At 66.4% G+C, this 57,426-nt stretch carries 46 protein-coding genes (1 of these 46 cut by a window edge); 19 read left to right on the top strand and 27 right to left on the bottom strand.

Annotated features, from left to right (window positions below):
• Positions 1 to 783 carry the 3' portion of a type I glutamate--ammonia ligase gene (gene glnA, locus AC6IY7_RS09755; RefSeq protein ID WP_497778763.1) on the top strand. It extends 627 nt beyond the left edge of the window, so the window shows 783 of its 1,410 coding nt (coding positions 628-1,410); its start codon lies beyond the left edge, outside the window; the stop codon is at positions 781 to 783.
• Positions 784 to 1,028: 245 nt separating this feature from the next.
• Here the strand turns inward: glnA and prfB are convergent.
• The 4 genes from prfB to AC6IY7_RS09735 all read right to left on the bottom strand — a co-directional run bounded on the left by prfB (position 1,029) and on the right by AC6IY7_RS09735 (position 6,711).
• Positions 1,029 to 2,160 (bottom strand): peptide chain release factor 2 gene (prfB, locus tag AC6IY7_RS09750; protein ID WP_497778762.1). Its coding sequence is split into 2 segments (ribosomal slippage): positions 1,029 to 2,090 and positions 2,092 to 2,160, totalling 1,131 coding nucleotides; the frame shifts between segments, so codons are not numbered across the junction.
• Between the two features lie 137 nt (positions 2,161 to 2,297).
• Complete coding sequence (locus tag AC6IY7_RS09745) at positions 2,298 to 3,926, bottom strand: rhomboid family intramembrane serine protease (protein ID WP_497778761.1); 1,629 nt, start codon at positions 3,924 to 3,926, stop codon at positions 2,298 to 2,300.
• 90 nt (positions 3,927 to 4,016) lie between these two features.
• A complete protein-coding gene (locus AC6IY7_RS09740) occupies positions 4,017 to 5,561 on the bottom strand; it encodes a pyridoxal phosphate-dependent decarboxylase family protein (RefSeq protein ID WP_497778760.1) in 1,545 nt (514 codons plus the stop codon).
• Between the two features lie 460 nt (positions 5,562 to 6,021).
• Positions 6,022 to 6,711: a fumarylacetoacetate hydrolase family protein gene (locus AC6IY7_RS09735; protein ID WP_497778759.1), complete on the bottom strand. Its 690-nt coding sequence runs from the start codon at positions 6,709 to 6,711 to the stop codon at positions 6,022 to 6,024.
• Between the two features lie 122 nt (positions 6,712 to 6,833).
• On the opposite strand from AC6IY7_RS09735, the gene AC6IY7_RS09730 reads away from it, so the two are divergent.
• Entirely contained in the window at positions 6,834 to 8,099 is a 1,266-nt protein-coding gene (locus AC6IY7_RS09730) for a glycerophosphodiester phosphodiesterase (RefSeq protein WP_497778758.1), read from the top strand.
• Between the two features lie 42 nt (positions 8,100 to 8,141).
• On the opposite strand, the gene AC6IY7_RS09725 is transcribed toward AC6IY7_RS09730, so the two are convergent.
• From AC6IY7_RS09725 to AC6IY7_RS09710, 4 genes are read right to left on the bottom strand one after another with little or no spacing between them, the layout of a single operon-like run.
• On the bottom strand, positions 8,142 to 9,338 hold the full coding sequence (locus AC6IY7_RS09725) for an acetyltransferase domain-containing protein (protein ID WP_497778757.1): 1,197 nt from the start codon (positions 9,336 to 9,338) through the stop codon (positions 8,142 to 8,144).
• Between the two features lie 51 nt (positions 9,339 to 9,389).
• Positions 9,390 to 10,370, bottom strand: coding sequence for an Hsp33 family molecular chaperone (locus AC6IY7_RS09720; protein WP_497778756.1), 981 nt, complete (start codon positions 10,368 to 10,370; stop codon positions 9,390 to 9,392).
• A complete protein-coding gene (gene argF / locus AC6IY7_RS09715; protein WP_497778755.1) occupies positions 10,367 to 11,317 on the bottom strand; it encodes an ornithine carbamoyltransferase in 951 nt (316 codons plus the stop codon). The genes AC6IY7_RS09720 and argF overlap by 4 nt, the downstream gene beginning before the upstream one ends.
• On the bottom strand, positions 11,314 to 12,501 hold the full coding sequence (locus AC6IY7_RS09710) for an aspartate aminotransferase family protein (protein ID WP_497778754.1): 1,188 nt from the start codon (positions 12,499 to 12,501) through the stop codon (positions 11,314 to 11,316). The genes argF and AC6IY7_RS09710 overlap by 4 nt, the downstream gene beginning before the upstream one ends.
• A 597-nt stretch (positions 12,502 to 13,098) precedes the next feature.
• Here AC6IY7_RS09710 and AC6IY7_RS09705 point away from each other — a divergent pair.
• Positions 13,099 to 13,638, top strand: coding sequence for a GcrA family cell cycle regulator (locus AC6IY7_RS09705; RefSeq protein ID WP_497778753.1), 540 nt, complete (start codon positions 13,099 to 13,101; stop codon positions 13,636 to 13,638).
• A gap of 66 nt (positions 13,639 to 13,704) precedes the next feature.
• On the opposite strand, the gene AC6IY7_RS09700 is transcribed toward AC6IY7_RS09705, so the two are convergent.
• The 4 genes from AC6IY7_RS09700 to pdxH form a co-directional block, all read right to left on the bottom strand.
• Entirely contained in the window at positions 13,705 to 14,211 is a 507-nt protein-coding gene (locus tag AC6IY7_RS09700) for a hypothetical protein (RefSeq protein ID WP_497778752.1), read from the bottom strand.
• Between the two features lie 22 nt (positions 14,212 to 14,233).
• The gene (locus AC6IY7_RS09695) at positions 14,234 to 14,491 is read right to left on the bottom strand and encodes a hypothetical protein (RefSeq protein ID WP_497778751.1); all 258 of its coding nucleotides are present in this window, start codon (positions 14,489 to 14,491) and stop codon (positions 14,234 to 14,236) included.
• Between the two features lie 81 nt (positions 14,492 to 14,572).
• Positions 14,573 to 14,998 (bottom strand): TIGR02301 family protein, encoded by a 426-nt coding sequence (locus AC6IY7_RS09690; protein WP_497778750.1) that lies wholly within the window; start codon positions 14,996 to 14,998, stop codon positions 14,573 to 14,575.
• A gap of 223 nt (positions 14,999 to 15,221) precedes the next feature.
• The gene (pdxH, locus tag AC6IY7_RS09685) at positions 15,222 to 15,872 is read right to left on the bottom strand and encodes a pyridoxamine 5'-phosphate oxidase (RefSeq protein ID WP_497778749.1); all 651 of its coding nucleotides are present in this window, start codon (positions 15,870 to 15,872) and stop codon (positions 15,222 to 15,224) included.
• 17 nt (positions 15,873 to 15,889) lie between these two features.
• On the opposite strand from pdxH, the gene AC6IY7_RS09680 reads away from it, so the two are divergent.
• From AC6IY7_RS09680 to AC6IY7_RS09670, 3 genes are all read left to right on the top strand, one after another.
• Positions 15,890 to 16,396 (top strand): RT0821/Lpp0805 family surface protein, encoded by a 507-nt coding sequence (locus AC6IY7_RS09680; protein WP_497778748.1) that lies wholly within the window; start codon positions 15,890 to 15,892, stop codon positions 16,394 to 16,396.
• A 211-nt stretch (positions 16,397 to 16,607) separates the two neighbouring features.
• A complete protein-coding gene (locus AC6IY7_RS09675; protein ID WP_497778747.1) occupies positions 16,608 to 17,564 on the top strand; it encodes a DnaJ C-terminal domain-containing protein in 957 nt (318 codons plus the stop codon).
• A 248-nt stretch (positions 17,565 to 17,812) separates the two neighbouring features.
• The gene (locus AC6IY7_RS09670) at positions 17,813 to 19,663 is read left to right on the top strand and encodes a cation:proton antiporter domain-containing protein (RefSeq protein WP_497778746.1); all 1,851 of its coding nucleotides are present in this window, start codon (positions 17,813 to 17,815) and stop codon (positions 19,661 to 19,663) included.
• 12 nt (positions 19,664 to 19,675) lie between these two features.
• On the opposite strand, the gene AC6IY7_RS09665 is transcribed toward AC6IY7_RS09670, so the two are convergent.
• The 4 genes from AC6IY7_RS09665 to AC6IY7_RS09650 form a co-directional block, all read right to left on the bottom strand.
• Entirely contained in the window at positions 19,676 to 21,232 is a 1,557-nt protein-coding gene (locus AC6IY7_RS09665; RefSeq protein ID WP_497778745.1) for a RecQ family ATP-dependent DNA helicase, read from the bottom strand.
• Between the two features lie 8 nt (positions 21,233 to 21,240).
• A complete protein-coding gene (locus tag AC6IY7_RS09660) occupies positions 21,241 to 21,861 on the bottom strand; it encodes a response regulator transcription factor (protein WP_497782818.1) in 621 nt (206 codons plus the stop codon).
• Between the two features lie 440 nt (positions 21,862 to 22,301).
• Positions 22,302 to 23,327 carry a sulfate ABC transporter substrate-binding protein gene (locus AC6IY7_RS09655; protein WP_497778744.1) on the bottom strand — a complete coding sequence of 342 codons (1,026 nt, stop codon included), beginning with the start codon at positions 23,325 to 23,327 and terminating at the stop codon, positions 22,302 to 22,304.
• Between the two features lie 134 nt (positions 23,328 to 23,461).
• Positions 23,462 to 24,391: an extensin-like domain-containing protein gene (locus tag AC6IY7_RS09650; protein WP_497778743.1), complete on the bottom strand. Its 930-nt coding sequence runs from the start codon at positions 24,389 to 24,391 to the stop codon at positions 23,462 to 23,464.
• 204 nt (positions 24,392 to 24,595) lie between these two features.
• Between AC6IY7_RS09650 and AC6IY7_RS09645 the strand changes: the two genes are divergently transcribed.
• Positions 24,596 to 25,447: an outer membrane protein gene (locus tag AC6IY7_RS09645; RefSeq protein WP_497778742.1), complete on the top strand. Its 852-nt coding sequence runs from the start codon at positions 24,596 to 24,598 to the stop codon at positions 25,445 to 25,447.
• Positions 25,448 to 25,516: 69 nt separating this feature from the next.
• On the opposite strand, the gene AC6IY7_RS09640 is transcribed toward AC6IY7_RS09645, so the two are convergent.
• Positions 25,517 to 26,053 (bottom strand): DUF2852 domain-containing protein, encoded by a 537-nt coding sequence (locus tag AC6IY7_RS09640; protein ID WP_497778741.1) that lies wholly within the window; start codon positions 26,051 to 26,053, stop codon positions 25,517 to 25,519.
• A gap of 228 nt (positions 26,054 to 26,281) precedes the next feature.
• On the opposite strand from AC6IY7_RS09640, the gene AC6IY7_RS09635 reads away from it, so the two are divergent.
• A complete protein-coding gene (locus AC6IY7_RS09635) occupies positions 26,282 to 27,847 on the top strand; it encodes a chloride channel protein (protein ID WP_497778740.1) in 1,566 nt (521 codons plus the stop codon).
• 2 nt (positions 27,848 to 27,849) lie between these two features.
• Here AC6IY7_RS09635 and AC6IY7_RS09630 read toward each other — a convergent pair whose 3' ends face one another.
• The 5 genes from AC6IY7_RS09630 to AC6IY7_RS09610 all read right to left on the bottom strand — a co-directional run bounded on the left by AC6IY7_RS09630 (position 27,850) and on the right by AC6IY7_RS09610 (position 34,327).
• Positions 27,850 to 28,470, bottom strand: coding sequence for a TetR/AcrR family transcriptional regulator (locus AC6IY7_RS09630; protein WP_497778739.1), 621 nt, complete (start codon positions 28,468 to 28,470; stop codon positions 27,850 to 27,852).
• 238 nt (positions 28,471 to 28,708) lie between these two features.
• A complete protein-coding gene (locus tag AC6IY7_RS09625; protein WP_497778738.1) occupies positions 28,709 to 30,232 on the bottom strand; it encodes a SpoVR family protein in 1,524 nt (507 codons plus the stop codon).
• Positions 30,232 to 31,539, bottom strand: coding sequence for a YeaH/YhbH family protein (locus AC6IY7_RS09620; RefSeq protein ID WP_497778737.1), 1,308 nt, complete (start codon positions 31,537 to 31,539; stop codon positions 30,232 to 30,234). Before AC6IY7_RS09620 ends, AC6IY7_RS09625 begins: the two co-directional genes overlap by 1 nt.
• A 36-nt stretch (positions 31,540 to 31,575) precedes the next feature.
• Positions 31,576 to 33,519, bottom strand: a complete 1,944-nt coding sequence (locus AC6IY7_RS09615; RefSeq protein WP_497778736.1) for a PrkA family serine protein kinase — start codon at positions 33,517 to 33,519, stop codon at positions 31,576 to 31,578.
• 367 nt (positions 33,520 to 33,886) lie between these two features.
• Positions 33,887 to 34,327 (bottom strand): Fur family transcriptional regulator, encoded by a 441-nt coding sequence (locus AC6IY7_RS09610; protein ID WP_497778735.1) that lies wholly within the window; start codon positions 34,325 to 34,327, stop codon positions 33,887 to 33,889.
• Positions 34,328 to 34,492: 165 nt separating this feature from the next.
• Here AC6IY7_RS09610 and AC6IY7_RS09605 point away from each other — a divergent pair, with 165 nt between their 5' ends.
• Entirely contained in the window at positions 34,493 to 35,740 is a 1,248-nt protein-coding gene (locus AC6IY7_RS09605) for an argininosuccinate synthase (protein WP_497778734.1), read from the top strand.
• Between the two features lie 81 nt (positions 35,741 to 35,821).
• Entirely contained in the window at positions 35,822 to 37,195 is a 1,374-nt protein-coding gene (locus AC6IY7_RS09600; RefSeq protein ID WP_497778733.1) for a TAXI family TRAP transporter solute-binding subunit, read from the top strand.
• Positions 37,196 to 37,200: 5 nt separating this feature from the next.
• On the opposite strand, the gene AC6IY7_RS09595 is transcribed toward AC6IY7_RS09600, so the two are convergent.
• The gene (locus tag AC6IY7_RS09595) at positions 37,201 to 37,974 is read right to left on the bottom strand and encodes a Fic family protein (protein WP_497778732.1); all 774 of its coding nucleotides are present in this window, start codon (positions 37,972 to 37,974) and stop codon (positions 37,201 to 37,203) included.
• A gap of 208 nt (positions 37,975 to 38,182) precedes the next feature.
• Between AC6IY7_RS09595 and typA the strand changes: the two genes are divergently transcribed.
• Positions 38,183 to 40,003 carry a translational GTPase TypA gene (typA, locus tag AC6IY7_RS09590; RefSeq protein ID WP_497778731.1) on the top strand — a complete coding sequence of 607 codons (1,821 nt, stop codon included), beginning with the start codon at positions 38,183 to 38,185 and terminating at the stop codon, positions 40,001 to 40,003.
• Positions 40,004 to 40,051: 48 nt separating this feature from the next.
• Here the strand turns inward: typA and otsA are convergent, their stop codons facing one another.
• From otsA to otsB, 3 genes are read right to left on the bottom strand one after another with little or no spacing between them, the layout of a single operon-like run.
• The gene (otsA, locus tag AC6IY7_RS09585) at positions 40,052 to 41,440 is read right to left on the bottom strand and encodes an alpha,alpha-trehalose-phosphate synthase (UDP-forming) (protein ID WP_497778730.1); all 1,389 of its coding nucleotides are present in this window, start codon (positions 41,438 to 41,440) and stop codon (positions 40,052 to 40,054) included.
• On the bottom strand, positions 41,437 to 43,251 hold the full coding sequence (locus AC6IY7_RS09580) for a glycoside hydrolase family 15 protein (protein WP_497778729.1): 1,815 nt from the start codon (positions 43,249 to 43,251) through the stop codon (positions 41,437 to 41,439). The genes otsA and AC6IY7_RS09580 overlap by 4 nt, the downstream gene beginning before the upstream one ends.
• Positions 43,248 to 43,997, bottom strand: coding sequence for a trehalose-phosphatase (otsB, locus tag AC6IY7_RS09575; protein WP_497778728.1), 750 nt, complete (start codon positions 43,995 to 43,997; stop codon positions 43,248 to 43,250). Before otsB ends, AC6IY7_RS09580 begins: the two co-directional genes overlap by 4 nt.
• A gap of 246 nt (positions 43,998 to 44,243) precedes the next feature.
• On the opposite strand from otsB, the gene putA reads away from it, so the two are divergent.
• The 8 genes from putA (at position 44,244) to AC6IY7_RS09535 (ending at position 56,188) form a co-directional block, all read left to right on the top strand.
• A complete protein-coding gene (putA, locus tag AC6IY7_RS09570) occupies positions 44,244 to 47,318 on the top strand; it encodes a bifunctional proline dehydrogenase/L-glutamate gamma-semialdehyde dehydrogenase PutA (RefSeq protein ID WP_497778727.1) in 3,075 nt (1,024 codons plus the stop codon).
• Between the two features lie 102 nt (positions 47,319 to 47,420).
• On the top strand, positions 47,421 to 48,590 hold the full coding sequence (locus tag AC6IY7_RS09565) for an isovaleryl-CoA dehydrogenase (protein WP_497778726.1): 1,170 nt from the start codon (positions 47,421 to 47,423) through the stop codon (positions 48,588 to 48,590).
• A 39-nt stretch (positions 48,591 to 48,629) separates the two neighbouring features.
• Positions 48,630 to 50,237 (top strand): carboxyl transferase domain-containing protein, encoded by a 1,608-nt coding sequence (locus AC6IY7_RS09560; RefSeq protein ID WP_497778725.1) that lies wholly within the window; start codon positions 48,630 to 48,632, stop codon positions 50,235 to 50,237.
• 55 nt (positions 50,238 to 50,292) lie between these two features.
• On the top strand, positions 50,293 to 51,051 hold the full coding sequence (locus AC6IY7_RS09555) for an enoyl-CoA hydratase-related protein (RefSeq protein WP_497778724.1): 759 nt from the start codon (positions 50,293 to 50,295) through the stop codon (positions 51,049 to 51,051).
• The gene (locus tag AC6IY7_RS09550; protein WP_497778723.1) at positions 51,041 to 53,029 is read left to right on the top strand and encodes an acetyl/propionyl/methylcrotonyl-CoA carboxylase subunit alpha; all 1,989 of its coding nucleotides are present in this window, start codon (positions 51,041 to 51,043) and stop codon (positions 53,027 to 53,029) included. Before AC6IY7_RS09555 ends, AC6IY7_RS09550 begins: the two co-directional genes overlap by 11 nt.
• The gene (locus AC6IY7_RS09545) at positions 53,026 to 53,946 is read left to right on the top strand and encodes a hydroxymethylglutaryl-CoA lyase (protein ID WP_497778722.1); all 921 of its coding nucleotides are present in this window, start codon (positions 53,026 to 53,028) and stop codon (positions 53,944 to 53,946) included. The genes AC6IY7_RS09550 and AC6IY7_RS09545 overlap by 4 nt, the downstream gene beginning before the upstream one ends.
• The gene (locus AC6IY7_RS09540; protein WP_497778721.1) at positions 53,943 to 54,992 is read left to right on the top strand and encodes an enoyl-CoA hydratase/isomerase family protein; all 1,050 of its coding nucleotides are present in this window, start codon (positions 53,943 to 53,945) and stop codon (positions 54,990 to 54,992) included. The genes AC6IY7_RS09545 and AC6IY7_RS09540 overlap by 4 nt, the downstream gene beginning before the upstream one ends.
• Positions 54,989 to 56,188: an acetyl-CoA C-acyltransferase gene (locus tag AC6IY7_RS09535; RefSeq protein WP_497778720.1), complete on the top strand. Its 1,200-nt coding sequence runs from the start codon at positions 54,989 to 54,991 to the stop codon at positions 56,186 to 56,188. The genes AC6IY7_RS09540 and AC6IY7_RS09535 overlap by 4 nt, the downstream gene beginning before the upstream one ends.
• Before the next feature lie 3 nt (positions 56,189 to 56,191).
• Here the strand turns inward: AC6IY7_RS09535 and AC6IY7_RS09530 are convergent, their stop codons facing one another.
• Positions 56,192 to 57,313: a Glu/Leu/Phe/Val family dehydrogenase gene (locus AC6IY7_RS09530; protein ID WP_497778719.1), complete on the bottom strand. Its 1,122-nt coding sequence runs from the start codon at positions 57,311 to 57,313 to the stop codon at positions 56,192 to 56,194.
• Positions 57,314 to 57,426 lie beyond the last annotated feature (113 nt).

Below are 57,426 nucleotides of genomic sequence, written 5' to 3'. Positions count from 1 at the left end.
AAGCACCATCACGAGGTCGCTTCCGCGCAGCATGAGCTCGGTCTGAAATTCGCGACGCTGGTTCAGGTCGCCGACCATCTCCAGATCTACAAATACGCCATCCATCAGGTCGCGCATTCCTACGGCAAGACGGCGACCTTCATGCCCAAGCCCGTCTTCGGCGACAATGGCTCCGGCATGCACGTCCACCAGTCGATCTGGAAGGAAGGCAAGCCGGTGTTCGCCGGCGACAAATACGCCGGCCTGTCCCAGGAGTGCCTGTGGTATATCGGCGGCATCATCAAGCACGCCAAGGCGCTGAACGCCTTCACCAACCCGTCGACGAACTCCTATAAGCGCCTGGTTCCGGGCTTCGAGGCTCCGGTGCTGCTCGCCTATTCGTCGCGCAACCGCTCGGCCTCCTGCCGCATCCCCTTCGCGACCAGCCCGAAGGCGAAGCGCGTCGAGGTTCGCTTCCCCGATCCGACGGCCAATCCCTATCTCGCCTTCTCGGCCATGCTGATGGCCGGCCTCGACGGCATCGCCAACAAGATCGATCCGGGCGCGCCGTCCGACAAGGACCTCTACGACCTGCCGCCGGAGGAGCTGAAGGCGATCCCGACCGTGTGCGGCTCGCTGCGCGAAGCGCTGGACAGCCTGAAGGCCGACTACGCCTTCCTGACGGCCGGCGGCGTCTTCAACGAGGACTTCATCCACGCCTACATCGACCTCAAGTATCAGGACGTCTATCGCTTCGAGATGGCGCCGCATCCGGTCGAGTATGACATGTATTATTCCTACTGATCTCCTCGCGATCTTTCGAAACGAAAGGGCGGCCGAAAGGCCGCCCTTTTTGTTTGTCGCAATCGCAATGAAAGACCAAGACCTTCGCCATCATGTCGAGGAGGTCGAGTAGCGACCATCTCGAAGCAGGCGGGCGAGCTCTCCAGAAGGCGGCGCGTGACGCTTCCCTCGTCCTTCGAGACGCGGCCTTCGGCCGCTCCTCAGGATGAGGGAAGCTTCGCCCGATCGCTCTCGCGCCCGGTGGACTACTCCACGTCCTCGACCTTCTCCGGCCCGCCGCCGAGCACGCGCTGGGCGAGCGAGGCCTGCATGAAATCGTCGAGCTCGCCGTCCAGCACCTCGCCCGGCGTGCCGGAAGTGTGGCCGGTGCGCAAATCCTTCACCAGCTGATAGGGCTGCAGCACATAGCTGCGAATCTGATGGCCCCAGCCGATGTCGGTCTTCGACGCCTCTATGGCGTTGGCCTCCGCCTCGCGCTTCTCGAGCTCTTGCTCATAGATGCGCGCGCGCAGCATGTTCCAGGCGGTCGCTCGGTTCTTGTGCTGCGAGCGCTCGGCCTGACAGGCGACGACGATGCCGGTCGGAATATGGGTGATGCGAATGGCCGAGTCGGTCGTGTTGACGTGCTGGCCGCCCGCGCCCGAGGAACGATAGGTGTCGATGCGGCAGTCGGACTCGTTGATCTGCACATCGATCTTGTCGTCGACGACCGGAAAGACCCAGACCGAAGCGAAGCTCGTGTGCCGCCGCGCATTGGAGTCGAAGGGCGAGATGCGCACCAAGCGATGCACGCCGGACTCGGTCTTGGCCCAGCCATGGGCGTTCATGCCCTTGACCAGCAGCGTGGCCGATTTGATGCCGGCCTCGTCGCCGGCGGTCTCCTCGATCACCTCGACCTTGAACTTCTTGCGCTCCGCCCAGCGGGCGTACATGCGGAACAGCATGCGCGCCCAATCGCAGCTCTCGGTGCCGCCGGCGCCCGAATGCACTTCGATGAAAGTGTCGTTGCCGTCGGCTTCGCCCGAGAACAGCGCCTCGATCTGGCGCTCGCGCGATTCCTTCAGCAGCGCCACGAGCTGCGCTATGCCTTCCTTCTCGGTGTCGGCGTCATTCTCGGCCTCGCCGAGCTCGACGAGGGTGATGGCGTCCTCGAGGTCGCGGTCGAGCCGCGCGATGGAGCCGAGCTGATCCTCGAGCTGGGTGCGCTCGCGCATGATCTTCTGCGCGGCTTCGGCGTCGTTCCAGAGATCGGGGTCCTCGACCCTGGCGTTCAGCTCGGCGAGACGTCGCGTTGAAGTCTCGACGTCAAAGATGCCTCCTCAGCAGTCCCATGGACTGCTCGATCTGTTCTTTCAGCGCAAGCGGCTCGGCGCGCATGTGTCTCTTCCCTTTGGGCTCAGGGCCGGCGGCCCGAGGCCGGAGGTATTAGAGCAAGACGCGCGAAAGATGAAGCCCCCGGCGGAAGCGCCGCGCCAGCGGGCCGCGCCGATCACATCGAACGGCGCCGTTCACGGTCAGGGACAGAGCCCGATCGATTTGCGGTAATTCGCGAGAGAATCCGGCAGCGCCGACGCACAGATCGGCGCAACGATGTTGCGCGCCTCCTGCGGCTGTCCATCGCGGAGCAGCGCAGCGAGCATCAGCCGGACACGCGCCTCCATATGGTTCAGAACAGGGGTGGTCAACGCCTGCCTGTCGGCGAGCGCTTCGCGCAATTCCTTTTCCGCCGCGGCGGCCGATCCATGATCGATCAGCCAAGCCGCGTGCGCGAGACGCGCGCGCGGGTCGCGCGGATTGCGCGCGAGCGTCGCAGCAGCGCCCGCCTTGGCCTTTTCCCAATCGGCCGGAAAGTCGGGAGCGAGAAGCTGGACTTGCGCGAGGCGCGGTGGGACGAGCGTTGCGGAGCCGAGCGCGACGGCGAAGAAAGCCGCCGCGAGCGCCGCCGGCAATTTGTCGAATGCCGGCCGCGGCCGATCGATCGGCCAGAGCGGCAAAAGCGCGAGCCCGCAGAGCAGGCCGCCGGCCGCGCCGCCGAAATGCGCGGCATAATCGATATGTGCGCCGTGACTGATCGAAACGAGCGGCAGCAAGGAGGGCAGCAGAATCTGAAACGAGCCGGTCAGGAGATTGTTGCGCCCCGGCCCCGGCGGAAAGCGATAGCTCGCGACCGCGGTCGCCGCGAACAGAGCCACGACGCCGCCGGACGCGCCGACGCCGACGATATCCGGTGGGTTGAAGAAGATGGAGGCCGTCGAGCCGGCGAGCGCGCCGACACAGAAAACGCCGGCGAACCAGGCCGCCCCGACGAGACGCTCCAATTGCGAGCCGGCGGCGATCAGCGCGACGACATTGAGCAGCAGATGAAACAACCCGCCATGCAGCAGAGGCGCGGTGAACAATCGCCACCATTCGCCGTCGCGAACAACGGCGAGCGACGAGCCGCCCATGGCGACCAGAGTTCCGACTGCCGGCGTAATGGCGTCCGTCGCCGGAAAAGGCGCGAAGGCCAGCTCGCAGGCGAAGATCGCAGCGAGAACGACCGCGAGCGCGATCGAGAAATAAGGCGCGACGCGCGCGACTTTCGGCTCGGGGGGCGCGCTCTCGCGCGCGAGCGCCGCCGCTTCCGGCGTCTGCTGCGCCTTGGCCTCCTCCACTCTGGTCGCGACGAACATCGCCAATTTGTCCGGCTCGACATCCAACGTGGAGAGCGGAAAAACGATCTCGCGGCTACGCCAACCGAAAAGTCCCCCGAGCCACGCTAAAAATCCGGCGCGCTCCAGCCGATCCGCGGCGACCGGATAGAGAGTGAGATGCAAGAGTTTCTGATTGTTGGCGACGCTCATATAGACGTTCTGAACATCGCCCCAGGAAACCGGGCCGCTCACGATCGAGGGGCTGGAGAAATCACGATCCGTGAGAATGAAGGCGGGCTTTCGCGCCTGGATCAGCTGCCAGAGCGCGGCCAGCGCGCAGAGACCGAAAAAGGCGAGAACCAGCGCGCCGGCCGCGACGCCATGACGTTCGTCCGGGTGAAGCGTCATGAAGACGCCTCCCGCAGTGAAGGCCAGACTACCGACGAAGATCAGCAAAAGCTTTTTGGTCGCACGCCGAATCTCGACGTGCGTGGAATGTTCGGCTGTCATGGAAATACACCCGCCGCTATATAGAGATGACGTCGGCGTAAGCTTAGCCGAAATATCTCGGGCTGCCTAGACGGCGGACTCGCAGTCTCGTCAATCCTGCGACAGCGGCTCGCCCTCTTCGCGCGGCGTCGGCAGCGGCTCCAGCGGCGGCTCGCCGCGGGCGCGCTGCGCGGCGCGCTCCAGCATCTGCATGAAGGCGTCTATGTCCTCTTCGCGCGTGCGGTGATTGAAGATCGCCGCGCGGATCGTCGGATGGCCGTCGAGCAGCGTCAGCGACGGCGCCGCCTCGCCGCTCTCATGCAGCTCCATCACGATCTCGCGATTGAGCCGTCCCGCCTCGTCGTCGTCCTTCACGCCGAAGCAGACGACATTGAGCGCCACCGGCGCGCGCATCTCGAAAGTGCTGGACGCTTCGATATGGCTGCGCAACCGCTGCGCCAGCGCGCAGCTCTTCTCTATGCAGGCGCCGAGTCGCTCCGCGCCGAAGACTTCTATGGTGAACCAGGTCTTCAGCGCGCGAAAGCCGCGCGAGAGATCGGCGCCGAGATCGCAAGGCCAAATCTCGCCCGCCGCCAGCCCGCGCGGCGCGCGCGTCAGATAGGCGGCGTTGGCGGCGAAGGCGCGGCGATGCGCCTCCGGATCGCGCACCAGGAAGAAGCCCGCGTCATAGGGCACATGCAGCCATTTGTGGAAATCGAAGGCGACGGAGTCGGCGCGCTCGAGGCCCTTCACCAGCGGCTTCAGCGCCGGCGACAAAACGGCCAGCGCACCGAAGGCGCCGTCTATGTGGAACCAGAGGTCTTCCGCCTTCGCAATGTCGGCGAGCGCGTCGAGATCGTCGATCGCGCCCGTGTCGACCGAGCCCGCCGTGCCGACGACGAGAAACGGATGCAGCCCCGCGGCGCGATCCTCGGCAATCGCGCGCTTCAGCGCGTCCACGCACAGCGAGTGGGCGCTGTCCGACTCGATGAGCCGCAAATGGCGCGCGCCGAGGCCGGCGAGCTCCATCGCCTGCCGCACGCAATTATGCGCCTCGCGCGAGGCATAGGCGACGAGTTGCTCCTCGAGCGCCTTCAGCCCGTTCTTGCGCACATTCTTCTCGCCGAGCGCATGTTCGCGCGCGACCAGCAGCGACAGGAAATTGGCGATCGACGTGCCGGTGACGAAGACGCCGGAAGCGTCCGCCGGAAAGCCGAAAGCCTCCGCCATCCAGGCGGCGATCTGCCGCTCGACATCGAGCGCGATGTGATTGCGGCCGCCGCAATTGGAGTTGAGCCCGGCGGCGAGCATTTCCGCCACCATGCCGACGGGCGTGCCGGCCCCCTGCGCCCAGCCCATGAACAGCGGATGGATATTGCCATTGGCGTAAGGCTGGATGAAGCGCTCGAAATCCGCGAGCGCAGCCGAAAGCCCCCGCCCTTCGGCCGGCAGCGGGCGCCGGAAGCGCTCGCGCGCCTCCGCTGAGGGCTCGCGCCAGACCGGCCGCTCGCGCAGCGTCGCGAGATGGTCGATCATCTGGTCGAGCGCGCGATGGCTCTCGGCGCGAAACGCCTCCCAATCCGTCGGATCGAGATCCGCGGGCGAGGCGTCGGCGGGCGCGCCGATCGGCTTCGGCGGCCGCTGTGAATGGTTCATTCCCGCTTCATCCCCGGGAGCTTCGTAAGTGGGACAGGACTAATCAGCTTTCGCGCTGCGAAGCAATATCGCCGCCGGGAGCGGCGGCGCCCCCCGCCCTCGCCTTCAAGGGCGAGGACCGGCCAGAGATCGCCGGAGGGATTCGACGGCGAAGACTCCGGGAGGGCGTCATCCCCTCCCGCTCGCCTCCGCTATCGAATGCGCACATTCTCCTCGCCCCGCGACGTCATGGCCGGGCTCGTCCCGGCCATCCACGCCAGCACGGCGAGGCGTCTCGAAATTTAGCGTGACGCCGAAGCTCCAGCGGCGCCCGCCATGAGATGAAATCCGTCGATCTGGAGCGCTTTCCTTTGGTTTCTCAGCAGCTTGGCGTGGATGGCCAGGACGAGCCCGGCCATGACGGCCGCAGTGTTTCGTGAAGTGTGAATCCGATCGCGCTCGCCTCCAGCGGGAGGCAGGGCTAGGCGAGCGTCAGCTCGACCGTCCCGACGCCCTCGATCTCGCCGGCCACATGGTCTCCCGAGACGATCGGCCCGACGCCGGCCGGCGTGCCGGTGAAAATGAGATCGCCCGCCTCGAGCCGCACGAAGCCGGACAGAATCGCCACGATCTCCGCGACGCTCCAGATCATCTCGGAGAGATCGGCGTCCTGCCGCACAGCGCCATTCACGGCGAGGCTGATGCGGCCCTTGCCCGGATGGCCGATGCGCTCGGCCGCGGCCAGCGCGCCCAGCGGCGCCGAATTGTCGAAGCCCTTGGAGAGGTCCCATGGGCGGCCAGCCTTGCGCGCCTCGCTCTGCAGATCGCGGCGGGTGAGGTCGATCCCCGCCCCATAGCCGAACACATGGGCGAGCGCATCCGCGCGGGCGATATCCGCCCCGCCGCGGCCGATCGCCGCGACCAGCTCGATCTCATGGTGCAGATCGGAGGTTCGCGGCGGATAGGGGATGGTCGCGCCGCTGGCGACCACCGCATCCGCCGGCTTGGAAAAGAAGCAGGGCTGCTCGCGCGAGGGGTCCTTGCCCATTTCCCGCGCATGGGCGGCATAATTCTGCCCGACGCAGAAAATGCGCCGCACCGGAAAGCGCCACGACTCTCCCGCGATCGAAAGCGCAGCCGGCGCCGGCGGCGGAAACAAAAATGCGCTCACTGCGAAACCTCTCGCTTCACTCCGCGGCGGACGCGGCGCGAGCGTCGCGGCGCCGTCATAACTGTGAGAGACTGACCATCTATCGGAGCGATGTCAAAAACACATCGTTTCGAGGATATTTCATGATTGAGCTTCTGTCCCGCGCGTCTTGCGCCGCGTCATGCGCTTTGATCTGCGCCGCTTTGCTCGCGCCTCTGCCCGCCGCCGCCTCTCCGGATGACGGCCCGCATCGTCCCATCGTCATCGGCCATCGCGGCGCCGGCGGCTATGTGCCGGAGCATACGCTCGAATCCTACGCTCTGGCGATCGAGCTCGGCGCCGATTTCATCGAGCCGGACCTCGTCTCGACCAAGGACGGCGTGCTGATCGCCCGCCACGAGCCGAACATCATCGCCACCACCAATGTCGCGAGCCTGCCGCAATTTTCCGGCCGCAAGCGCAAGGCGGTAATCGACGGCGCCGAGCAGGAAGGCTATTTCGTCAGCGACTTCACCTGGGAAGAGATCAAGCAGATCGGCGCCGTCCAGGCCTTCGCCGAACGCGACCCGGACTTCAACGGGCGCTTCCGCATTCCGAGCTTCGACGAGATCATCGAGCTCGCCAAGCGCAAGAGCCGCGATGAAGGCCGCGTCATCGGCGTCTATCCCGAGACCAAGCATCCGACCTATCATCAGTGGCTGGGCCTGCCGCTCGAGGATCGCCTGCTCGCCGTGCTGACGCGCCACGGCTGGAACCACCACAGCGCTCCGGTCTTCATCCAGAGTTTCGAGCAGGCCAATCTGAAATATTTGCGCAAGAAGACGACGGTGCGGCTGATCCAGCTCGTCGACGCCAATGACGTCAATCCGGACGGCTCGCTCGATTTCACGCCGCCCTATGATCGGCCCTTCGATTGGACCGTCGCCGGACGCCAGGGCAAATTCGCCGATCTGCTGAAGCCCGCTGGCCTCGCCGAGGTCCGCACCTATGCCGATGGCGTCGGACCGTGGAAGACCTATCTCATCAGCTCCGCCTGCATAAAGATCGTCGCCAACGCCTGCGCCGACGCCAATGGCGACGGGCTCGTCGACGAGGCGGATCGCAAGCTGCTGGCGCCGACCTCGGTCGTCGCCGACGCGCATGCGGCCGGCCTGCTCGTGCATCCCTACACATTCCGCAATGAGCAGCGCCGCCTCGCCAGCGATTACAAAGGCGTTCCGGTCAATGAATATCTGACCTTCTATAAGCTCGGCGTCGACGGCCTGTTCAGCGATTTCGCCGATACGGCGGTGACGGCGCGCTCGCTGTGGGCGCTGAAGACCGACCCCGATGCGGCCAAATGTCTGGTCAAAGGCCTCTATGGCCATGACGCCGCCTGCCGCGGCCTGCGCTGGCTCAACGCCAATTGAGATCGATGCGGACGGCGGTTCGGCGCTGTCGTCCGCACATTCTCACAAATAGCTCAGCCACCAATCGCGGCGACGCCGCTTGACGCCCGCGAACCAGACGCAGGCGGGATAGATCGCCGCCATGATCAGCATCCACATGACATAGGCGCCGGCGAGGCCGAGGCCGTAATTCTCGGGCGGCGGGCCGCCGCTCTCGAGGCCCTTCAGATCGACGCCCTTGGCGAGGGCGACGACGAGAGCGGCGACGAGAATGACATAGAGATGCAGCACATAGGCGAAGAGCGGAACGCGGCCGAATGTGGCCAGCACGCGCCCCACGGCGCCGTCCGCCCGCTCCAACGCCGGCAGCAGCAGAAGCCCGCCGCCGAGCGTCACCAGCGTGTAGTGTAGCGAGGGCGGATATTTGCTGACATTGAGGAAGGAGAGCGCCGTTCTGACGCCGTCCGGATAGGTCAGCCAGAGCCGCATGTCGCCATAGACGCCGGCGAAGCGCAACACGACGAAGCCCGCGAGAAAGGCGAGGCCGAGCGCGACGAGCCCCCGCATCCGACGCTCATGCGGCCATAGGAAGATCGGCGCGAGCCCATAGCCGAGCGCTATGACGCCGATCCAGGGCAGCACGGGATAATAGACCTGGCCGCTGAGGCCGAAAGGCAGCGGCCCTTTCTCATGCAGCACATTCCAGAAGGGCGCGAAACCGCCCAATTGCGCCGCGTGAACGCCATCGAAGAGATTATGCAGAACGAGGATTGCCGCGCCGATCGCCAGCACGCCGCGCGTCGGCAGGAAGATGAGCGCCGAAAGCGCGATCATGCCGCAGCCGATCGCCCATAGGGTTCCGAGCTCTATCGCGCCCGAGCCGACCGTCCACACCGGGCTGATGACGAAAATATCGAGCAGGATCAGCCACAGGCCGCGCGTCCACAGAAAGCGCGCGCGGGCGCCGCGATCCTCGAGCGAGAGCCCGTGCAGATAGGCGGAGACGCCGGCGAGAAAGGTGAAGGTCGGCGCGCAAAAATGCGTGACGAAGCGCGTGAGAAACAGCGCCGGATAGCTGTGATCGAGATTGGTGGGATCGAAGCGCAGCGCGTCGGCGTCGAAGAAATCGCGCACATGATCGAGCGCCATGACGATGATGACGAGCCCACGCAGGCGATCGATGGAGAGGAGACGCGTTCCCGCGGGAAGCGTGACGGCTTCGCGCTCGGCGGTTGCGACAAACTCCATCGTATCGGTCATGACGTTTTTCTCCGATCGCCGACGGGGAAAAGGGAGAGCGCGTCCGCCGCGCTAATCGAAATCGGCCGGGTCGAGCTCCCGCAGCGTGCGGCAGAATTCGCAGGTCACGCCGATGCGGCCATTGTCGCCGATCATGTCACGGCGGTCCTGCGCCGTGAAGCTGCGCAGGAGATTGACGATGCGCTCCGTCGAGCAGCGACAGGCCTCCACGACGGGCCGCGTCGGATAGACCGTCACGCCGCGCTCATGGAACAGCGAATAGAGCAGGCGCTCGCCCGAAAAGCCGGGATCGACCAGCTCGTGATCCTGCGTCGTCGCCGCCAGCGACAGACCCTCGACCCAAGCGTCGTCTTCGTCTTTGTCGTCTTCGTCGTCTTCCCGCAGGCCCGCGCCCCCGGGCGCGTCGCCGGGGTCGAGATCGCGCAGGCGCAGCGGCGTCTCCGGCAAATATTGCAGCAGCAATCCGCCGGCGCGCCAGCTGCGCCCGGCGGGCGTCACGCTCTCGGCGACGGCGAGCCGCACATAGCTCGGAATCTGCTCGGACTGGCGGAAATAGCGATGCGCCGCCTCGGCGAAGCCGTCGCCCTCCAGCGGCACCACGCCCTGATAGCGCGCGGCGTCGCGGTCGCGCTCCATGGTCAGCGCAAGATGGCCCTGGCCGAGCAGCGCGCCCGGGCTCATGCCCGCGATCATGCGGCTCTCGTCATAGCGCGCGAAGCCGCGCAGCTTTCCCGGCGCGTCGAAATCGACGACGATCATATCGACCGGCCCGTCGCTGCGCGTCTGCAATTGAAAGCGCCCATGCGACTCGATGAGCGAGCCGAGCAGCGCCGTCAGCGCCGCCGCCTCGCCGAGCAGGCGCGCGACGGACGGCGGATAATCATAATGGGTGAGGATGGAATTGACCGCCGGCCCGAGCCGCACCAGCCGCCCGCGCAGATCGAGCGGCTCGACGGCGAAGGGGAGCAGGCTGTCGTCCTCGGCGAGGGGCGACGCCGGCCGGGCGTTGGCCTCGTCCGCCCGCCTGATCATGGCGAGCCCACTCCGAACACCCAGGCCAGCACGCCCTTTTGCGCATGAAGGCGGTTCTCGGCCTCGTCGAAGACGACCGATTGCGGGCCGTCGATGACATCGTCGGTCACTTCCTCGCCGCGATGCGCCGGCAGGCAGTGCATGAAGATCGCGTCCTTATCGGCCGCCGCCATCAGCTTCGCATTCACCTGGAAAGGCGAGAGCAGCGCATGGCGGCGCGCCTCCTCCTCCTCGTCGCCCATCGACACCCAGCAGTCGGAGATGACCGCGTCGGCGCCGGCGACGGCCTCGAAAGGATCGGCGGTCAGATTCATCCGTACGCCATTGGCGCGCGTCCAGGCGACGAGCTCGTCGCCGGGCGAGAATTCCTTCGGCGTCGCGACATTGATGGTGAAGTCGAAGGGCTTGGCCGCATGGACCCAGCTCGCCAGCACATTATTGGCGTCGCCGGTCCAGGCCACCGTGCGCCCCTTTATGGGGCCGCGATGCTCCTCGAAGGTCAGCACATCGGCCATCACCTGGCAGGGATGCGAGAGCTTGGTGAGCCCATTGACCACCGGCACGCTGGAAAAGCGGGCGAGCTCGGTGAGATCGTCATGCGAGAGAATGCGGATGACGATGGCGTCGACGAAGCGCGACAGCACGCGGGCGGTGTCCGCTATGGTCTCGCCGCGGCCGAGCTGCATCTCCTGTCCCGTCAGCATGATCGTCTCGCCGCCGAGCTCGCGCATGGCGAGATCGAAGGAGACGCGCGTGCGGGTCGACGGCTTGTCGAAGATCATCGCCAGCGTCTTGCCGGCCAGCGGCTGGAAGCTCGAGCGCGCGCCGCGCACACGCTTGGCCTTGATGGCGGCGGCGGTGTCGAGAATGCGTCGCAGCTCGGTCGGCGCGATCTCGGAAATATCGAGAAAATGACGGACGCCCGTCAGCGGCGCATGGGCGGTCATCGCGCCGCTCCCGCGCTCGCGAGCTTCACGCAGGCGGCGTCGAGCCGGCGCGCCGCCTCGGCCAGCTCGCTCTCGCCCACGATGAGCGGCGGCAGCAGGCGCACGACATTGTCGCTCGCGGGAATGGTCAAGAGCTTGGCCTCGCGCGCCGCGGCGGCGAATTCGGCGTTGGAAACGCGCGTCTTCAAGCCGAACATCAGCCCCTCGCCGCGCACGCTCTCGATGATCGCGGAATGGCGATCCTCGAGCTCGGCGAGCTTCTGGCGGAACAGCACGCCGAGACCGGCGACGCGCTCGATGAAGCCCGGCTCCAGCACCACATCGAGCACGGCGTTGCCGATCGCTGTCGCGAGCGGATTGCCGCCATAGGTGGAGCCATGCGCGCCGACCGTCATGCCCTTGCCCGCCTCCGCCGTGGCGAGGCAGGCGCCGAGCGGAAAGCCCCCGCCTATGCCCTTGGCGAGCGCGGCTATGTCCGGCCTGACGCCCGAATGCTCGACGGCGAGGAAACGGCCGGTGCGGCCGATCCCCGTCTGCACCTCGTCGACGATCAGCAGCAGGCCATGCTCGTCGCAGAGCGCGCGCAGGCCGGCCAGGAACCGCGGCGGGGCCGTGCGCACGCCGCCCTCGCCTTGAATGGGCTCCAGCAGCACGCCGGCCGTCTGCGGGCCGATGAGCGCGCGGACGGCGTCGAGATCGCCGAAGGGCGCCTGATCGAAACCGTCGGTCGCCGGGCCGAAGCCGTCGAGATATTTGGGATTGCCGCCGGCGGCGATCGTCGCCAGCGTGCGGCCGTGGAAGGCGCCCTCGAATGTGATGAGCCGATAGCGCTCCGGCCGCCCTTCCACCGCATGGAATTTGCGCGCCGTCTTGATCGCGCATTCGACCGCCTCGGCGCCCGAATTGGTGAAGAAGACCAAATCCGCGAATGTCGCCTGGACGAGGCGGCGGGCGAGGCGCTCGGCCTCCGGAATCTGGAAGAGATTGGAGACATGCCAGGGCTTCGCCGCAGCGGCGGCCAGCGTTCCGACGAGATGCGGATGGCCATGGCCGAGCGAATTGACGGCGACGCCGGCGCCGAAGTCGAGATAGCGCTCGCCGTCGCTGGCTGTGAGCCAGGCGCCCTCGCCCCGCTCGAAAGCCAGATCGGCCCGCGCATAAGTCGGAAACAGCGCCGAAACCACTTGGCGTCCCCCTCGGAGAGACCCCGCTCGCAGGCGCCGCAGACAGCGCCGGACCGCACAGCGAGGGTCTGAAAATCAAAGTGCCGCCCTTACTGGGGGCGGCATCTCTCTTACGGAAACATTCTAGGTCCTCCCCTTGCGCCGGTCAAATCCGTTTCCCGCGGCCGAAGGCGCCGAGACTGCGGCGAAACGGCGGCGCCGGCAGGGCCGCGATCGGCCCCCGTCGAAACGCGCGCGCGCCATGCGATGTCTATAGAGACGTCTATGAAGGCCTCGGCGCGGACCATCTGAAGACGTTCATGCGCGGCCGAATGCGGCGCCATGCGCAAAAACCCATGCGCAGAAACGCCCATAGTGAGTCTTTCGCGCAACACCCGCGGAGAATGAAACAGCATTACCTTGTGGGGAACGCCGTTTCGCTTGCCAGGGACTCTTGCGCGTGATTCAACTGGTAGGGTAGCGTTCGCGTCATCGCCCACGACATCTCGTGTGGCGCCTTCAATCGAGTGTGTGCGTCTTGTCGACTCCGGCATCGCCGGTTGCGCGAGCGTGCGCCGATTCCCTCGGATGAAGCCGGCTTAATCGAGGAGGACCTTAATGTCCTGGACCGACGAGCGCGTCGAGATGCTGCGCAAGCTCTGGAACGACGGCCTCAGCGCCAGTCAGGTGGCCGCCGAGATCGGCGCCGGCATCACGCGCAACGCCGTCATAGGTAAAATTCATCGTCTCGGCCTCGCCCAACGCGCCAAGACGCCCATGGCGGCGCGTCCACGCGTCGCCAAGCCGCAACGTCCGCAAGCGCCGCCGCCGCGCGCGCATCACGGACATGCGCCGAGCGTCGTCGGCAATGTGGCGCTGGCCCTCGCGCCGCGCGCGTTGGTCATGCCCGACGCGCGGCCACAAGAAGAGGTCGTCATTCCAATGTCTGAACGAGTCACGCTGATGGAGCTCAGAGAGGCGATGTGCCGCTGGCCGATCGGCGATCCGACGACAGCGGAATTCCGCTTCTGCGGCGCGCGCTCGCCCGGCGGCGGCGGCAGCCCCTATTGCAACTATCATTCGCAGATCGCCTATCAGCCCGTGCAGGATCGTCGCCGCGCGCGCGATCAGCTGCGCTCCGCCGCGCGTCTCGCCTGAGACGCGCGGCGAGACCGGCGCACTGAGACCGGCTCGCCGAGATCGATCGACGCACGCGCCGAAAGATCAATCCGCGTTCCAGAAATAGTGCCAGACGCCGTCCGCGCCGACGCCGATCCGCATGACCTTCGGACGGCCCTGCGCATTGGACGGCGCGAGATCGACAAAGCGCACGCAGGCCCAGAGCGCGCGCGCCTCCTCCTCATTCGTCGGCGGCGTCGGACGACGCGCATAGGCCGGCCATTCATAGCTCTCGAACGGCCCGCGCGTGATGCGCAGGAAAGGCTGCGTCAAAACAGCGCGCGCGATCGAGAGGATCTCGCGTCCCGCGCGGTCGGAGGAGAGCGACTTCAACGTCTCGATCGGATCGGCGCCCGCGGGCCGCCGCGCGCCGCGCTCGAACAGCGGACGCACTTCGTTCCAATCGATCGGAATGCGTAGCGCCTCTATGTCGCCGGTCGCGCAGGCGGCGAGGATTTTATCGCGCAACGCGCGCACCGGCGCGGGCAGCGTCGCGAGATCGCGCATCGGCTCGGAGAGCGTCTCGACTGCGGGCTTGGTCGGCTGTTTCACGCGCGCATCATGCGGAGCGCGCTCAATGGCGCAGGCCGCTCGAGAATTCGCCGTCGCGCAGACGGCGCGGCAGACGCTCCACGAAAGCCGCGACCTCTTCCTCGCCATAAGTGGCGACGAGCTCGTGCAGCGCCGCCGAGAGCGCCACATGGGCGAAGGAATCGCCTTCTATCCCAGCCAGCGCGGCTTCCGCGAAAGCCTCGGCGAGATAAGCGAGCGCGACCCGCCGCTGCTCGGAGCCGGCCGCGTCGTCCAATGTGTGAGGAGGAAAACCCGTCATGTGACGCACTCTAATCAAACGCGGCCAAACGCGCGAGACGGGTCCTTGCCGGAGGGTTAACGCCCGTCCGCGCTTCCGTCGTCAGGAGTTCCCGTAGCGATACGCGATGTCATGCGCGATGCGGCCGCCCTCTTCGAGATAGCGCGAGATCGCCGAGCGCGCATTGGCGGTGCAGGAGCGATAGGTGGTCTCATAGCCGCGAAAGCCGCGATTGAACGCGCCCGTCAGCTTGAGCCGCCGCTGTCCGCTCTTGGCCTCCGCCTCGAGCAGCGCGGTCATTTTGGCGCGCCAATCCTCGCCATCCTCCGAGCCGCAGAGATCACGCAGATAGGAGAGCGCGCCGAGGATTTCCGACAGGCGCAGCAATTGCGGCTCATAGGGCGGCGGCGGCCCTTCGGCGGCGGACGGCGGCGTCGCGGGCTGCGCCGGCTGCTGCTTGCCCGCCGGCGGAGTCTTCGCGGCGTTCTTCTTTTTGGGCTTCGCCTGCGACGGCGTCCGCTCGATCACATGCGGCGCCGAATGCTGCTGGCCCCAGCCGAACAGATTCTGAAAGAAATCCTGGGCGCGCGCCGGCGCCGCGCAAAAAATCGCGCATGAGAGGGCGAGACGAAATGCGAGCCTGACGGCTCGCGGTCCAGGACGCGCTTTGGACCGCGAGCCTTCGGGCTCACTCGCATAGGCACATCCACCATCCGACAAACGTCTCATCGCTTCGCCGCTTTCTCTGACGTCAAGGATAGAGCCGCGCCTTCGCCCAGCCAGCGCCTTCACGCGAAAATTGCACGCGATCATGCAGGCGGAACGGGCGATCCGCCCAGAACTCGATAGCGACCGGAACGATCCGATAGCCGCGCCAATGCGGCGGCCGCGGCACTTCGCCGAGCCCGAAGCGCGCGGCCTGGACGGCGACCGCCTTCTCGAGCGCGAAACGGCTCTCCAGCGGCTGCGACTGCCGGCTCGCCCAGGCGCCGATGCGGCTGTCGCGCGGCCGGCTGGCGAAATAGGCGTCCGCCTCGGCGTCGGACACGAGCTCGACGGGACCGCGCAACCGCACCTGACGGCGCAGAGATTTCCAGTGGAAAAGCGCCGCCGCCTTCATCATGGCCGCGAGCTCGCGGCCCTTGGCGCTCTCGGCGTTGGTATAGAAGGTGAAGCCGGATTCGTCCCAATCCTTCATCAGCACCATGCGGGAGTCCGGCAGGCCGGATGCGTCCACCGTGGAGAGCGCCATCGCTTCGGGAACGTCGGACTCGTGGGACTTCGCCTCGTCGAACCATTCGCCGAATAATGCGTAGGGCTCGCCGGCCTCGCAGAAGTCACTCTGTTTTAACCCCTTCACGAGAAAATCCTCAGCTGCCGCCGAAACGAGGGCGGTGGTCATGGTGGTAAGGCAGCGCTTTGCACGACCCGCGAGACACACATAACGCCGCCGCAGCCGCTTCTCAAATCGGTCTCGCCGCCGCGCGTCTTCGCATCGCCGCGCTGATGGCCACGCTGACGGCGGCCACGCTCGGCGGCTGCTCCTTCGCCATTCCCGGCGGCGAGCCGGCACCCGCCTGGAAAAATGTCAGCGACGATGTGACCGGCTCCATTCCGCACAGATCGACGCCGACGCTCTCGAATGCGCTGGACCAGGAGGATTGGCGGCGCGCCAGCGCGGCGCTCGGCGTCGCGCTCGATCCTCAAGGCGCCGGCGCGACCGTCAATTGGGACAATCCCGAAAGCCATGCGCGCGGCTCCTTCACGCCGGTCGGCCAGCCCTATCCGTCCGAGGGCAAGGTGTGCCGCGCCTTTCTGGCGGAAGTCGGGACGAAAGAGAGCCACGAGCAGCTGCAGGGCACGGCCTGCCGCGACAAATCCGCCGATTGGGCGCTGATCGACGTCCGCCCCTGGCGCAAGGCTTAAGAGCGCTTTCCGATCGACCGGGATCGATCGATCAGAATTCACACCCAAGAAAGAAAGCGAGAGCGCCATCCGATCCTACTGGATCGGATGGCGCTAGAAATCCAAACTCGGACGCATCCTTGCGCCTTGGCGCCTCTTCTCCCAAATAGACAGGTCAGACATGAGCGTCCGCGCCACACGAGGCGGACGCGCCGATGGGCTTTTGAGAAAAATGCGCGATCCATATGACGTCCTGGGCGTCGCCAAGACGGCGAGCCCCGCCGAGATCAAGAAGGCGTTCCGCCATCTCGCGAAAAAATATCACCCGGACCAGAACAAGAACGATCCCAAGGGCCAGGAGAAATTCTCCGAGGCCAATTCCGCCTATGAGATTCTCGGCGACGAGAAGAAGAAGGCGCAATTCGACCGCGGCGAGATCGACGCCGAGGGCAAGCCGCGCGCGTCCGGCTTCGAGGGGTTCGGCGCGGGACCCGGCGGCTTCTCGCGCGGGCAGCGCGGGCCGGGCGGGGCCGAGCATTTCGAGTTTCATTTCGGCGGCGAGCCGGGTGGCGGCCGCGCCGCCGGCTTCGACCCCTCGGACCTGTTCAGCGATCTCTTCGGCGCCGGCGCGGGCGCACGCCGCGGCCGCGCGCCGCGCCGCGGCGAGGACGTCGCCCTTCAGGTGACGATCTCGCTCGCCGAGGCGGTGAAGGGCGGCAACACGCGCGTCTTCCTGCCGACGGGCCGCACGCTCGAGGTGAATATTCCGGTCGGCATAGAGGACGGCAAGCAGATCCGCCTGCGCGGCCAGGGCCACGCCGCCCCGCCCGGCGGCGAGCCGGGCGACGCCATCGTCACGATCAAGATCGCGCCGGACCCGCTGTTCTCCGTCTCCGGCCGCGATCTGAAGCTCGACCTGCCGATCGCCTTCTACGAGGCGGTTCTGGGCGCCAAAGTCGCGGCGCCGACGCTCAGCGGCCAGGTGGAGCTCTCCATTCCGGCGGGGTCCAATGGCGGCCGCGTGCTGCGGCTGCGCGGCAAGGGCCTGCCCGCCGTCGACGGCAAGCCGGCCGGCGACCTCTATGTGACGCTGCGGGTTCTGCTGCCGGAGGGCGCGGATTCCGAGCTCGAGGCCTTCGCGCAGAAATGGGGCACGGCGAAGCCCTACGATCCGCGCAAAGGAATGTGATCGCGCGCGTCTCCTTCTCCCACTTGTGGGAGAAGGCAGCCCTCGCGTCAGCGAGGGTCGGATGAGGGGGCGCCGCCGCGCCGACGACAAAGATTTCCTGCGGCCCCGACAGCCCTCATCCGACCTGGCTTCGCCGGGCCACCTTCTCCCAGAACGGGAGAAGGGAGAACCGATAGAAACGGGCTTCGTAACCGGCCGCCCGCTCCCTTATGCTGAAACCCGAATCGGCTCAGCAAGAAAGGATGGCGATGTCGGGGACTGCTGCGTTCCAGTGGGGCGAGTATCGCGAGGCGCTGCTTTTCCTCGGCACGGCGGGCGTCGTCGCGCCTTTGTTCCATCGGCTGCGGGTCAGCCCCATTCTCGGCTTCCTGCTCGCCGGCGCGGCGCTCGGCCCCTTCGGCCTCGGCAAGCTCGCGGAGCGCCATGAGTTTCTCTCGGCGATCGCGCTGAGCGATCTCGAGGGCGTCGCCAAAATCGCCGAATTCGGCCTCGTCTTCCTGCTGTTCATGATCGGCCTCGAGCTGTCCTGGGAGCGCCTCGCCCGCATGCGGCTGCTCGTCTTCGGGCTCGGCCTGTCGCAGGTGCTTCTCTGCGGCGGGGCGCTGGCGGCGGCCGGCGTGTTCTGGGCCGGCCTCGGCCCGGCCCCGGCGGCGCTGCTCGGCGCGGCGCTGGCAATGTCCTCCACCGCGATCGTCATTCCTTTACTCGCCGAGCGCCGGCGTCTCACCCGCGCCGCCGGCCGCGCCGCCTTCTCGGTGCTGCTGCTGCAGGATCTGATGGTCGCGCCGCTGTTGTTCCTCATCTCCTTCCTCTCCGATCCGCAGGCGCAGAGCGAGGGGCTGAAGGCGCTGCTGGCCTTTCTGCCGGCGCTGGCCGCCATGGCCGCGCTCATCGTCGGCGGCCGGCTGCTGCTGCGGCCGCTGTTCCATCTGGTCGCCGCGGCGCAGTCGATCGAGCTGTTCACGGCGGCGAGCCTGCTCGTCATCATCGGCGCCGGCGTCGCCAGCGCGGCGGCGGGCTTCTCGATGGGCATGGGCGCCTTCATCGCCGGCCTGCTGCTCGCCGAAACCGAGTTCCGCCGCGAGATCGAGGTGACGATCGAGCCCTTCAAGGGCCTGCTGCTCGGCCTGTTCTTCGTCTCGGTCGGCGCCGGGCTCGATTTCGACCGCGTGATCGAGGATCTGCCCCAGGTGCTGGTCATCGCCATAGGCGTCATCGCGACCAAGACGCTCATCGTCTTCCTGCTCGGCCGCGCCTTCCGGCTGCGCGGCCGCATCGCGGCGGAAGTGGCGCTGCTGCTCGCGCCCGGCGGCGAATTCGCCTTTATTCTCGTCGGCGCGGCCGTCGCCTCCGGCGTGCTGCCGAGGAATCTCGGCGCCGACGCAATGCTGGCGGTGACGCTCGGCCTGTTCGTGCTGCCGGCGCTGGCGCGGCTCGGCGAATGGGTCAATCCGGGCCGCCGCCTGCAGGACGACGAGGCCGAATTCGCCCATCTCGCGCCGGAAGGCGAGGTCGCCGCCGGCAAAGTGGTCATCGTCGGCTATGGGCGCGTCGGCGCGCTCATCGGCGATATGCTGAGCCGCCACGACATTCCCTTCGTCGCCGTGGACAATGACGTGAAGCTCGTCGCCGCGACGCGCGACACGGGCGTCGATATTTGCTGGGGCAATTGCATGAGGCGGGAATTCCTCATGCGGCTCGGCGTGGCGCAGGCGCGCGCGCTGGTGGTGACGGTGGAAAATCCGCAGGCGGCGCAGGAGGTCGTGCGGCTCGCGCATCAGGAGCGCGCCGATCTGACCATTGTGGCGCGCGCCCGCGACTCCTGGCATGCGACGCATCTCTACGAGCTCGGCGCCAGCGACGCGATCCCGGAGACGATCGAGGCGAGCCTGCAGCTGGCCGAGACCGTGCTCGTCGATGTCGGCGTGCCCATGGGCTATGTGATCGCCTCGATCCACGAGAAGCGCGACGAATATCGCAAGCTGCTGCAGCCGACGGGCGAGGAGGCGCGCCGCAGAGCGGACCGCGCCTCGACCCGGCTGCTCGAGCTGAAGAAGCGCCGCGCCCGGCCGGCGCAGGAGGCGGAGGGCGAGGGGTAGCCGCGAAGCGTTTCAATCCTCGGCAACCGCGCGCAAAAACGCCACCTCCGCGATCGCGCTCTCGCCGTCGAGCGCTCGCGTGATGGCGAGGCGCCGCAGCACGGCGTCGCTCGCCACCGCCCGTGGGGCGAGACGGCGGCGCTTCGCAATGTCGAGCCGCAGACGGAGCAATCGCCGATAGAGCCGGTCCTCGGCGACGCTGAGCCGCTCCTCCTGCGCCGGCGCGGAGAGGCCCGGCGCCATGGCGGGGCGCGGGGCGGCTTCCGGCTCGTCGACGCTCTCCGCGCTGCCGCCGGCGAAACGCGCGAGAACCGCCACGCGCCAGCCGAGCGTCAGCAGGCCGGCGCGCCGCGGCAGCGCCAGCGGGCCGCCGCGGCAATTGTCGCAACGCCCGCAGCGCCCGCTCTCCTCGCCGAAGGCGGCGAGCAGCGCTTGGAAACGGCAGGAGGGCGTGAGGCAGAGCCGCGCCATGGCGCGACGGCGCTCCGTCTCGCCGAGGGCGACGGGATCGTCCGGCGGCGGCGTGAAGCCGAAGCGGCCGGCGAGCTCGCGCGGGTCGAATAGAGCGAGGGCGTCGGCGGGACGTCCGTCGCGGCCGGCGCGGCCAATCTCCTGATAATAGGCCTCGATCGAATCCGGCGGATCGGCGTGGACGACAAATCGCACGTCCTTTTTGTCGACGCCCATGCCGAAGGCGATGGTCGCGACCATCACCACGCTGGCGCGCGCGAAAAAAGCGTCCTGATGGGCGGCGCGCGTCGCCGCATCGAGGCCGGCGTGATAGGCGAGCGCGTCGAAGCCGAGCCGGCGCAAGGTCGCCGCCATGTCGTCGGCCTTGCGGCGGGAATTCACATAGACGACGCCGCTCTCGCCCTCCCGCCGACGCAGGAAGCGCGTGATCCGTCCGAGCGCATCGCCGCGCGGGACGAAGGCGAGGCGCAGATTGGGCCGCGAGAAGGAGGAGACGAAGACCTCCGGCGCGCGCGAGAAGAGGCTGGCGATAATGTCGGCGCGCGTGCGCGGGCCGGCAGTCGCCGTCACCGCGAGGACCGGCGCGCCGAGCCGCGCGGCGATCTCGCCGAGCCGGGCGTAATCGGGACGAAACTCGTGACCCCAATGGGAGACGCAATGCGCCTCGTCGACGGCGAGCAGCGCCACTCCGGCGGTGCGCAGCAGCTCGACGGTCCCGTCGCCGGCGAGACGTTCCGGCGCGAGATAGACGAGCCGCGCCCGCCCGCCGGCGAGGCCGGCGACGGCTTCGGCGTGCTCCTCCTCGCTCTGGCCGGAATGGAGCGCGACCGCGGCGACGCCCGAACGCTCGAGGCTGCGCAATTGATCGCGCATCAGCGAGATGAGCGGCGAGACGACGACGACCGGCGCGACGCCCATGGCCGCGGGCAATTGATAGAGCAGCGATTTGCCGGCCCCCGTGGGCATGACGGCGAGCGCGTCGCGCCCCTCGAGCAGAGCGGCGAGAACGGCTTCCTGCCCAGGCAGAAACGCCTCATGCCCGAAGCGCGCGCGCAGCACGCGCCGCGCCTCCTCCATATCGACGGGCAGATGACGCAAGGCGGCCCTCAGAGCGATGCGGCGCGCGGGACGAGCACCGATATGCGCACCAGCTCCGACAGGCTCCTGGCTTGCATTTTCACCATCAGCCGGGCGCGATGGGCCTCCACTGTGCGCACGCTGATGCCGAGCTCGTGAGCAATGATCTTGTTGGGCCGGCCCTCCAGCACGCCGACCAGCACCTCGCGCTCCCGCAGGGTGAGGCTGGCCAGCCGATCGCGCGCCGCCGCGGCCTCGGAGCCGAAGCCCTCGCCCTCGACACGGCTGCCCAGCGCCTGATGCACCGCGCCGAGCAGCGCCACATCGTCGAAGGGTTTTTCCAAAAGATCGACGGCGCCGGCCTTCATCGCCTGAACCGCGAGCGCCACATCGGCATGGGCGGTGATGACGATCACCGGCAGATCGAGACGTCGCGCCCTGATCTCGGCTAGCAGCTCCAGGCCGCTCGTGCCGGGCATGCGCACGTCGGTGACGACGCAGCCGGTCTCGCTCGGCACGACGCTCGTCAGGAAATCGCGCGCGGACGCATGGGCGCGCACGTCGAAATCCTCTGTTTTCAAAAGAAGCCTCAGGGAATCGCGGACGGCGGCGTCATCGTCGATGACATGAACGATGGCCGGCGCGCCCATCATACGCGCGCTCCGCCGATCCGAGGCCCAGCGGGGCCGTCGCATGAAAAGCGGAAATCGAAAAAGCTTTTGGGTCGCATCAAAAGCGGGTCCGACCACCCGGGCGGTTCTGCGCCTCGACAGGCGCTGTCGGGCCGGGATGATCCTATGCCGCGCGCCGAATGGCAATAGCCCCGGACTTTCGGTCAGAACTCAGAATCCAAGTCTACAATTCCCACACGACCACGTCATGCCCGCGCTTGTCGCGGCGCGGATGGTGCGGACAAGCGCGGCCAGGACACTAGAGTCATTCCGGTTCAGATTGAACCGGAATGACTCTATATCTCCTTGTTCGGTCGTGTTTTCTTCACGCGAACCGGTTCCCACTTCACTCGAAAACACTCTAGAACGTCGATGCGGGAGGTGAGCGCGCCCCTTCCAGGCGTCGACGCCGACCAATGTCAGGGTTTCTGCATCTCGTCGAAGAGCGCGCCATCGACGAAAAACTTCTTCTGCGCCGCGGGCCAGCCGCCGAAGCTCTTGTCGATCGTCACCAGCTCGAGCTGGTGGAAGCGCTTCAGATCCTCGGCGGCCGCGAATTCCGGGCGCGAGGGACGATAGCCGTGCTTGGCGATGAGCGCCTGGCCCGCCGGCGTGTAGAGAAAGCTCAGATAGGCTTCCGCCGCCTTGCGCGTGCCCTTGGCGTCGACATTGCCATCGACGACGGCAACCGCCGGCTCGGCGAGAATGGAGAGCGAGGGAACGACGATCTCGAACTTGTCCTTGCCGAATTCGTCGATCGCGAGAAAGGCCTCGTTCTCCCAGGCGATGAGCGCGTCGCCGAGGCCGCGCTGGGCGAAGGTCGTCGTCGATCCGCGCGCGCCGGAGTCGAGCACCGGGGCGTTCTTGTAGATCGCCCTGACCAGCTCCTTCGTCTTGGCCTCGTCGCCGTTGAATTTCTTCGATCCAAAGGCCCAGGCGGCGAGGAAATTCCAACGCGCGCCGCCGCCGGTCTTGGGATTGGGCGCGACGACGACGACGCCGGGCCGCGCCAGATCGTCCCAATCCTTGATCGCCTTCGGATTGCCCTTGCGCACGAGCAGGACGATCGTCGACGTATAGGGCGAGGAGTTGTTGGGGAGACGCTTCTGCCAGTCGGCCGGGATCTTGCCGGTCTTGCTCGCAATGGCGTCTATGTCATTGGCGAGGGCGAGCGTCACCACATCGGCGGCGAGCCCCTCTATGACCGAACGCGCCTGCGCGCCAGAGCCGCCATGCGAGGCCTGAATCTGCACATCCTGCCCGGTCTTCTTCTTCCAATCGGCGGCGAAGGCCTTGTCGACGGCTTTGAACAATTCCCGCGTCGGATCGTAGGAGACGTTGAGCAGGGTCTCGCAGCTCGCCTCGGTGACGAAGGTCACGGAAAAAGCGAGGCCGATGACGCGCAAAAACCCGCGAAGCATGGAATGACCGGACGTCGTCTGCATATCGATCCTCGAATGCTCGTTTTCAGTTAGTCTATGACATTAATGTTCATATCGACAAACTGGCGCGCCGCGCAACCGAAGCGGCGCAGATGGGACCGCGCAAATGGTGAGACCGTTCTGGGGACGATGCGGGATCAGCGATCGCGCGGGCGAATGCTGGAGGTGACGTCCCAATCCTTGGTCGAGCCTTCGGGCTGCAGGGCGCGCGCCGGCGGGCGGACGGGCGGCAGCGGCGCCGCGAGGACGAAACCGTCGGTCGCGCCCCTCGACGCATGCTCGGGAAAAGCCGCGAGCGGGGGACGGCCGGGCGTGTCGACGTCGTCGTCGTCGGGGCCATGGGCGACGAGCTGCGGGTCCTGACCCGGCGGCGGCGCGACGTCATGCGGAACCGGCTTGCAAATGCGCCGGTCGCCATTGCGCCCATGCATCGCGAGATCGACGTGAATGTGATTGTAGTGGAAGGCGTTGGAGCCCGGCGACAGCACTGTGGTGAAATGCCGGCAGGAGCCGCCATGCACTTCGGCCAGAAAATCCTTGGTCTGCTGGTCGCCATGCGTCCAATCGCGCACGATCGAGATTTCGCGCCCGTCGGCGAGCACGAAACCGCCTATGTCCAGCGCATTGCCGAAGGAATGTTCCGAGAGCGGCGCGCCCGCCTGGGCGTTCATGCCGCGGCAGGCGTAGGAGCCCATGGAGTTGATCTGCGCCACCGGCTGGCCGAAGCGCGCCATGGCGGAGGGCTGCACGACATCGACGAGCCATTGGTCGAGCTCGGCGACCATGGAGCAATCGAGCGTCGCTCTGGCGTTGAAGGCGACCGCGCCGCCCTGCAGCGCCGTGACTTTCAGCGGCCGCGTCATTCCGCATATGCCGGGCCCGTCGATCTCGGGCGCGAATTGAACATAGGCGGAGGGCTCCACGCGCTTTTGGGCGAGGCAGGCGTTCTCGGCGGTGGCGCGCCAGGCCGGGCGCTGCGGCTTCGACATGAATCCGCAGCCCGACAATCCCGCCGCCGCGAGCGGCGTCAGGGCGAGAAGCAGCAATGGCGAAACGCGACGAGCCATGGCCGTGACAATGGCGTCGGAAGCGTTAACGCGCGGTCGAGAAGTTTGGTTAACGCCTGCATTCGTAGGGCGTTAGGCCCGTCCGAGCGGCGTCTCGAGATTTCGAATTGACGAATCTGTCCGTATCATCGCTTAGTGCAATGCGAGCCCGCTTTCAGATGGGCTCGAACCCTTTCGATGTTCGAATTTACAGAGAGTTGAAAAATGTCGACACGATTCTGTCTCGCGGCGGCGGCGATCGCCGTCACGACGGGCGGCGCTCTCGCGGCCGATCTTCCCTCACGCAAAGCGCCGGCGCCGATCGCGGCCCCTGCGCCGCCAGCGATCTGGACCGGCTTCTACGCCGGCGTGAATGCGGGCTACGCGTTCCAATCCGACAGGAGCCTCGCTCTGTCGTCGGTTTCCCTGTCGCCGCTCGCGCCGATCATCGCTTGGGCGGCGGAGGCGAATGGCGCCTTTCCAGCGGGCGCGGACGGCTTCGTCGGCGGCGGACAGGTCGGCTATAATTTTCAGCTCGGCAATTTCGTTCTGGGATTCGAAGCGGATTTCCAGGGGATCGCCGCCGGCGGCGGGGGCTCCAGCGCCTTTGTCGCCGCGCCATTCGGCGCCAACACCTTCTTCTCGCAGAATACGGCGTCGCAGAGCCTCGACTATCTCGGCACGGCGCGTGGGCGCGTCGGCTATCTGCTGACGCCGACATTGCTGCTCTATGGAACCGGCGGTCTCGCCTATGGCGGGGCGCGGACCAGCGCTTCGGTGTTCCAATTCTCCGCGGCCAATGGCTTCTTCGGCGCGGGCTCGACGAGCGCGTCCGATTTGCTGGTCGGCTGGACGGCGGGCGCCGGCGCCGAGTGGAAGTTCGATCGCAATTGGAGCGTGAAGCTCGAATATCTGTATTACGACCTCGGCCGCATCGAGCAGGATTTCATCCTCTTCCGCCCGGTCGGCCCCTTCGCCGCATCCCACGCTTCGGCGCGCCGCGACGGCCATATCGTGCGTGTGGGCGTGAACTATCATTTCGACTTCGGCCCGGCGCCCGTCATCGCCAAATATTGACGCGCCGCCGCAACGAAAATCGCCGCGGTCGTTTCCGGCCGCGGCGCATTTTTTGAAAGCGGAGGGAGGTCAGCTCTGCGGCTGGCCGCGATCGCGGCGGGCGCGCATGAAGGATTCGAATTCCTCGCGGTCTCTCGCGCGGCGCAGCTCGTCGATATGATCGGCGAATTCGCGCTCGGCCTCGGCGAGCTTGCGGCGCTCCTCCTCGAGGCGGGCGAGCTCGCTCTCGCGCCAGTCGTCGAAGGCGACATTGCCCGAGGAGCGCATGAAGCCCGGACCGCGCCAGCCGCCGCCGGAAGCGCGGCCGTCCGGCTGGCCGGTCGCCTCATTCCAATGCGTCTGCCAGCCCGCCTGCCAGCGCGCCTGCACATCGGCGGCGCGATCCTGCGCGAAGGCGAAGAGATTGCCCTCATAGCCGTATTTACGCTGCCAGACCTTGAAGAGGACGATGGCGAGGCCGATCGGCCAGAAGACGATGAAGCCGAGCACCATGGCGAAAATTTCCAGCGGCTTCCACGGCCGCCCGCAGTCGCCGAATCGATCGCGCGCGTCGTAGCCCATTCCGCCAGGGGCGGCGCCCATGCGGTTGTGACGATGACAGCCCATGTTCGGACTCTCCAGTTCCTTCGCTCATCGCGGGCTCGCGCGGACGATCCGAACGACGCCGCCGCAATGTGAATGTAATATACATTAACATTGCTGTTTCGCCAAGGGGTCGTCTACGAAAGCGGTCCTCGACAAAAGCAGTCGTCGTCGGATTTGATCCGGCGCCGATTTCGTTTCTCGCGCGACCGCGCGCTATCCTGCCGAAAGTCATTTTGGCGAATCGCTTCCATGTCCGAAATTTCCGAGGAGAACGCCCGCGCGCTCCTCGCTCTGGCGACGCTCATCGGCGCCGGAGCGCTGCCGTTTCTGTTCCGCCTCGCCTTCGGACGTCGCCGCAAGCGCAAGGGCCGCTCGCGCGCCGTTTCGGTCGCGCTGGCGCTCGGTCGACCGCGTCGCCTCGTTCTGCTCCGCGCCGCGGGGGCGGAGCGCCTGCTTTTGCTCGGCGAAAAAAGCGATGTGGTCGTCGAATCGCATGTCGCCGCCGTGCAGGCCGGCGCCGTCGCGGAACCGCCTTCGGAGCTCGCCGGGCTGTTTCCGCTCGGCCTCGTCTCGCTCGCGGCCGGGGTCGCGGTGGGGACGCTCTGCGGCGTCTTCCGCCTCATCCTCGACGCGGCCGGACGTCTGCGCTCCGCCGCGCCGCACTGGTTCCAGGCCGACCCCGCGCTCGGCGCGGCGGCGATGGCGCTCGCCGCCGCGGTCGCCACCGGTCTCGCGGCCTATCTGGTGCGCCGCTTCGTTCCGGCCGCGGTCGGCAGCGGCATTCCGCATGTCGAATCGGTCATCGACGGCGGCGAGCCGCCGTCGCCGCCTCTGCTGCTGCCGGTGAAATTCATCGGCGGCGTTCTGGCGATCGGCGCCGGCCTCGCGCTCGGCCGCGAGGGGCCCTCGGTGCAGATGGGCGCGACGCTCGCGCATCAGTTCGGCCGCTTCTTCCATTATGATTGGCGCGATCAGCAATCGCTGCTCGCGGCCGGGGCCGGAGCCGGGCTCGCCGCGGCCTTCAACGCCCCGCTCGCGGGCGCCGCTTTCGTGCTCGAGGAGCTGCTGCGCCGCTTCGACATGCGCCATGCGACGATCGCGCTCGGCGCCTCGGTCGGGGCCATTTCCGTGGTGCGGCTCCTCGACGGGCCGACGCCGGAACTGAGCGTCGCCGCGCATTATCCGACCGGACCTCTGGACGTTCCCCTTGGCCTCCTTCTCGGCGCGGCGACCGGGCTGGCGAGCCTCGCCTATAATCGCGCCATTCTCGGCGCGCTGGACATGGCCGATCGCTCGCTTTGGCCGGCCGAGGCGAAAGCCGCGCTGGTCGGCGCCGGCGTCGGCGCGCTCGGCTTCTTCGCGCCCGATCTCGTCGGCGGCGGCGACGTGTTGACGCAACGCACGCTCGACGGCGCCTTTGCGCTCGAGGCTCTGCCGCTCGTCTTCGCCCTGCGTTTCGCGCTCGGCGTCGTCTCTTATGCGGCGGGGACGCCCGGCGGATTATTCGCGCCGCTGCTGGCGCTCGGCGCTGAGATCGGGCTTTTTTTCGGCCTGCTGATTCCGGGCGAGGATGCGCAGACGATGGGAATGAAATTCGCGCTCATCGGCATGGCGGCTTTTTTCGCCGCCGTGGTGCGCGCGCCGCTCACCGGCATGATCCTCATCACCGAGATGACCGACAGCTCCGAGCTTTTGCTGCCCATGCTGGCGGCCTGTTTCGGCGCGATGGCCATCGCCGCCGTGTGCCGCAACGAGCCGATCTATGACGCGCTGAAGGATCGCTCCGCCCGTCTCGCGCGGCGGGCGGAGACGTGATCTCAGCCCTGCGCCGTCTCCGCCCGGCGGACCGCGGCCTCCATCAGATTGCGCGCGGCCACGTCGAGCACGGGGACGGGATCGAGGCCCTTGGCGGCGTCGAGATGTCCGGAGATCGACAGCATGGCGACGCCATGCGCGAGCGCCCAGAGCTGTAGCGCGAGCTTGCGCGCGCCCTGCGCCGGCGCGTCGCGCTGCTGGAGAAAAGCGACGACCGAGCGCCAGAGAATGTCCAGCGCATGATCGGCGGCGTCGGCGGAGGCCTCGGTCGAGAGCGTCGTCACAGAGCCGAACATGGCGCTGTAGAGGCCGGGCTCCGCGCGGGCGAAGGCGAGATAGGCGGCGCACATGCGCCACATGGCCGTCGCCGCGTCGGGCCGTCCCTCGTCCCAGGCTTTTTCGATCCGCTCGCCGAAGGAGAGAAAGCCGCGCCGCGCCACCTCATTGAGCAATTCGTCGCGGCTGGCGAAATGGCGATAGGGCGCGGCCGCGGTGACGCCGACGCGTTTGGCCGCCTCGGTGAGGTTCAGACTGGCCAGTCCGCCTTCGGCGATGAGCTCGAGCGCAGCCTCGACCAACGCCTCTTTGAGGGCGCCATGGTGATATTTGCGCTTGATGGTCATTCGTGCGGCATGCGTGGAGGCGAAGGGGCGTCTCGCGCAGCCGTCGCACAGTCTCGCGTCGAAGGGAAGTGGGCCGTCGTCCCTCGAACCGATTGGCCGCGCGTGCTTCGAGACGCGGCCTTCGGCCGCTCCTCAGCATGAGGGAGGTTTGTGGGACCCAGAGTAACCCCTCATGCTGAGGAGCCCGCATAGCGGGCGTCTCGAAGCGCGAGGGGCTCCAGAAGGCGGAAAGCCGCGCTCAGCCCTGCTCCGGCCGTACCATATGCTCTTTCAACACCTGCTCCGTGCCGGAGTCGATCTCCTGCAAGAGCACCTCATAGCCCCAGAGATTGGCGAGATGGCCGAGCACCATGGAGGCGTTGGTCAGCTCCAGCATCTTGCCGTCGCGGACGCGGTGATGCAGCACCAGCTTGCGATTGCCGGCGAGATCGACGTCGACGATCTGAATGTCCGGCGCATAGCCGCCCACCTCATATTGGGCGGCGAGATTGCGGCGCAGATCGCGATAGCCGCGCTCATTGTGGATCGACGAGACCTCGAGGTGCGGCTGCTCGCGATCGTCGACGACATGGAACAGCCGCCAGTTGCGGATGAGCCTGGGGCTCAAGAATTGCGCGATGAAACTGTCATCGCGATAATTCGCCCAGACATTGCGCAGCACCTCCATCTCGTCGCCGGTTCCCGCGATCTCCGGGAACCAATAGCGATCCTCCTCGGTCGGCTCGCGCACGATGCGTTCGATGTCGCGCATCATGTCGAAGCCCAGCGCATAAGGGTTTATGCCGCTATAGGACGGACTGTCGTAGAAGGGCTGGCGCGTGGCGTTGGTGTGCGAGGTCAGAAATTCGAGGAAGCTGCCGTCGCCGATCTGCCCCGTCTCATGCAGGCGGCCGAGAAGCCGATAGTGGCAATAGGTCGCGCAGCCTTCGTTCATCACCTTGGTCTGCTGCTGCGGATAGAAATATTGCGCGATGAGCCGCACGATGCGCAGCACCTCGCGCTGCCACGGCTTCAGCCGCGGCGCGGCCTTCTCGAGGAAATAGAGGATATTTTCCTGCGGCAGGCCAAGCAGCGCGCGGCGCTTGTCGCCGGCCATCTGCTTGGAGCCGCGCGCGCGGCCCGGCACGGTGCGCCAAAGATCGTCATAGACGCGCTCGCGCTCCTCCTTGCGATCCTGCTCGCGCTTCTCTTCCATATGCAGATTGAGCGGGCGCTTGCGCGGATAGCGATCTATGCCCTGCGGCATCAGCGCATGGGCGGCGTCGAGCAGGCGCTCGACCTCCGCATGGCCATAGCGCTCCTCGCAATTGGAGATATAGGCCTTGGCGAAGGAGAGATAGTCGAGAATGCCTTCGGGATCTGTCCACTGGCGGAACTGGTAATTGTGCTTGAAGAAGTGGTTGTGGCCGAAGGCGGCGTGCGCGATCACCAGCGTCTGCATCGTGGCGGAATTCTCCTCCATGATATAGCTGATGCAGGGATCGGCGTTGATGACGATCTCATAGGCGAGGCCCTGCAGCCCCATGCGGTAGATGCCCTCGTGCTGGGCGAAGCGCTTGCCGAACGACCAATGCTTGTAGAAGAGCGGCATGCCGGTCGAGGCGTAGGCGTCGAGCATCTGCTCGGCGGTGATGATCTCGATCTGATTGGGGAATGTGTCGAGGCCGAGCTCCTTATGCGCGATGTCCGCCACCGCGTCATGGATACGCTGGATCGTGCCGAAGTCCCAATCCTTGCCTTCATAGAGAAGTTCACCGCGCATCAGCTGGCCTCCGCGGTCTTGGCGGCGCGCCGCTGGAACAATTGCCGGAACACCGAATAAATATGCTCGCGCCGCGAGACGCGCCGCATCTGGAATTTTTCATTCTCCTTTTGCAGCGCCGCATAGGTGAGCCATAGCGAGCTCTGGCCGTGATGGGGCACATAGCCATGCGTCTCGACATTGGGCCCGCTCACCTCGACATAGGCGAAATATTGGCACAGCGGCAGAATCTGGCTCTGCAGCAATTCGCGTGTCTGCGGATTGTCGCTGGAAAGATTGTCGCCGTCCGAGGCCTGCGCGGCGTATATGTTCCAGACGCCCGGATCATAGCGCTCGCGAATGACTTTCAGCATCTCCTGCAGCGCCGAGGAGACCATTGTGCCGCCGGTCTCGGCGGAGCGGAAGAAGGTCTCCTCGTCCACCTCGCCGGCGCGATCCGTGTGGCGGATGAAGACGATCTCGACGCGCTTGTAGCGGCGCGTCAGAAACACATGCAGCAACATGAAGAAGCGCTTGGCCAGATCCTTCATATGCTCGGTCATGGAGCCGGAGACGTCCATCAGGCAGAACATCACCGCCTGCGTCACCGGCTTGGGGAAGCGCTCGAAACGGCGATAGCGCAGATCGATCGGGTCGAGATAGGAGATGCGCGCCCTTTTGTGCCGGAGCGCCTCGAGCTCGGCCGCGAGCCGCTCGACATCGGGACTTTCGACCCGTTGCGCCTCCTCGAGCCGCTGCGCGAGATCATCGAGCGCGCCCTGCTTGGGACGCTTCAATGCGATGCGGCGCGAGAGCGAGGTCTGCAGCGTGCGGTGCAGCGCGAGATTGGCCGGCGTGCCGGTGGTGGTGAAGCCGGCACGGCGCAACCCCTCTTTCTCGGTCTGGGCGACGCGCCGCTTTGCGAGATCGGGCAGCTCGAGATCATCCAGGAAGATGCTCAAAAATTCATCGCGCGTGAGGATAAAACGGAAGGCGTCCTCCTGGCCGTCGCCGCGGCCGACCTGGCCGCCGGCTCCGTCGCCCTCGCCTTCGCCGCGCGGGCGCTCGATGAGATCGCCTTCGACATAATCCTTATTGCCGGGCAGCACGAGATCGCGCCGCGAGCCCTGCGTGTGGCGGAAGGTCGGCTCGCGCGTGCCCTCGGAGGGGATGGAGATCTCGCCGGGGCTCTCGAGGTCGCCGATCGCCCTGTCCTTGCTCGCCTCGCGAACCGCCTTCTCCACCATATCCTTGGCGCGGCGCAAAAAGCGCTGGCGGTTCGCGAAGCTCTTGCTTCCGGGGTTCAACCGACGATCGACGATGTGCATCGTTTCATCACCCGTTTCTCGCCGGCCGCCTTTCGGTCAACCGGCTTGTTTTACGCGCATATACCACTCGACCAGACGGCGCACTTGCCGCTCCGTGTAGCCGCGGGCCATCATGCGGCTTACGAATTCTGCATGTTTTTTTTCTGTCTGAGTGTCTTTTTTCGATCCGAATGAAATGATCGGCAGCAGCTCCTCGACCTGCGAGAACATGCGCCGCTCGATGACGTCGCGGATCTTCTCATAGCTCGCCCAGGAGGGATTGCGCCCCTCATTGGCGGCGCGCCAGCGCAGCGCGAACTTGACCACCTCGTTGCGGAAGTCCTTCGGATTGGCGATGCCGGCGGGCTTCTCGATCTTGGTCAGCTCCTGGTTCAGGAGATCGCGGTCGAGCATCTGGCCGGTGTCCGGATCCTTGAAATCCTGATCCTCGATCCAGGCGTCGGCGTAGTCGATATAGCGGTCGAAGAGATTTTGACCGTAATCCTGATAGGATTCGAGATAGGCCTTCTGGATTTCATGGCCAATGAATTCGGCGTAGCGCGGCGCGAGCTCGGCCTTGATGAACTCGAGATAACGCTTCTCCGTCTCCGGCGGCATTTGATCGCGGCGCAGCGACTGCTCCAGCACATACATGAGATGCACCGGATCGGCCGCGACCTCGACCGTATCGTGGTTGAAAGTCGCCGCCAGCACTTTGAAGGCGAAGCGGGTGGAGCAGCCGTCCATACCCTCGTCCACGCCGGCCGCGTCCTTATACTCGAGCATGCTGCGGGCGCGTGGGTCGACCTCGCGCAGGCTCTCGCCGTCATAGACGCGCATCTTGGAGAAGAGATTGGAGTTCTCATGCGGCTTCAGGCGCGAGAGCACGATGAAGCGGGCGAGCATTTCCAGCGTGCTCGGCGCGCAGCTCGCCTCGGCGAGCTCGGAGCCGTGCAGCAGCTTCTCATAGATGCGCTGCTCCTCGGTGACGCGCAGGCAATAGGGCACTTTGATCACATAGATGCGATCGATGAAGGCCTCATTGTTGCGGTTGTTCTTGAAGCTCTGCCATTCCGCCTCGTTGGAATGGGCCATCACGATGCCGGAGAAGGGAATTGCGCCGATATTCTCCGTGCCGATGTAATTCGCCTCCTGCGTGGCCGTCAGCAGGGGATGAAGCATCTTGATCGGGGCCTTGAACATCTCGACGAATTCGAGAAGGCCCTGATTGGCGCGGTTGAGGCCGCCGGAATAGCTGTAGGCGTCCGGATCGGCCTGGGCGAGATTCTCGAGCTTGCGAATGTCCACCTTGCCGACGAGCGAGGAAATGTCCTGATTATTCTCGTCGCCGGGCTCGGTCTTGGCGATGGCGATCTGACGCAGGCGCGAGGGCGTGATCTTGACCACGGTGAATTGGGTGATGTCGCCGCCATATTCGTCGAGGCGCTTGAGGCACCAGGGGCTCATCAGCCCGTTGAGGCGCCGGCGCGGTATGCCATAGCGCTGCTCGAGCATGTCGCCCGCCGTCGCCGGGTCGAAGAGGCCGAGCGGGCTCTCGAAGACCGGGGAGAGTTCCTCGCCGGCCTTCAGCACATAGATCGGATCGATCTCCATCAGCGCCTTCAGCCGCTCGGCGAGCGAGGATTTGCCGCCGCCGACGGGGCCGAGCAGATAGAGGATCTGCTTGCGCTCCTCGAGCCCCTGCGCCGCATGGCGGAAGAAGCTCACGATCCGCTCGATCGTCTCCTCCATGCCGAAAAACTCGGCGAAGGCCGGATAGACGCGGATGGTGCGGTTCATGAAGATGCGGCCCAGCCTCGGGTCGCGTGATGTGTCGATGAGCTCCGGCTCGCCGATGGCGTCGAGAATGCGCTCTGCGGCGGTCGCATAGGTCTTCGGATTTTCACGGCATAGATCGAGATAGTCGGACAGCGTCATCTCGACGGCCCGCCTGCCTCTGTATGATCTCGCAAAATCCGCAAAAACGTCGGAGTTCGTCATGGGGCACCTGTCGCTCGAGCGCTATGGCTCACGAATGCCGGCGGCGCGAAACTGATCGGCCGCCTCTGGTCTTCGCCGTCGACCGCCCCACCCCTGTCGACTGGTCGAAGACCGAGTTCCGGGAGTGCGAGGCAAAGTTTGTGCCGGCCGCGGCGGGAAGCTTGTCTCCTGTCATATGAGCATCGATGTCTGCTCAGGGTAGACGTGACGGTTGATTCCCTCATCACTCGGGCGTGAACCTCACTCGAGGCGCGTGATCATCACTTGGGGCGCGATCGACGATATTGACGAAGATCGGGGGCGGCGTCGACACCAATCCTCCGCCTGTTGGTAAAGTTCTCGAGCGGGAGGCGCTCGGGCGCAAGGCTCAGGCCTCCTTTCGCTCTGCGGCGGCGCAGCGCTCGCAGAGTCCGGCGATCTCGACCACGCGCGTGCGCGGCTGGAAGCGGGCCGCCGCGGCGAGGCCGGCGAGGCCGCGCGTCAGCTCGGGGCTCGTCGCCTCGCTCACCTCGCCGCATTCGTCGCAGATCAGAAAGATCACCGGCTCGCCCGCCTCATGGGAGTGGCCGCAGACGACGAAGGCGTTGCGGGAGGCCAGCCGATGGGCGAGGCCCTGGTCGAGCAGATAGCCGAGCGCCCGATAGACGGAGATCGGCGCCGGCCGTTTGCCCTTCTCGTCAGCGAGAAGATCGATCATCTCATAGGCGCCGACCGGCCGGTTCGCCCTGGTGAGAATGTCCAGCGCGGCGCGCCGCGCCGGCGTGAGGCCCCGCGCCGCCGTCCTCGGCGCGACTCGCTTCGTGCTCATAACCCATTGTAGCGCGCCGCGGCGGCGATGACGAGACGGCCTTTGTCCGGGTCGGGGCTTCCGGGCTGCAGGATGCGGGGCTCCGGCTTGCGCGCGCGCGGCGCGCCTCTATAGTCGCGGCGCGATGCGCGCCCGCGCGAGGCGGCGCCGAAAGAAGAACCTCGAATGACCCGCTCCAAGAAAGACATCAAACGCGTCGTTCTCGCCTATTCCGGCGGCCTCGACACCTCGATCATCCTCAAATGGCTGCAGACCACCTATGGCTGCGAGGTCGTGACCTTCACCGCCGACCTCGGCCAGGGCGAGGAATTGGAGCCCGCCCGCGCCAAGGCCGAGCTGCTCGGCGTCAAGCCCGAGCATATTTTCATCGAGGATCTGCGCGAGGAGTTCGTCCGCGACTTCGTTTTCCCCATGTTCCGCGCCAACGCCCTCTATGAGGGGCTCTATCTGCTCGGAACCTCGATCGCTCGCCCGCTCATCGCCAAGAAGCAGATCGAGATCGCCCGGCGCCTGGGGGCAGACGCCGTCTGCCATGGCGCGACCGGCAAGGGCAATGATCAGGTCCGTTTCGAGCTCGGCTATTACGCGCTGGAGCCGGACATCGCCGTCATCGCCCCCTGGCGCGAATGGGATCTGACCTCCCGCACCGCTCTCATCGATTTCGCGGAAATGAACCAGATTCCGATCGCCAAGGACAAGCGCGGCGACGCGCCCTTCTCGGTCGACGCCAATCTTCTGCACACCTCCTCCGAGGGCAAGGTGCTCGAGGATCCGGCGCAGGAAGTGCCGGATTATGTCTATTCCCGCACAATCGACCCGGAAAAGGCGCCCGACGTCCCGCAATATGTGACGATCGATTTCGAGAAGGGCGACGCCGTCGCCGTGGACGGCGAGGCGCTCACGCCCGCGGCGCTGCTGACCCGGCTCAACGAGCTCGGCCGCGCCCATGGCATCGGCCGGCTCGACCTCGTCGAGAACCGCTTCGTCGGCATCAAATCGCGCGGCATGTACGAGACTCCCGGCGGCTCCATTCTGCTCGTCGCCCATCGCGGCATAGAGAGCGTGACGCTGGATCGCGGCGCGGCGCATCTCAAAGACGAGATCATGCCGAAATACGCCGAGCTGATCTATAATGGCTTCTGGTTCGCGCCGGAGCGGGAGATGCTGCAGGCGCTGATCGACAAGAGCCAGGAGCTCGTCACCGGCCGCGTGCGGCTGAAGCTCTACAAGGGGAGCGCCTTTGTCGTCGGCCGCGAGAGCCCCTATTCGCTCTATGACAAGGAGCTCGTCACCTTCGAGGAGGGCGCGGTCGCTTATGACCATCGCGACGCCGAGGGCTTCATCAAGCTCAACGCGCTGCGCCTGCGCACGCTCGCCAAGCGCAGCGCCCGCGGCGCGAAGGAAAAGCCCTAGCCTCCACGACTTCGCCTCGCAGAAAGCCAGAATCGGGCGCAGTTTATGAGCACATTCGGCTTCGCAACCGAGGCTGATCCCATGCTGCGTATTGTTCTAGCGGTCCTGACCGCCTGCCTCGTCCTCGTGGGCGGGACGGCGGCGGCGCTCTATTTCTACAATCGGCCGGCGGAGCTGCGCGTCGCCGTCGCCCAGGGGACGCAGGATTTCCGCCTGCTCACCGCGGCGGCGCAGGCCTTCTCCCACCAGCACGAGCAGGTGCGTCTGAAGGTCGTCCCGGTCGTCGACACCGCCGCGGCCGCCGCCGCGCTGGAGCAGGGCTCGGCCGATCTCGCGGCGGCGCGCAGCGACGCGCTGCCGCCCTCGGCGCAGGCGCTCGTCGTCCTGCATCGCAACGCCGCCGTGCTCATCGCGCCGGGCGGCTCCAAGATCAAGCGCGTCGCCGATCTGCGCGGCAAGAGAATCGGCGTCGTCCAGGAGATCGCCGGCGCGCGCGGCAATGTCCGGCTGCTCGAGACAATTCTGGCTCAATATGAAATTCCCGAGCAGAACTTCGCGACAGTGACGCTCCAGCCGGTCGAGGTCGAAGCCGCGCTCCGCGCGCGCAAGATCGACGCCGTCTTCCTGGTGGCCATTCCGCAGATCGGCCCGGCGAGCGATGTGATCCATCAGATCGTCGCCGCCGGCGGCAAGAAGCCGCCGATCTTTCTGCCCGTCGCCGAGGCCAAGGCCATCGCCAAGCGCTATCCGACGCTGGAGGAGACCGAGATCGTCCATGGCGCTTTCGGCGGCGACCCGCCCCGCCCGGATCAGGCGCTCGAGACCACCAGCGTCGCTGTTCTTCTCGTCGGCCGGCCGTCGATTCCGGCGAATGTCGCCGGCGAGACGACGCGCCAATTCCTGACCCATAGATCGATGATCGCCGCGCTCGCGCCGCTCGCCAATAATATGGAAGCGCCCTCCACCGACAAGGATTCGGCGGTGCCTGCCCATCAGGGCACGATCGACTTCATCGACGGCAACGAGCACGGATTCTTCGATAAATACAGCGACTTCTTCTATCTCGGCGCGATGCTCATGTCGCTCGTCGGCTCGGCCGCCGCGGCGCTCGCCAGCCGCATGAGGACGAAGACGCATGAGCGCTCGGAGCAGCTGATCGAGCGCCTGCTCGAAATCCTGCCCGCCGCCCGCGCGGCGCAGGACTTCGCCGAGCTCGACGGCTATGAGCGCGAGCTGGACCAGGCGCTGGTCAGCTCCGTCGCCGATCTGCGGTTGCGCAATATGGATGCGACCGCGCTGCATGTGGTCTCGCTGGCGCTGGACCAGGCGCGGCTGGCGATTCAGGAGCGGCGCCGCACGCTCTGCGAAGCGAAGGGCGAGGCGCCGATGGAGGAGCTGGCGAAGGGGGAGATCGCCGCCTTCCCGCTGCTGCGAACGATTCCGGCGGCGGAATAGGCGCGTCAGCCGGTTGGAGGATGGTCTTCCGGCGGAAGCGCCTCCTCCAGCACGCCGATATATTCGGCCAAGGTCGCGTCGAGCCGCTCGCACATGAAAGTCCGATAGGGAATGGCGTCGTCGGCGAGCGAGGCGCGCTCGAGACTGTCCAGATAGGCTTTGCGGTCCTCCGGCCGCACCGAGACCGGAGGATAGCCGCCGCGGATGAGCAGCAGATTCATCAGCAGTCGCGCCGTTCGGCCATTGCCGTCCGCGAAGGGATGGATTGCGGTCAGCCGGAAATGCGCCTCGAAGGCCGTGAGCGGCTCGGTGGTGGCGGCCGACAGCAGCCATGCGCCGAACCCCTCCATCAATTGCGGAATCTTCGCCGGATTGGGAAACGTCACGGCCGAGCCGGCGATACGGCGAGGATTGCGGCTGTAGATTCCGGCAATGCTCGACTGGCTTCGCGCGACGATCCGGCGATGCAGCTCGCACACCGTATCCTCGCCCACGAGACCGCTGTTGGCCGCCAGCTCGCGCCCCCAGAGCAGGGCCTCGTAATGGTCGACCGCCTCGAGATGCTCGCGAAGCGACTTGCCGCCGACGGTGACGCCATGCTCGACGACCTCGGCGGTCTCTCGCAGGGTCAGCGTGTTTCCCTCTATCGCGTTGGATGTGTAGGTGAGCTCGACGTCATAGTGCTTTTGGAGCTGGGCGACCGCATCGGCCCGCAAAGGGCGCAGCCGGTCGAGCCGGGCCTTTTTTCTCGCAATGCTGTCAATGAGATCGCCAGCCATGCGAATCTCATATCAGATAATTGAAATCACGTCATGTTTCACGAAAGCCGGAACCTGTCGGGCCCGGTTCCGCCCCCCCTGCCGCAACGCTTCCCATTCGCGCTGCGCTCCTGTATGAGATGCCGCACTGCAAAAAGTCGCGGTCCGCCTCGCGCCCGAAAGGAGCGCCGGGCCGCGCTTCGCCCGCGAACCGATCGGCCCTAATCCCATGAAGCTGCGCAACATCGCCATCATCGCCCACGTCGACCACGGCAAGACGACGCTCGTCGACCGCCTTCTCCAGCAGTCGGGCGCCTTCCGCGAGAACCAGCGCGTCGTCGAACGGGTGATGGACAGCAACGATCTCGAGAAAGAGCGCGGCATCACCATCATGGCCAAGGCGACCTCCATCGCCTGGAAGGACACGCGCATCAATATCGTCGACACCCCCGGCCACGCCGATTTCGGCGGCGAGGTGGAGCGCATCCTCTCCATGGTCGATGGCGCGATCGTGCTGGTGGACGCGGCCGAAGGGCCGATGCCGCAGACCAAATTCGTCGTCGGCAAGGCGCTGAAGATCGGCCTTCGCCCGATCGTCGCGATCAACAAGGTCGACAAGCCGGACGCCCGCATCAGCGAGGTCGTCAATGAGGTGTTCGACCTCTTCGCCGCGCTGGACGCCACCGACGAGCAGCTCGACTTCCCGATCATCTACGGCTCGGCCAAGCAGGGCTGGATGGCGGAGGAGCCGACCGGTCCGCAGGACGGCATGGCGCCGCTGTTCGATCTCGTCATCAAGCATGTGCCGGAGCCCAAGATCGAAGAGGGCGGCTTCCGCATGCTCGGCACGCTGCTCGAGGCCAATCCCTATCTCGGCCGCATCGTCACCGGCCGCGTCTTCGCCGGCAGCGTGAAGCCCAATCAGGCGGTGAAGGTGCTCGACCGCACCGGCAAGGTCGTCGAGCAGGGCCGCGTCTCCAAGATTCTCGCCTTCCGCGGCATTGAGCGCCAGCCGATCGACGAGGCGGAGGCCGGCGACATCGTCGCCATCGCCGGCCTCGAGAAATATAACGTCGCCGACACGCTCTGCGCGCTCGAGGTGAACGAGCCGCTGCAGGCGCAGCCGATCGATCCGCCGACGCTCTCCATGACCTTCCTCGTCAACGACTCGCCGCTGGCGGGAACGGAGGGCGACAAGGTCACGAGCCGCATGATCCGCGCCCGCCTGTTCAAGGAGGCCGAGGGCAATGTCGCGCTGCGCGTCGAAGATTCGCCCGGCGGCGAATCCTTCATCGTCTCCGGCCGCGGCGAATTGCAGCTCTCCATTCTCATCGAGACGATGCGCCGCGAGGGTTTCGAGGTCGGCGTCTCGCGTCCGAAGGTCGTGTTCCAGAAGGACGAGGACGGCGAGATTTTGGAGCCGATCGAGGAGGTCGTTATCGACGTCGACGAGGAGCATTCCGGCGTCGTCGTGCAGAAAATGTCCGAGCGCAAGGCCGAGATGATCGAGATGCGCCCCTCGGGCGGCAATCGCCTGCGTCTCGTCTTCCATGCGCCGACGCGCGGCCTCATCGGCTATCAGGGCGAATTGCTGACCGACACGCGCGGCACGGCAATCATGAACCGCCTGTTCCACTCCTATTCACCCCACAAGGGCGAGATCATCGGCCGTCGCAATGGCGTGCTGATCTCCAATGAGCAGGGCGAGGCCGTCGCCTACGCCATGTGGAAGCTCGAGGATCGCGGCCCGATGATGATCGAGCCGGGCTGGAAGGTCTATCGCGGCATGATCGTCGGCGAGCATACGCGCGACAACGACCTCGAGATCAATGTGCTGAAGGGCAAGCAGCTCACCAACATCCGCGCCGCCGGCAAGGACGAGGCGGTGCGCCTCACCCCGCCGATCAGGATGACGCTGGAGAAGGCGCTGGCTTACATCGAGGACGACGAGCTGGTCGAGGTGACGCCGAAGTCGATCCGCCTGCGCAAGACCTATCTCGATCCGAACGAGCGCAAGCGCGCCCGCGGCAAATCCGCAGCTGTCGCGTAATCGCGACGCGCGCTTCCTTCTCCCACGAGTGGGAGAAGGAAGCGCGCTTCACGCAGCGAGCGGCATGCGGCAGGCGCTGAGCGCGCGCAAAAAACCATCCATCCAATTGAAGGAATCATGCTTGCGCACGCGCGCGAGCAGCGCCGCATGGCGCTCCTTGCGCTCGGCCAGCGGCATCACGATCGCCTTCTGCATCGCATTGGCGACCTCGTCGGCATCGTAAGGATTGACGATCAGCGCCTCTTGCAGCTCCTCCGCCGCGCCGGCGAAGCGCGACAGCACCAGCACGCCTGGATTCTCCGCATCCTGCGCGACGACATATTCTTTGGCGACGAGATTCATGCCGTCGCGCAGAGGCGTCACCAGCCCCACTTGTGAGCCGCGATAGAGCGCGGCGAGCGTGTCGCGATCGACGCGGCGATGCAGATAGCGCACCGGCGTCCAATCGAAATCGCCGAATTGGCCATTGATCTCGCCCGACAGCGCCTCCAGCTCGTGACGGATGTCGGCATAGGCCTGCACATCCTCGCGCGTCGGCGGCGCGATCTGCATCAGCGTCACCGCCTTGCAATTCTGCGGATGGATCTCGAGCAGACGCTTGAAGGAGCGCAGCCGATCCGGCAGGCCCTTGGTGTAATCGAGCCGATCGACGCCGATGACATTTATGCGCGGCTCGCCGGCGCGATGCAGACGCTGGATGCGCTTGGCCGCGCTCGGGCTCTCGGCCATGGCGGCGAAAGAATCGACGTCTATGCCGACCGGAAAGACAGACGCCGTCACCGTCTTGCCGCCGACGCGGACGAGGTCCGGCGTCAGCATCTCGCCCTGCATGAAGTCGCACATGAAGCGGAAGAAATTCGCCTGATCCGACTTCGTCTGGAAGCCGATGAGATCATATTCGACGAGCGCGTTCATCAGCCATTCGTGCTCGGGCATGGCGACGAGAACATCGGGCGGCGGAAATGGAATATGCAGAAAAAAGCCGATGCGATTGGAGACGCCGCGCTCGCGCAGCCCGGCGCCGAGCGGGATGAAGTGATAGTCGTGCACCCAGACGAGATCATTGCCCTTCAGCATGGGCGCGAGCTTCTCGGCGAAACGATCATTGACCCGGCGATAGCCGTCGATCGCCTCCTGCGCGAAGCGGGCGAGATCGAGCCTGCAGTGATGCACGGGCCAGAGCGCCGCATTGGCGAAGCCGAGATAATAATCGCGATAATCACGCTCGCTGAGCGGCATGGTCGCGAGCGTCAGCTCGTCGAATTTGACGCGGGACACATCGATCTCGGCGTCGTCGGCCACGATCTCGCCGTTCCAGCCGAACCACATGCCGCCGCGCTTGCGCAGAGCGTCGAGAATGCACACCGCGAGGCCGCCGGCGGCCTGGCTGCAGCCGGGGTCGGCGACGCGATTGGAGACGACGACGAGGCGTTTCATATGGCTTTCTCCCAAGAACGCGACAGCCTCATGGCGCAGTTGATGACGCCCACCATGGAATAGGTCTGCGGGTAGTTTCCCCAGGCTTCGCCGGTTTTGACGTCTATGTCCTCGGACATCATGCCGAGCCGATTGCGCTGGGCGAGCAGCGCCTCGAAATATTCGCGCGCCTCCTCGCGCCGCCCCATGCGGGCGAGCGCGTCGATGCGCCAGAAGGAGCAAGTGGTGAAGGCGGTGGTCGGCTCGCCGAAATCATCGGCCGCCTCATAGCGCATCATATGCGCGCCGCGGCCGAGCGCGGATTCGATCTGCTCCAACGTCGAGACCATGCGCGGATCATTGGCGTCGATGAAGCCGACCTCGATCATCAGCAGCACGCCGGCGTCGAGATGCTCGCCGTCGAGCGATTCGACGAAGGCCTGACGCTTTTGCGACCAGGCCCTCTCGAGAATCACCTGCTTGATGCGCTCGGCCTCCACGCGCCAGTCGCGGGCGCGTTCGGGCTCGCCGATGTAATCGGCGATGCGGGCAAGCCGATCGGCCGCCGCCCAGCACATGAGGCTCGATGTCGTATGCACGCGCGCGCGCGAGCGCAGCTCCCACATTCCGGCGTCCGGCTTGTCGTAGCAGGCGAGCGCCTGCCGGCCCATATCCTCGAGCCGCAGAAAATCCATGCGCGTCGGCGGCGACATCAGACGCCGGTCGAGAAAGGCCTGCGCCACGCCGAGAATGACATTGCCGTATGAATCGTGCTGGAAATGCTGATAGGCCTGATTGCCGACGCGCACCGGCCCCATGCCGCGATAGCCGGGCAGGTTGGGAATGATGCGCTCGGTGAGCTCCGATTCGAGGCCGAGTCCATAGACCGGCTGAATATGCGAGCCCGCCGCCGAAGCGACGACATTCATCAGCCAGTCGAAATAATTCTCCATCTTGCGCATGGCCGCCATGCGATTGAGCGCGCGCACGACGAAATAAGCGTCGCGCACCCAGCAATAGCGATAATCCCAATTGCGCTGCGTGTCCGCCGCTTCGGGAATGCTCGTCGTCAGCGCCGCGACGATGGCGCCGGTGCCTTCATAGGTGCAGAGCTTCAGCGTGATCGCAGCGCGGATCACCGCGCTCTGCCACTCGAAAGGAATGGCGAGCCGGTGCACCCAGCGGCGCCAATAGTCGCGCGTGCGCTCTTCGAAATTGCGCGCCGTATGCGCTATGCCCTCGTGCAGCGTCTCGTCCGGGCCGAGCACGAGATCGATAGGGCTGCTCAGATTGAACAGCGTCTCCTCGCGCACATAATCGAGCGGCGCATTGGTCGTCAGCCGCAAAATCGTGTGCGGGCCGACATAGCGAATGTGATGCGAGCCGAAGGTGAGGCTCGGAATGACCGCGCCATAGTCGTAGCGCGGGCGCAGGCGAATGCGGATGCGCGGCGTGCCGGAAACCGGCGTCAGCCGCCGGATCAGCATGTTCGGATGATAGAGCCGGTCGCGCCAGAAGAATCGCGGCGCGAAATCGGTGACGCGCACAGAGCCCTGCTTGCCATGCAGCACGGTCTCGAGAATGGCGGTGTTGCCGCTATATTCCTGCTCACTGTGGACACGATCCTCGAGATCGACGGCGAAGAAGCCGCCATCCTCCATATCCGGCGGCGAGCCGAGCAGGCTGTGGAACACGGGATCGCCGTCGAAACGCGGCAGGCAGCACCACACGACGCTGGCGTCGCGGTCGATGAGCGCGGCGAAGGAGCAATTGCCGACGACGCCGAGCTCGAGATCGCTGATCTTGCGCTCGTTCTGTTGCACGTCGCTCATCTCGCGCGCTCCTCTTGCGAAGCGCGCGAGAGCTCGGCGAGCCATCGATGCAATTCGCGCAGATCCGCGGCCCTGTAGCGCGCCAGAGTGGCGCTTCTCCCCACTTTGATGGACAGACCACCGAGCGCATTGACGGCGGCGAAGGCGACCTCATCCGTCACATCGTCGCCGGCGAAAATCGGCCGGCGGCCGCGGAACGGCTCTTCCTTCAAGAAAGCCTCGATGACGTCGCCCTTGTCGCCGCCCTGCAGGCGAATTTCGAAGACCATTTTTCCGGGCAGAATCTCGAGATCGGGCCGCTCGCGCGCCGCGCGTTCGGCGACGGCCCGGCATTTCGCCTCGAGCTCCGGCCGCAGACGATAGTGCAGCGCGACGGCGCCGGTCTTCCGCTCGACGATGACGCCCGGCTCGCGACCGAGATCCGCCTCGATCGCGCGAATGACCGGGTCGAGATCAGTGGAGGCTTCCGCCGAGCGATGCATGCGGCCGACGGCGTCGCGGCGCTGCAATCCATGCACGCCCGCCACCGGCAGCGTGAGCGGGCTCAGCAGCGCATCGATGACAGTGATATCCCGCCCCGAGACGACGGCGAGGGCGTCGCCGGCGGCGCGGCGCAGCGCGTCGAGAAGCGCGATCGTCGCCGCATCGACCTGCACAGCGTCCGGCCGCTCGGCGATTTCGGCGACCGTGCCGTCGAGATCTAGGAACAGCGCGAAGCGGCCGATGTCGTCGACATTGGGCAACATTATTCGAGCGTCTCCCTATGGCCGCATCTTGCCGCAGCGACTCGCAATGCTCATGTCGGATGGTAGGAACGGCGACGCTCGCGCCGGCTCGCGATGTCGCGATCCCCGTGTTCCCGCCCTCGCTTGTGAAACAACTATGGACGAGTTGCTCGTTTTCAATGACGATGACGGACATCGTAACGGCGACGCTCGCGTCATGGTCGTCTCGAGCTCGGACGGCCGACGCCATCGTTCAGGATGAATCCGATGCCGGGACTGGCCCCGTTTCACGCGCCTTACGCCCCCGCAGACGAGGAGATCGCGGCGCATCTCTTATCGGCCGCTTTCGCTGCGGAGCGGAGCACGCGCGTCGAGCCGCTCGCGCGGCGCCTGCTCGCGGCCGTGCGCGCGCCGAAGGGCGTCGCCAATGTCGAGCGGCTGCTGCAGGAATATTCGCTGTCGACGCGCGAGGGCCTCGCGCTGATGGCGCTGGCCGAATCGCTCTTGCGTGTCCCCGACGATTCGACGCTCGATCTTCTCATCGTCGACAAGCTCGCCGCCGGCGCCTTCGATCGCCATGCGCCCGCCTCCGACGCGCTGCTGGTGCAGGCGGCCGCTTTCGCGCTCGGATTGTCGACGAAAATTTTCGCCATGGAGGAGACGCCGCGCGGGCTCGTCGCGCAAGCGGCGCGCCGGCTCGGCATGCCGGCCTTGCGCGGCGCCGCGCGGCAGGCGATGAAGCTGATGGGCGGTCATTTCGTGCTCGGCGAAACGATAGAAGAGGCGCTCGCGCGCGCCGCCGCGGATGACGCGCGCCGCTGGCGCTATTCCTTCGATATGCTCGGCGAAGGCGCGCGCAGCGGCGCGGACGCCGATCGCTATTTCGCCTCCTATGCCGCAGCGATCGCGGCCATAGGCGCAAAGGCCGGAGCGCGCGCGCTTCCCGAGCGGCCGGGCGTCTCCGTCAAGCTCTCCGCGCTGCATCCGCGCTTCGAGCCTTTGTCGCGCGAGCGCGTGTTGCGCGAGCTCACGCCGCGCCTGCTCGAGCTCGCGCGTCTCGCCAAGCGGCATGATCTCGTCTTCACCGTCGACGCCGAGGAGGCCGATCGCCTCGAGCTGTCGCTCGATGTCATAGATGCGGTCGTCGCCGATTCGTCGCTCGCCGGCTGGGAGGGCTTCGGTCTCGCCATTCAGGCCTATCAAAAGCGCGCCGCCGCAGTGATCGATCATATCGAGGCGCTCGCCGAGGCCCATGGACGGCGCTTCATGGTTCGCCTCGTCAAAGGCGCCTATTGGGACACGGAGGTGAAGCGCGCACAGGAGCGTGGTCTAACCGATTATCCGGTGTTCACGCGCAAGGCGATGACGGATTTGAATTACATCGCCTGCGCCGATCGCCTGCTCGCGGCGCCGCGCATCTTCCCGCAATTCGCCACGCATAATGCGCTGACCGTGGCGACGATCGTCGAGCGCGCCGGCGACGCCTCGGCCTATGAATTCCAACGTCTGCACGGAATGGGCGAGGAGCTGTTCGAGGCGCTGCTCGACGAGGAGAAAAGCGCGAGCTGCCGCATCTATGCGCCGGTCGGACCGCATCGCGATCTGCTCGCCTATCTGGTGCGGCGCCTCATCGAGAACGGCGCCAACTCCTCCTTCGTCGCGCGCGCGGCCGACGCTTCGACGCCGGAGAGCGAATTGCTCGCGCCGCCGCGCGCGATCATCGGCGAGGCGTCGCGCGCGCGCCATTCGCGCGTGCCGCCGCCCGCCGATCTCTATCGTCCGCTGCGCGCCAATTCGAAAGGCGTCGAATTCGGCGATCGCGAAGCGCTCGCCGCGCTGCTGGCAGAGCGAGACGCCGTGCGCGCTCCCGCTCCGACGGCGGCGCCTTCTTGCGGCCGCAGCGGCGTAGCGCCGCGCGAATTACGCTCGCCGATCGACGATTCGCGCATCGGCTCCATCACCGAGGCCGATGCGGATGCCGCGCGCGCCGCAATGGCGGCGGCTTCGCGCGCCTTTCCGGCATGGGAGGCGACGCCGGTCGAAGCGCGCGCGACGATCATCGAGCGCGCGGCCGATCTCGTCGAGGCGCGGCGCGGACGGCTCATCGCGCTGCTGCAGCAGGAGGGCGGCAAGACGCTCGACGATGCGCTCGCCGAAGTGCGCGAGGCGGCCGATCTCTGCCGCTATTACGCGGGACGGGCGCGGCTGGTCTGCGAGGAGGAGGCGCTGCCTGGCCCGACGGGCGAGGACAATCGCCTGCGCCGGCGTGGGCGTGGCGTTTTCGTCTGCATCTCGCCGTGGAATTTTCCGCTGGCCATTTTTCTCGGCCAGATCGCGGCGGCGCTCGTCGCCGGCAACGCCGCTGTCGCCAAGCCGGCCGAGCAGACGCCGCTCGTCGCGCAAGAGGCCGTCGCGCTTTTGCTCGAGGCCGGCGTTCCGCGCGAGGCGCTGCAATATGTCCCCGGCGATGGCGCGATCGGCGCCGCGCTCGTCACGCATGAGCATGTCGCCGGCGTCGTCTTCACCGGCTCGACCGAGACCGCGCAGTCGATTCACCGCGCGCTCGCGGCGTCGAATGGGCCGATCGTTCCGCTCATCGCCGAGACAGGCGGCGTCAACGCCATGATCGTCGACTCGACGGCTCTGCTCGAGCAGGTCGTCGACGATGTCCTCGTCTCCGCCTTTCGCTCCGCCGGTCAGCGCTGCTCGGCGCTGCGGCTGCTCTGCCTGCAGGAGGACATAGCGGAGCCCGCGCTCGCCATGCTGATCGGCGCGGCGAAGGAGCTCCGCGTCGGCGATCCGCGTGATCTATCGACACATGTCGGCCCCGTCATCGACAAAGAAGCGAAAACGCGACTGGAGGATTATCTCGCGCGCCGCCGCGCGCAGGGGCGCGTGCTCTACGCCGGCGAGGCGCCGCAGCGCGGCAATTTCGTCGCGCCGCATATCGTGCGGCTCGATCGCGCCGGCGATCTCGGCGAGGAAATTTTCGGTCCCGTGCTCCATGTCGCGAGCTGGCGCGCCGGAGACGAAAAGGATTTCTTAAGGTTGGTCGAAGAAATAGCGGCGAATGGATTCGGCCTCACAATGGGTCTGCACACGCGCATAGAGGCTCGCATACGCGCTCTCGCCGAGACGACGCCGGCGGGCAATCTCTATGTCAATCGCAATATGATCGGCGCCGTGGTGGGCAGTCAGCCTTTCGGCGGATCGCGAATGAGCGGCACGGGGCCGAAGGCCGGCGGGCCGGACTATCTTCGTCGCTTCCTGCGTGAGGAGACGGTGACGATCAACAGCGCATCCTTCGGCGGCGATGCGCGTCTGCTGGCGCTGAAGGAGTGATCCGGACGCAAGAACGAATGAGGTCTCGCCCGCGCTCTCGGTCTTGAAAAGGACGGCCGCGGCCAAATATAGGCCATTATCGCGTCCGGAGGCTCGGGACCGATGCGTCACTGGATTCCATCGCTCGATTTCGCGCTCGGCGAAACCGCCGACATGTTGCGCGACCAGGTCGAAGCGTTCGCAGCGCGCAAGATCGCGCCGCGCGCCGCGACGATCGATCGCGAGAATGATTTCCCCTCGGACCTCTGGCTCGAGATGGGCGCGCTCGGCCTGCTCGGCGTCACCGTCGAGGAAGAATATGGCGGCGTCGGCCTCGGCTATCTCGAGCATGTCGTCATCATGGAGGAGCTGAGCCGCGCCTCCGCTTCCGTCGGCCTCTCTTATGGGGCCCATTCCAATCTCTGCGTGAATCAATTGCGCCGCAACGGAACGCGTGAGCAGAAGCGGCGCTATCTGCCCAAGCTCGTCTCCGGCGAGCATATCGGCGCGCTGGCCATGTCCGAGCCCGACGCCGGCTCGGATGTGGTGAATATGTCGATGCGCGCGGAAAAGCATGGCGACCGCTATGTGCTGAACGGCGATAAAATGTGGGTGACGAACGGACCCGACGCCGATGTCGTCATCGTCTATGGCAAGACCGACCCCGGCGCCGGCGCGCATGGCATAACGGCGTTCATCATAGAGAGAGCGTTCAAAGGATTCGAGCGCGCGCAAAAGCTCGACAAGCTCGGAATGCGCGGCTCCAACACATGCGAATTGCTGTTCTCCGATTGCGAGGTGCCGGAAGAGAATGTGCTCGGCCTGCCAGAGCGCGGCGTGAATGTATTGATGAGCGGGCTCGATTATGAGCGCGCCGTGCTCGCCGGCGGCCCCATCGGCATCATGCGCGCCTGCATGGATATCGTCGTGCCCTATGTGCACGACCGCAAGCAATTCGGCCATCCGATCGGCGAATTCCAGATCATGCAGGCCAAGCTCGCCGACATGTATACGACGCTCAACGCCGCGCGCGCCTATGTCTATGCCGTCGCGCGCGCCTGCGACCGCGGCCGCACGACGCGCAAGGACGCCGCCGGCGCCATTCTCTTCGCCGCGGAGAGTGCGACGCGCATGGCGCTGGAGGCCATCCAATGCCTCGGCGGCAATGGCTATATCAATGATTATCCGACCGGCCGGCTGCTGCGCGACGCCAAGCTCTATGAGATCGGCGCCGGCACCAGCGAAATTCGTCGCATGCTGATCGGCCGCGAGCTCTATAGCGAGACTTCGTGAGTTTGCGCGGCGGTCTTCGCCGCGACGAGAGAATTGACGATGCCGGTTCTAGAGACCCGATTGGACATGAGCTCCGCGGAATTCGCGGCCAATGCGCAGGCGATGCGCGGCATCGTCGCCGATTTGCGCGCCAAGGCGGCGCGGATCGCCGAGGGCGGCGGCGCCGCGGCGCGCGAGAAGCATGTCGCGCGCGGCAAGATGACGGCGCGCGAGCGCATAGACGCGCTGGTCGATCCCATATCGCCTTTCCTGGAGATCGGCCAATTCGCGGCTTTCGACATGTACGATGGGGAGGCGCCTTGCGCGGGCGTCGTCGCCGGAGTCGGGCGCATTCACGGCCGCGCCTGCATGATCGTCGCCAATGACGCGACGGTGAAGGGCGGCGCCTATTTTCCCCTCACGGTGAAGAAGCATCTGCGCGCGCAGGAGATCGCCGCGCAGAATCGCCTTCCCTGTCTCTATCTCGTCGATTCCGGCGGCGCCAATCTGCCGCGCCAGGACGAGGTGTTTCCCGATCGCGATCATTTCGGCCGTATCTTCTACAATCAGGCGCAGATGTCGGCCGCGGGCATCGCACAGATCGCCGTCGTCATGGGCTCCTGCACGGCGGGCGGCGCCTATGTGCCGGCCATGTCGGACGAGTCGATCATCGTGCGCGACACGGGCACGATTTTCCTCGCCGGGCCGCCGCTCGTGCGCGCCGCCACCGGCGAGGTGGTGACGGCGGAAGAGCTCGGCGGAGCCTTGGTGCATACGCGCCGATCGGGTGTCGCCGATCATTATGCGGAGACCGACGCGCATGCGCTCGGCATTGCGCGCGCGATCGTCGCCGATCTCAGGGCGCCGTCGCGGCCATCGCTGCAACGGCGCGAAGCGCGCGAGCCGCTCTACGAGCCGATGGAGATCTACGGACTCGTCCCCGCCGATCGGCGCCGGCAATATGACGCGCGCGAGCTGGTCGCGAGGTTGGTCGACGCGAGCGAATTCGACGAATTCAAGAAGCTCTATGGCGAGACTCTCGTCACCGGCTTTGCGCATATCGGCGGCTATCGCGTCGGCGTGCTCGCCAATAATGGCGTATTATTCGGCGAGAGCGCACTCAAAGGCGCGCATTTCATCGAGCTCTGCGCGCAGCGCGAGATCCCGCTGCTGTTTCTGCAGAATGTCACCGGCTTCATGGTCGGCCGCGATTACGAGGCGCGCGGCATCGCCAAGGACGGCGCCAAAATGGTGACGGCGGTGGCGACGGCCGCCGTGCCGAAATTCACCGTCATCGTCGGCGGCAGCTTCGGCGCCGGCAATTATGCGATGTGCGGCCGCGCCTATGGCCCCCGCTTTCTGTGGAGCTGGCCCAATGCGCGCATCTCCGTCATGGGCGGAGAGCAGGCCGCGGAAGTTCTCGCACGCGTGCGCGGCGAGAGCTACGCCGCAAAGGAGCGGAGCTGGACCAAGGCGCAGCATAACGCTTATCAGACGCAGATCCGCGAGCAATATGAGCGCCAGGGCCATCCCTATTATGCGAGCGCGCGTCTTTGGGACGATGGCGTCATCGATCCGGCGGACACGCGCCGCGTGCTTGCGCTCTGCCTCGCCGCGGCCTCCAATGCGCCTCTCGAAGCGACGCGCTTCGGCCTGTTTCGTATGTGAGGCGCTCATGTCCTTCATTGCTTCATCGCTCGATTCGCGCGGAGTCGCGACCCTCATGCTCTCCCGCCCGGAGCGCCGCAACGCGCTCGATCAGACGATGGTGAGCGAGCTCATCGAGGCGCTGCGCCGCGCCGCGAATGATACGCAGACGCGCCTCCTCGTGCTCGCTGGCGCAGGCGCCGCCTTTTGCGCGGGCGGCGATATCGACTGGATGAAGCGCGTCGCCGCCGACACGCTGCAGACCAATGAGCGGGACGCTCTTCTGCTCGCCGAGTTGATGCGCACGCTCGATACTCTGCCGAAGCCGACGATCGCGCGCGTCCATGGCGCGGCCTATGGCGGCGGCGTCGGCCTCGTCGCCTGTTGCGACATTGTTCTCGCCGCGGATACGGCGAGCTTCTGTCTCAGCGAGGTGAAGATCGGCCTCACGCCCTCGGTCATCGGTCCCTATGTCCAACGCGCGATCGGCGCGCGCCAGGCTAGGCGCTATTTCCTCACCGCCGAGGTCATTTCCGTCGCTCATGCGCGCGAGCTCGGCCTCGTTCACGAGATCGCGCTCGCCGAAGAGCTCGACGCCCGAGTCGCGCGCATGGTGGAGTCGCTGCTCGCCGGCGCGCCCGGCGCGCAGGCGGAAGCCAAGGCTTCGACCTCGATCTTCGCCGATCGTCCGATCGACGAGGCGCTGATGCGCGAGACAGCCTCGCGTATCGCGGCGCGGCGCGCTTCCGCGGAAGGCAAGGAGGGCCTCGCGGCTTTCCTCGAGAGGCGCGCGCCGTCCTGGAGGCGAGATCGGAATGGCGACGATGTTTCGTAAGATACTCATCGCCAATCGCGGCGAGATCGCCTGCCGCGTGATCGCGACCGCCAAGCGCATGGGAGTCGCGACTGTCGCCGTCTATTCGGACGTCGATGCGCACGCGCGTCATGTCGCGCTCGCCGACGAAGCCTATCCGCTCGGCGCGGCGCCTGCGCGAGACAGCTATCTGTCGATCGACAAGCTCATCGCCATCGCGCGGCGCGCGGGCGTCGAGGCCGTGCATCCAGGCTATGGCTTTCTGTCCGAGAATGCGCTCTTCGCGGAACGCTGCGCCGAGGCCGGCCTCGTCTTCATCGGGCCGACGCCGCAGGCCATGCGCCTGATGGGATCGAAAGCGCAGGCGCGCGCCGCGATGGAGCGCGCGGGCGTTCCGATCGTGCCGGGATTCCATGGCGCGCAGGATGGGGACAGTCTCATCGAAGCGGCGACGCGCATCGGCTTTCCCGTTCTCGTCAAAGCCTCGGCGGGCGGCGGCGGCAAAGGCATGCGCCTCGTCGCCGCGCCGAATGAATTGCGCGGCGCGATCGAGAGCGCCCGGCGCGAGGCGGCGTCCGCTTTCGGCGACGAATCGCTGCTGATCGAAAAGGCGCTCGATGAGCCGCGTCACATCGAGGTGCAAATCTTCGGCGATGCGCATGGCGGCCTCGTCGCTTTCCCCGAGCGCGATTGCTCGATTCAACGCCGACATCAGAAGATCATGGAGGAGACCCCGGCTCCAGGGCTGTCGACAGAGCTGCGGCGCGCGCTGCGCGAGTCGGCGCGCGCCGCCGGCCGCACGGTCGCTTATCTCGGCGCCGGGACGGTCGAGTTTCTCGTCATGGGCGAGACATTCTACTTTCTCGAGATGAACACGCGGCTGCAGGTCGAGCATCCGATTACCGAAATGATCGCCGGATTCGATCTCGTCGAATGGCAATTGCGCGTCGCCGCCGGTGAGCCGTTGCCCGCGAGGCAGGAGGAGATCGCGTCCCATGGACATGCGATCGAGGCGAGGCTCTATGCGGAGGCGCCGGCGCAGGATTTTCTCCCCTCCGTCGGACGGCTCGACCATTGGCGCGCGCCGCAGGAGAGCCATTCGCTTCGCGTCGAGACCGGCGTGCGCGAGGGCGATGCGGTCACGCCATTCTATGATCCTCTGCTCGCCAAGATCGTCGCGCATGGCGAGGATCGCAACGCCGCGCGCGCGCGTCTCGCCGCGGCGTTGCGGGACTGCGAGATCGTCGGCGTAAAGACCAATCTGCTCTTGCTGCGCGCCATTCTCGACAGCGACGCTCATGCGGAGGCGCGGATCGACACGCGATTTTTGTCTCGCCATCTCGATTTGATCCTCGCCGGAACCGAGGCGTTGGACGAAGCGAAAGAGACGATCGTCCTCGCCGCGGGCGCCGCGGCCTGGCTCGCCGGCCTGCGCGCGGAGCGCGAGGACGGGACGCCTTGGGACGCGACCGACGCATGGCGCCTCAATGGCGGGGCGCGGCAAAGCCTCCGTTTCCGCCTGGGCGATTCCGACATTGCGCTCACTCTCGCGCCTCTGCCCAAGGGCGCGTTTCGTTTGGAGACGGCGAAGTCGCTGCACCACATCGAATCCGAGACGCATTCGCGCCGCATGAGCTTGCGCATCGACGGCGTCGAGCGAAAGCTCTCGATCGTCGAGCGCGAGGGAGGCTTCGTCGTCATTCTCGACGGTCGAAACGATGAGCTGTCGATCGTCGATCCGCTGGCGCCGCCGCGCGCGCAGAGCGAAGGCGACGCCGCGCTCGCCGCGCCCTTGCCGGCGCGCGTCACCGGGCTTTTCGCGAGCGTCGGCGAGAGCGTCAAGAAAGGCGCGCCGCTGATCATGCTCGAGGCGATGAAGATGGAGATCGCATTGTCGGCGCCGCGCGACGGACTCATATCGGAGATTCGTCCGGCGATCGGCGATATGGTGAAGCAGGGCGAGCGGCTGATCGTCTTCGCCGAGGGAGAAGCGGCATGAGCATTGCGCGGCGCGTCCGCATCGTCGAGGTCGGTCCGCGCGACGGCTTGCAGAATGAAAGCGTGCTGCTCGCCGTGGAGAACAAGGTGACGCTGATCGAAAAGCTCGCGGCTGCGGGGCTCCGCGACATAGAGGCGGGAAGCTTCGTCTCGGCCAAGCGCGTCCCGCAAATGGCGGATACGAAAGCCGTGCTCGCCCGTTTGCGGCCGCCGCCGCATGTCCATCTTTCCGTTCTCGTGCCCAATATGCGCGGGCTCGAGGAGGCGCTCGCCTGCGGCGTGCGCGGCGTCGCCGTCTTCGCCGCGGCGACGGAGACATTCTCGAAAGAAAACATCGGCTGCTCGATCGCGGAAAGTCTCGCGCGCTACGCTCCTCTCGTCGAGGCCGCGGTCGGCGCGGGCCTCGATGTGCGCGGCTATGTTTCCTGCGCGCTCGGCTGCCCCTTCGAAGGCGATGTCGCGCCACGCGCGGTCGCCACTCTCGCGCGCGATCTCGCCGCCCTCGGTTGCCGCGAGATCTCGCTCGGCGACACGATCGGCGTCGGCGCGCCCTTGCAGGCGCGCAAGCTCGTCGAGGAGGTCGGGCGCGATGTTCCGCTGGCGCAGATCGCGGTGCATTTTCACGACACTTATGGGCAGGCGCTCGCCAATATATTCGCTTCGCTCGAGATGGGCGTCGGCGTCGTCGACGCTTCGGTCGCGGGCCTCGGCGGCTGTCCTTTCGCGCCGGGCGCCGGCGGCAATGTCGCGACGGAGGATGTCGTCTATATGCTGGAGCATTCGGGAATAGAGACCGGCGTCGATCTCGATGCGCTGATCGACGCCGGCGTTTTCATCTGCGAAAGGCTCGGACGCGAGAACCAGAGTCGCGCCGCGCGCGCGCTGCTCGCCCGGCGCAGGAGGGACCATAGGGCATGAGCGACATCCTCGTCTCACGTGCGCGTAATGTCGGCTCCATCGCGCTCGATCGCCCGAAAGCGCTGAACAGCCTCACGCTCGAGATGATCCGCGACTTCGCGCGCGCGCTCGATTGCTTCGGCGCCGATCGGCAGATCGTCGGCGTGGTGGTGACGGGGGAAGGCGCGCGCGGCTTTTGCGCCGGCGGCGACATACGCGCGCTCTATGAGCTGCGCGCGGGAGATCACACGCTCTATGAGACATTCTGGCGCGAAGAATATGAATTGAACGCGCGCATCGCCGGCTTTCCGAAACCCTATGTCGTCGTGATGGACGGGATCGTCATGGGCGGCGGCGTCGGTCTTTCCGCGCATGGCAATTTTCGCATCGTCACGGAGCGCACGCGCCTCGCCATGCCGGAGACCGGCATCGGCTTCATTCCCGATGTCGGCGGCTCTTTTCTGCTGACGCGCAATGGTGGCGTCGGCCGCTATATGGCGCTTTCCGGCGTGGCGGTTGGGCCGCATGACGCGATCTTCGCCGGCCTCGCCGACGTCCTCGTCGATTCGACCTCGCTTCCCGAGCTGCTGGCGCTGCTGCGCGACATAAGCGAAGCGGAAGAGGTCCGGTCGCTGCTCGCGCGCTTTGCGAAATCCTCCGGCTTCGGCGCTTTGTCGCGACACGAATCCTTGTTGCGTCGGGTCATGGCGCATTCGAGCGTCGAGCGCATCATCGCCGCGCTCGAGGCGGAGGGTTCCGATTTTGCGCGCGAAGCGGCGACGACGATCGCTCTGCGCTCGCCGACGAGCCTGAAGGTCACGCTGCAGCTGCTGCGTCGCGCCGCCGAGGCGAGCAGTCTCGAGGCCTGTCTGCGTCAGGAGTTTCGCACGGCTTGCAATCTGCTTTCGACGCATGATCTCTACGAGGGCATTCGCGCCGCCGTCATCGACAAGGATCGCGCTCCGCATTGGTCGCCAGCGACGCTCGCGGAAGTGGACGAAGCTTCGGTGAAGGCGTTGCTCGACGGCGGCGCGCCGCCGAATCTCGAGTTTCGAGCCTGGACATGACTGCGACCGAGGCTTTCGATCCTGTCGTCATCATCGGCGCGGCGCGCACGCCGATCGGCGGCCTGCTCGGCGAATTGAAGAGCGTCGCGGCGCCGCAGCTCGGCGCGGCGGCGATCCGCGCCGCCGTCGCGCGCGCCGATGCGCCGACCGATCAGATCGACGATGTGCTCATGGGCTGCGTGCTCTCCGCCGGCCTCGGCCAGGCGCCGGCGCGCCAGGCCTCGCTCGCCGCGGGATTGCCGGAGGCGGCGGGCTGCGTGACGATCAACAAAATGTGCGGCTCCGGCATGAAGGCGATCCAGCTCGCGCATGATCAATTGCTCGCCGGCAGCTCGCACGCCATCGTCGCCGGCGGCATGGAGAGCATGAGCAACGCGCCCTATCTGCTCGAGCGCGTGCGCGAAGGCTATCGCATGGGTCATAAGCAGCTCGTCGATCATATGTTTCTCGATGGGCTCGAGGACGCCTATGAGAAGGGTCGGCTGATGGGCGACTTCGCCGAGGATTGCGCGACGACGCATCAGTTCACCCGCAAAATGCTGGATGATTATGCGATGGCGTCGCTGCTGCGCGCGCAGCAGGCCGCGCGTGAGGGCGCATTCGATTGGGAGATCGCGCCTCTCGAAACGCGGGACCGCAAAGTGACGGCGACGATCGCGCGCGATGAATTGCCAGCGAAGGCGAATGTCGAGCAAATCGCGACATTGAAGCCGGCGTTTCGCGAGGGCGGCACGGTGACAGCGGCCAATTCCAGCGCCATCTCCGACGGCGCCGCCGCGCTCGTGCTGATGCGGCGCGGCCGCGCCGAGCGCGCCGGCCTCGTCCCGCTCGCGATCATTCGCGCCCATGCGACGCACGCCGGGCCGCCCAATCTGTTTCCGACGGCGCCCATCTCCGCCATGCGCAAGCTCGCCGAGCGCGTCGGCTGGCCGCTCTCCAGCGTCGATCTCTTCGAGATCAACGAGGCGTTCGCCGTCGTCGTCATGGCGGCGATGCGCGAGCTCGGCGTGCCGCGGGAGAAGGTGAATGTGCATGGCGGCGCCTGCGCGCTCGGCCATCCGATCGGCGCCTCGGGCGCGCGCATCGTCGTCACGTTGCTGGCGGCCATGCGCAAATATGGGCTGCGGCGCGGCGTCGCCGCGCTCTGCATCGGCGGCGGCGAGGCGACGGCGCTTGCGATCGAGCGTCTGGATTGACGCTCAGCGCCAGCGCTGCGTCGCCATCATCTTGCGCAGCCGCTCCTGTACCAGAGCCGTGGCGGCGTCGCGCAGCGATAGGCGCAGCGCGGCGGCGCGCGCGATAATCTCCTGCATATTGCGGGAAATCTTTTCTTCGATCGCCGCGAAGGCGGCTTTCTCGTCGCCGCCGGCATATTCCACGGAGGCGCAGATGACGCCGCCGGCATTGGCGATGAAATCCGGCGCGCTGACGATTCCGCGCTCGAACATCATTCGTTCAGCCTCCGCCGTCGCCGGAATATTGGCGCCTTGCACGACGAGCCTGCATTGTAGCCGTCCTATATTGTCGGCGCGCAGCACATCCGGTCGCGCGGCGGGAATGAAGATGTCGCAAGCCGCGGAGAGCAGCGCGTCCGAAGCGAGCGCTGCTCCGCGACCATGGCTCGCGACGCTGCGGCCTTCCCGGCGCGTTTGCGCCAGCGCGTCTATGTCGAGGCCGGCGGCGTCATAGATCGCGCCGCGGCTGTCGGAGGCGCCGACGAGGATCGCGCCCTTGCGCGAGAGAAAGCGCGCCGCATGTCGCCCGACGGCGCCGAAGCCCTCGACGACGACGCGCGCGCCTTCGAGCTTCAATCCAGCGAAAGGCGCGGCGGCCTCAGCCGCTATAGCGACGCCATAGCCGGTGGCGCCGATCTCGTCGAGCGGTATGCCGCCGATCTCGGCGGGCAGTCCGACGGCGCGGCCGATCTCGTCATGCACATAGGCCATGCAGGTTTCGTTCGTGCCCATGTCGGGCCCTGGGATGTAATCGGTCAAGGGTTCGATCGCTTTGGCGAAGGCGCGAATGAGCTGCTCCTTCTCCGGCGGCGGCATGAAGGGATCACCGAAGATGACGGATTTGCCGCCGCCGTGGCGCAGGCCGCAGGCGGCGTTCTTCAGCGTCATGGCGCGGGCGAGGCGGAAGCATTCCTCGACGCTGACGTCGGGAGCCATGCGCACGCCGCCTATAGCAGGGCCGGCGGCGACATTGTCGATGACGACGATCGCCTCGAGGCCGACGCCCGGCGTGCTCACATAGACGATCTTCGCCGGGCCGAATTCATCGACGAAGGGGAAAGCGTCGGATTTGAACGCCGGGGACATGGAACATGAACTGGGCGCGGACGGACTCGCATTCAAGCGCGCGCGGCGTTTCGCAGCAAAAAAATCCCCTAAGGCGATGAAAAACGCGATGCGGCGCCTTACCTCACTCTGAC

The organism is Methylosinus sp. is20ea (assembly GCF_059718135.1).
This window is presented reverse-complemented; position numbering and strand designations above follow the sequence as displayed.

Excerpts from the sequence above, each read along its gene's own strand:
- AC6IY7_RS09745 (WP_497778761.1), bottom strand. The coding sequence starts at position 3,926 with ATGACAGCCGAACATTCCACGCACGTCGAGATTCGGCGTGCGACCAAA.
- AC6IY7_RS09740 (WP_497778760.1), bottom strand. The coding sequence starts at position 5,561 with ATGAACCATTCACAGCGGCCGCCGAAGCCGATCGGCGCGCCCGCCGAC.
- AC6IY7_RS09730 (WP_497778758.1), top strand. The coding sequence starts at position 6,834 with ATGATTGAGCTTCTGTCCCGCGCGTCTTGCGCCGCGTCATGCGCTTTG.
- AC6IY7_RS09725 (WP_497778757.1), bottom strand. The coding sequence starts at position 9,338 with ATGACCGATACGATGGAGTTTGTCGCAACCGCCGAGCGCGAAGCCGTC.
- AC6IY7_RS09720 (WP_497778756.1), bottom strand. The coding sequence starts at position 10,370 with ATGATCAGGCGGGCGGACGAGGCCAACGCCCGGCCGGCGTCGCCCCTC.
- argF (WP_497778755.1), bottom strand. The coding sequence starts at position 11,317 with ATGACCGCCCATGCGCCGCTGACGGGCGTCCGTCATTTTCTCGATATT.
- AC6IY7_RS09705 (WP_497778753.1), top strand. The coding sequence starts at position 13,099 with ATGTCCTGGACCGACGAGCGCGTCGAGATGCTGCGCAAGCTCTGGAAC.
- AC6IY7_RS09695 (WP_497778751.1), bottom strand. The coding sequence starts at position 14,491 with ATGACGGGTTTTCCTCCTCACACATTGGACGACGCGGCCGGCTCCGAG.
- pdxH (WP_497778749.1), bottom strand. The coding sequence starts at position 15,872 with ATGACCACCGCCCTCGTTTCGGCGGCAGCTGAGGATTTTCTCGTGAAG.
- AC6IY7_RS09675 (WP_497778747.1), top strand. The coding sequence starts at position 16,608 with ATGCGCGATCCATATGACGTCCTGGGCGTCGCCAAGACGGCGAGCCCC.
- AC6IY7_RS09670 (WP_497778746.1), top strand. The coding sequence starts at position 17,813 with ATGTCGGGGACTGCTGCGTTCCAGTGGGGCGAGTATCGCGAGGCGCTG.
- AC6IY7_RS09660 (WP_497782818.1), bottom strand. The coding sequence starts at position 21,861 with ATGGGCGCGCCGGCCATCGTTCATGTCATCGACGATGACGCCGCCGTC.
- AC6IY7_RS09655 (WP_497778744.1), bottom strand. The coding sequence starts at position 23,327 with ATGCAGACGACGTCCGGTCATTCCATGCTTCGCGGGTTTTTGCGCGTC.
- AC6IY7_RS09650 (WP_497778743.1), bottom strand. The coding sequence starts at position 24,391 with ATGGCTCGTCGCGTTTCGCCATTGCTGCTTCTCGCCCTGACGCCGCTC.
- AC6IY7_RS09645 (WP_497778742.1), top strand. The coding sequence starts at position 24,596 with ATGTCGACACGATTCTGTCTCGCGGCGGCGGCGATCGCCGTCACGACG.
- AC6IY7_RS09640 (WP_497778741.1), bottom strand. The coding sequence starts at position 26,053 with ATGGGCTGTCATCGTCACAACCGCATGGGCGCCGCCCCTGGCGGAATG.
- AC6IY7_RS09635 (WP_497778740.1), top strand. The coding sequence starts at position 26,282 with ATGTCCGAAATTTCCGAGGAGAACGCCCGCGCGCTCCTCGCTCTGGCG.
- AC6IY7_RS09630 (WP_497778739.1), bottom strand. The coding sequence starts at position 28,470 with ATGACCATCAAGCGCAAATATCACCATGGCGCCCTCAAAGAGGCGTTG.
- AC6IY7_RS09625 (WP_497778738.1), bottom strand. The coding sequence starts at position 30,232 with ATGCGCGGTGAACTTCTCTATGAAGGCAAGGATTGGGACTTCGGCACG.
- AC6IY7_RS09620 (WP_497778737.1), bottom strand. The coding sequence starts at position 31,539 with ATGCACATCGTCGATCGTCGGTTGAACCCCGGAAGCAAGAGCTTCGCG.
- AC6IY7_RS09615 (WP_497778736.1), bottom strand. The coding sequence starts at position 33,519 with ATGACGAACTCCGACGTTTTTGCGGATTTTGCGAGATCATACAGAGGC.
- AC6IY7_RS09610 (WP_497778735.1), bottom strand. The coding sequence starts at position 34,327 with ATGAGCACGAAGCGAGTCGCGCCGAGGACGGCGGCGCGGGGCCTCACG.
- AC6IY7_RS09605 (WP_497778734.1), top strand. The coding sequence starts at position 34,493 with ATGACCCGCTCCAAGAAAGACATCAAACGCGTCGTTCTCGCCTATTCC.
- AC6IY7_RS09600 (WP_497778733.1), top strand. The coding sequence starts at position 35,822 with ATGCTGCGTATTGTTCTAGCGGTCCTGACCGCCTGCCTCGTCCTCGTG.
- AC6IY7_RS09595 (WP_497778732.1), bottom strand. The coding sequence starts at position 37,974 with ATGGCTGGCGATCTCATTGACAGCATTGCGAGAAAAAAGGCCCGGCTC.
- typA (WP_497778731.1), top strand. The coding sequence starts at position 38,183 with ATGAAGCTGCGCAACATCGCCATCATCGCCCACGTCGACCACGGCAAG.
- otsA (WP_497778730.1), bottom strand. The coding sequence starts at position 41,440 with ATGAAACGCCTCGTCGTCGTCTCCAATCGCGTCGCCGACCCCGGCTGC.
- AC6IY7_RS09580 (WP_497778729.1), bottom strand. The coding sequence starts at position 43,251 with ATGAGCGACGTGCAACAGAACGAGCGCAAGATCAGCGATCTCGAGCTC.
- otsB (WP_497778728.1), bottom strand. The coding sequence starts at position 43,997 with ATGTTGCCCAATGTCGACGACATCGGCCGCTTCGCGCTGTTCCTAGAT.
- putA (WP_497778727.1), top strand. The coding sequence starts at position 44,244 with ATGCCGGGACTGGCCCCGTTTCACGCGCCTTACGCCCCCGCAGACGAG.
- AC6IY7_RS09565 (WP_497778726.1), top strand. The coding sequence starts at position 47,421 with ATGCGTCACTGGATTCCATCGCTCGATTTCGCGCTCGGCGAAACCGCC.
- AC6IY7_RS09560 (WP_497778725.1), top strand. The coding sequence starts at position 48,630 with ATGCCGGTTCTAGAGACCCGATTGGACATGAGCTCCGCGGAATTCGCG.
- AC6IY7_RS09555 (WP_497778724.1), top strand. The coding sequence starts at position 50,293 with ATGCTCTCCCGCCCGGAGCGCCGCAACGCGCTCGATCAGACGATGGTG.
- AC6IY7_RS09550 (WP_497778723.1), top strand. The coding sequence starts at position 51,041 with ATGTTTCGTAAGATACTCATCGCCAATCGCGGCGAGATCGCCTGCCGC.
- AC6IY7_RS09545 (WP_497778722.1), top strand. The coding sequence starts at position 53,026 with ATGAGCATTGCGCGGCGCGTCCGCATCGTCGAGGTCGGTCCGCGCGAC.
- AC6IY7_RS09540 (WP_497778721.1), top strand. The coding sequence starts at position 53,943 with ATGAGCGACATCCTCGTCTCACGTGCGCGTAATGTCGGCTCCATCGCG.
- AC6IY7_RS09535 (WP_497778720.1), top strand. The coding sequence starts at position 54,989 with ATGACTGCGACCGAGGCTTTCGATCCTGTCGTCATCATCGGCGCGGCG.
- AC6IY7_RS09530 (WP_497778719.1), bottom strand. The coding sequence starts at position 57,313 with ATGTCCCCGGCGTTCAAATCCGACGCTTTCCCCTTCGTCGATGAATTC.